The organism is Klebsiella sp. JN_Kp122, assembly GCF_040062085.1.
Classification (GTDB): domain Bacteria; phylum Pseudomonadota; class Gammaproteobacteria; order Enterobacterales; family Enterobacteriaceae; genus Klebsiella; species Klebsiella aerogenes.
Window position 1 is genome coordinate 56,463 of record NZ_JBEAHW010000040.1, and the last position, 57,394, is coordinate 113,856.

52 protein-coding genes (2 of these 52 only partly in view) are annotated in these 57,394 nt (G+C 57.4%); 34 read left to right on the top strand and 18 right to left on the bottom strand.

Annotation, left to right across the window (positions count from 1 at the left end; all coding sequences use genetic code 11):
• The 3 genes from ABLU78_RS16305 to yfcG all read right to left on the bottom strand — a co-directional run.
• Window positions 1–430: the 5' end (the start) of a TIGR01777 family oxidoreductase gene (locus ABLU78_RS16305; RefSeq protein WP_048229157.1), read on the bottom strand. 464 nt of this gene lie to the left of the window's left edge; only the first 430 of its 894 coding nucleotides appear in the window; it begins with the start codon at window positions 428–430; the stop codon falls past the left edge of the window.
• A gap of 21 nt (window positions 431–451) precedes the next feature.
• Window positions 452–814 (bottom strand): dihydroneopterin triphosphate 2'-epimerase, encoded by a 363-nt coding sequence (gene folX / locus ABLU78_RS16310; protein ID WP_015365570.1) that lies wholly within the window; start codon window positions 812–814, stop codon window positions 452–454.
• A 66-nt stretch (window positions 815–880) separates the two neighbouring features.
• Window positions 881–1,510: a GSH-dependent disulfide bond oxidoreductase gene (gene yfcG / locus ABLU78_RS16315; RefSeq protein WP_020078237.1), complete on the bottom strand. Its 630-nt coding sequence runs from the start codon at window positions 1,508–1,510 to the stop codon at window positions 881–883.
• 162 nt (window positions 1,511–1,672) lie between these two features.
• Between yfcG and yfcF the strand changes: the two genes are divergently transcribed.
• From yfcF to yfcD, 3 genes are read left to right on the top strand one after another with little or no spacing between them, the layout of a single operon-like run.
• Window positions 1,673–2,317 carry a glutathione transferase gene (yfcF, locus tag ABLU78_RS16320; RefSeq protein ID WP_015365572.1) on the top strand — a complete coding sequence of 215 codons (645 nt, stop codon included), beginning with the start codon at window positions 1,673–1,675 and terminating at the stop codon, window positions 2,315–2,317.
• Between the two features lie 57 nt (window positions 2,318–2,374).
• Complete coding sequence (gene yfcE, locus ABLU78_RS16325) at window positions 2,375–2,926, top strand: phosphodiesterase (RefSeq protein ID WP_015365573.1); 552 nt, start codon at window positions 2,375–2,377, stop codon at window positions 2,924–2,926.
• Between the two features lie 56 nt (window positions 2,927–2,982).
• A complete protein-coding gene (yfcD, locus tag ABLU78_RS16330) occupies window positions 2,983–3,540 on the top strand; it encodes an NUDIX hydrolase YfcD (RefSeq protein WP_015365574.1) in 558 nt (185 codons plus the stop codon).
• A gap of 67 nt (window positions 3,541–3,607) precedes the next feature.
• Here yfcD and pta read toward each other — a convergent pair whose 3' ends face one another.
• Together pta and ackA are read right to left on the bottom strand one after the other, a co-directional pair.
• A complete protein-coding gene (gene pta, locus ABLU78_RS16335) occupies window positions 3,608–5,755 on the bottom strand; it encodes a phosphate acetyltransferase (protein ID WP_026612251.1) in 2,148 nt (715 codons plus the stop codon).
• A gap of 119 nt (window positions 5,756–5,874) precedes the next feature.
• Window positions 5,875–7,077 carry an acetate kinase gene (gene ackA, locus ABLU78_RS16340; RefSeq protein WP_015365576.1) on the bottom strand — a complete coding sequence of 401 codons (1,203 nt, stop codon included), beginning with the start codon at window positions 7,075–7,077 and terminating at the stop codon, window positions 5,875–5,877.
• Between the two features lie 338 nt (window positions 7,078–7,415).
• Between ackA and yfbV the strand changes: the two genes are divergently transcribed.
• The 4 genes from yfbV to ABLU78_RS16360 all read left to right on the top strand — a co-directional run bounded on the left by yfbV (window position 7,416) and on the right by ABLU78_RS16360 (window position 11,034).
• Window positions 7,416–7,871, top strand: coding sequence for a terminus macrodomain insulation protein YfbV (yfbV, locus tag ABLU78_RS16345; protein ID WP_015365578.1), 456 nt, complete (start codon window positions 7,416–7,418; stop codon window positions 7,869–7,871).
• A gap of 88 nt (window positions 7,872–7,959) precedes the next feature.
• Entirely contained in the window at window positions 7,960–8,454 is a 495-nt protein-coding gene (locus ABLU78_RS16350) for a YfbU family protein (RefSeq protein WP_015365579.1), read from the top strand.
• An 11-nt stretch (window positions 8,455–8,465) separates the two neighbouring features.
• Window positions 8,466–9,125: a sugar phosphatase gene (locus ABLU78_RS16355; RefSeq protein ID WP_015706163.1), complete on the top strand. Its 660-nt coding sequence runs from the start codon at window positions 8,466–8,468 to the stop codon at window positions 9,123–9,125.
• A 76-nt stretch (window positions 9,126–9,201) separates the two neighbouring features.
• Window positions 9,202–11,034 carry an SLC13 family permease gene (locus ABLU78_RS16360; protein ID WP_015365581.1) on the top strand — a complete coding sequence of 611 codons (1,833 nt, stop codon included), beginning with the start codon at window positions 9,202–9,204 and terminating at the stop codon, window positions 11,032–11,034.
• A gap of 37 nt (window positions 11,035–11,071) precedes the next feature.
• Here ABLU78_RS16360 and yfbR read toward each other — a convergent pair whose 3' ends face one another.
• Both yfbR and alaA read right to left on the bottom strand, forming a co-directional pair.
• Window positions 11,072–11,671, bottom strand: a complete 600-nt coding sequence (gene yfbR, locus ABLU78_RS16365) for a 5'-deoxynucleotidase (RefSeq protein WP_032712094.1) — start codon at window positions 11,669–11,671, stop codon at window positions 11,072–11,074.
• An 81-nt stretch (window positions 11,672–11,752) separates the two neighbouring features.
• Window positions 11,753–12,970 carry an alanine transaminase AlaA gene (alaA, locus tag ABLU78_RS16370; RefSeq protein WP_015365583.1) on the bottom strand — a complete coding sequence of 406 codons (1,218 nt, stop codon included), beginning with the start codon at window positions 12,968–12,970 and terminating at the stop codon, window positions 11,753–11,755.
• Window positions 12,971–13,853: 883 nt separating this feature from the next.
• Here alaA and ABLU78_RS16375 point away from each other — a divergent pair.
• From ABLU78_RS16375 to nuoN, 14 genes are all read left to right on the top strand, one after another.
• Complete coding sequence (locus ABLU78_RS16375) at window positions 13,854–14,780, top strand: LysR family transcriptional regulator (protein WP_048229154.1); 927 nt, start codon at window positions 13,854–13,856, stop codon at window positions 14,778–14,780.
• A gap of 652 nt (window positions 14,781–15,432) precedes the next feature.
• Window positions 15,433–15,879 (top strand): NADH-quinone oxidoreductase subunit NuoA, encoded by a 447-nt coding sequence (gene nuoA / locus ABLU78_RS16380; RefSeq protein ID WP_002913181.1) that lies wholly within the window; start codon window positions 15,433–15,435, stop codon window positions 15,877–15,879.
• Window positions 15,880–15,894: 15 nt separating this feature from the next.
• Window positions 15,895–16,569 carry an NADH-quinone oxidoreductase subunit NuoB gene (nuoB, locus tag ABLU78_RS16385; protein WP_002913178.1) on the top strand — a complete coding sequence of 225 codons (675 nt, stop codon included), beginning with the start codon at window positions 15,895–15,897 and terminating at the stop codon, window positions 16,567–16,569.
• Window positions 16,570–16,657: 88 nt separating this feature from the next.
• Entirely contained in the window at window positions 16,658–18,466 is a 1,809-nt protein-coding gene (nuoC, locus tag ABLU78_RS16390) for an NADH-quinone oxidoreductase subunit C/D (RefSeq protein ID WP_015365585.1), read from the top strand.
• Between the two features lie 2 nt (window positions 18,467–18,468).
• Entirely contained in the window at window positions 18,469–18,969 is a 501-nt protein-coding gene (nuoE, locus tag ABLU78_RS16395) for an NADH-quinone oxidoreductase subunit NuoE (protein ID WP_015365586.1), read from the top strand.
• On the top strand, window positions 18,966–20,303 hold the full coding sequence (gene nuoF / locus ABLU78_RS16400; protein WP_015365587.1) for an NADH-quinone oxidoreductase subunit NuoF: 1,338 nt from the start codon (window positions 18,966–18,968) through the stop codon (window positions 20,301–20,303). Before nuoE ends, nuoF begins: the two co-directional genes overlap by 4 nt.
• Window positions 20,304–20,335: 32 nt before the next feature.
• On the top strand, window positions 20,336–23,062 hold the full coding sequence (gene nuoG, locus ABLU78_RS16405; protein WP_015706161.1) for an NADH-quinone oxidoreductase subunit NuoG: 2,727 nt from the start codon (window positions 20,336–20,338) through the stop codon (window positions 23,060–23,062).
• A complete protein-coding gene (gene nuoH, locus ABLU78_RS16410) occupies window positions 23,059–24,036 on the top strand; it encodes an NADH-quinone oxidoreductase subunit NuoH (protein WP_015365589.1) in 978 nt (325 codons plus the stop codon). The genes nuoG and nuoH overlap by 4 nt, the downstream gene beginning before the upstream one ends.
• Before the next feature lie 14 nt (window positions 24,037–24,050).
• On the top strand, window positions 24,051–24,593 hold the full coding sequence (nuoI, locus tag ABLU78_RS16415) for an NADH-quinone oxidoreductase subunit NuoI (RefSeq protein WP_015365590.1): 543 nt from the start codon (window positions 24,051–24,053) through the stop codon (window positions 24,591–24,593).
• Between the two features lie 11 nt (window positions 24,594–24,604).
• Window positions 24,605–25,159 carry an NADH-quinone oxidoreductase subunit J gene (nuoJ, locus tag ABLU78_RS16420; RefSeq protein ID WP_015365591.1) on the top strand — a complete coding sequence of 185 codons (555 nt, stop codon included), beginning with the start codon at window positions 24,605–24,607 and terminating at the stop codon, window positions 25,157–25,159.
• Window positions 25,156–25,458: an NADH-quinone oxidoreductase subunit NuoK gene (nuoK, locus tag ABLU78_RS16425; protein ID WP_004865088.1), complete on the top strand. Its 303-nt coding sequence runs from the start codon at window positions 25,156–25,158 to the stop codon at window positions 25,456–25,458. The genes nuoJ and nuoK overlap by 4 nt, the downstream gene beginning before the upstream one ends.
• Complete coding sequence (gene nuoL / locus ABLU78_RS16430; RefSeq protein WP_015706160.1) at window positions 25,455–27,296, top strand: NADH-quinone oxidoreductase subunit L; 1,842 nt, start codon at window positions 25,455–25,457, stop codon at window positions 27,294–27,296. The genes nuoK and nuoL overlap by 4 nt, the downstream gene beginning before the upstream one ends.
• Window positions 27,297–27,465: 169 nt before the next feature.
• Window positions 27,466–28,995: an NADH-quinone oxidoreductase subunit M gene (gene nuoM / locus ABLU78_RS16435; RefSeq protein ID WP_048229152.1), complete on the top strand. Its 1,530-nt coding sequence runs from the start codon at window positions 27,466–27,468 to the stop codon at window positions 28,993–28,995.
• Between the two features lie 6 nt (window positions 28,996–29,001).
• Window positions 29,002–30,459, top strand: coding sequence for an NADH-quinone oxidoreductase subunit NuoN (nuoN, locus tag ABLU78_RS16440; RefSeq protein WP_015365594.1), 1,458 nt, complete (start codon window positions 29,002–29,004; stop codon window positions 30,457–30,459).
• 56 nt (window positions 30,460–30,515) lie between these two features.
• On the opposite strand, the gene rnz is transcribed toward nuoN, so the two are convergent.
• Entirely contained in the window at window positions 30,516–31,436 is a 921-nt protein-coding gene (gene rnz / locus ABLU78_RS16445; protein ID WP_015706158.1) for a ribonuclease Z, read from the bottom strand.
• Between the two features lie 56 nt (window positions 31,437–31,492).
• Here rnz and ABLU78_RS16450 point away from each other — a divergent pair, with 56 nt between their 5' ends.
• The 7 genes from ABLU78_RS16450 (at window position 31,493) to menE (ending at window position 39,120) form a co-directional block, all read left to right on the top strand.
• On the top strand, window positions 31,493–31,954 hold the full coding sequence (locus ABLU78_RS16450; RefSeq protein ID WP_015365596.1) for a GNAT family N-acetyltransferase: 462 nt from the start codon (window positions 31,493–31,495) through the stop codon (window positions 31,952–31,954).
• Window positions 31,955–32,127: 173 nt separating this feature from the next.
• Entirely contained in the window at window positions 32,128–33,423 is a 1,296-nt protein-coding gene (gene menF / locus ABLU78_RS16455; RefSeq protein WP_048229149.1) for an isochorismate synthase MenF, read from the top strand.
• Between the two features lie 76 nt (window positions 33,424–33,499).
• The gene (gene menD, locus ABLU78_RS16460; RefSeq protein WP_047466133.1) at window positions 33,500–35,170 is read left to right on the top strand and encodes a 2-succinyl-5-enolpyruvyl-6-hydroxy-3-cyclohexene-1-carboxylic-acid synthase; all 1,671 of its coding nucleotides are present in this window, start codon (window positions 33,500–33,502) and stop codon (window positions 35,168–35,170) included.
• Window positions 35,167–35,925 carry a 2-succinyl-6-hydroxy-2,4-cyclohexadiene-1-carboxylate synthase gene (menH, locus tag ABLU78_RS16465; RefSeq protein WP_048229145.1) on the top strand — a complete coding sequence of 253 codons (759 nt, stop codon included), beginning with the start codon at window positions 35,167–35,169 and terminating at the stop codon, window positions 35,923–35,925. The genes menD and menH overlap by 4 nt, the downstream gene beginning before the upstream one ends.
• A gap of 14 nt (window positions 35,926–35,939) precedes the next feature.
• Window positions 35,940–36,797: a 1,4-dihydroxy-2-naphthoyl-CoA synthase gene (gene menB / locus ABLU78_RS16470; protein ID WP_015365600.1), complete on the top strand. Its 858-nt coding sequence runs from the start codon at window positions 35,940–35,942 to the stop codon at window positions 36,795–36,797.
• The gene (gene menC, locus ABLU78_RS16475; protein ID WP_047044977.1) at window positions 36,797–37,762 is read left to right on the top strand and encodes an o-succinylbenzoate synthase; all 966 of its coding nucleotides are present in this window, start codon (window positions 36,797–36,799) and stop codon (window positions 37,760–37,762) included. The genes menB and menC overlap by 1 nt, the downstream gene beginning before the upstream one ends.
• Window positions 37,759–39,120, top strand: a complete 1,362-nt coding sequence (gene menE, locus ABLU78_RS16480; protein WP_026612252.1) for an o-succinylbenzoate--CoA ligase — start codon at window positions 37,759–37,761, stop codon at window positions 39,118–39,120. The genes menC and menE overlap by 4 nt, the downstream gene beginning before the upstream one ends.
• Here menE and ABLU78_RS16485 read toward each other — a convergent pair.
• From ABLU78_RS16485 to ABLU78_RS16495, 3 genes are read right to left on the bottom strand one after another with little or no spacing between them, the layout of a single operon-like run.
• Entirely contained in the window at window positions 39,117–40,634 is a 1,518-nt protein-coding gene (locus tag ABLU78_RS16485; RefSeq protein ID WP_015365603.1) for a tripartite tricarboxylate transporter permease, read from the bottom strand. The two genes, menE and ABLU78_RS16485, sit on opposite strands and share 4 nt — an antisense overlap.
• 11 nt (window positions 40,635–40,645) lie before the next feature.
• Window positions 40,646–41,077 carry a tripartite tricarboxylate transporter TctB family protein gene (locus ABLU78_RS16490; protein WP_015365604.1) on the bottom strand — a complete coding sequence of 144 codons (432 nt, stop codon included), beginning with the start codon at window positions 41,075–41,077 and terminating at the stop codon, window positions 40,646–40,648.
• Between the two features lie 15 nt (window positions 41,078–41,092).
• Window positions 41,093–42,073 (bottom strand): tripartite tricarboxylate transporter substrate binding protein, encoded by a 981-nt coding sequence (locus tag ABLU78_RS16495; protein WP_015365605.1) that lies wholly within the window; start codon window positions 42,071–42,073, stop codon window positions 41,093–41,095.
• A 133-nt stretch (window positions 42,074–42,206) separates the two neighbouring features.
• On the opposite strand from ABLU78_RS16495, the gene tctD reads away from it, so the two are divergent.
• Window positions 42,207–42,884, top strand: coding sequence for a transcriptional regulator TctD (tctD, locus tag ABLU78_RS16500; protein ID WP_032712083.1), 678 nt, complete (start codon window positions 42,207–42,209; stop codon window positions 42,882–42,884).
• Complete coding sequence (locus ABLU78_RS16505) at window positions 42,871–44,280, top strand: sensor histidine kinase (RefSeq protein ID WP_048229138.1); 1,410 nt, start codon at window positions 42,871–42,873, stop codon at window positions 44,278–44,280. Before tctD ends, ABLU78_RS16505 begins: the two co-directional genes overlap by 14 nt.
• Here the strand turns inward: ABLU78_RS16505 and nudI are convergent.
• The gene (nudI, locus tag ABLU78_RS16510; RefSeq protein WP_015365608.1) at window positions 44,277–44,702 is read right to left on the bottom strand and encodes a nucleoside triphosphatase NudI; all 426 of its coding nucleotides are present in this window, start codon (window positions 44,700–44,702) and stop codon (window positions 44,277–44,279) included. The genes ABLU78_RS16505 and nudI overlap by 4 nt on opposite strands.
• Before the next feature lie 426 nt (window positions 44,703–45,128).
• Between nudI and ABLU78_RS16515 the strand changes: the two genes are divergently transcribed.
• Together ABLU78_RS16515 and ABLU78_RS16520 are read left to right on the top strand one after the other, a co-directional pair.
• Complete coding sequence (locus ABLU78_RS16515; protein WP_015365610.1) at window positions 45,129–45,671, top strand: YfaZ family outer membrane protein; 543 nt, start codon at window positions 45,129–45,131, stop codon at window positions 45,669–45,671.
• A gap of 94 nt (window positions 45,672–45,765) precedes the next feature.
• On the top strand, window positions 45,766–46,965 hold the full coding sequence (locus ABLU78_RS16520; protein ID WP_045386163.1) for a nicotinamide mononucleotide deamidase-related protein YfaY: 1,200 nt from the start codon (window positions 45,766–45,768) through the stop codon (window positions 46,963–46,965).
• Window position 46,966: 1 nt separating this feature from the next.
• Here the strand turns inward: ABLU78_RS16520 and glpC are convergent, their stop codons facing one another.
• The 3 genes from glpC to glpA are packed head-to-tail and all read right to left on the bottom strand — an operon-like array spanning window position 46,967 to window position 51,022.
• Entirely contained in the window at window positions 46,967–48,154 is a 1,188-nt protein-coding gene (glpC, locus tag ABLU78_RS16525) for an anaerobic glycerol-3-phosphate dehydrogenase subunit GlpC (protein WP_047038218.1), read from the bottom strand.
• Window positions 48,151–49,410, bottom strand: coding sequence for a glycerol-3-phosphate dehydrogenase subunit GlpB (gene glpB / locus ABLU78_RS16530; RefSeq protein WP_048229137.1), 1,260 nt, complete (start codon window positions 49,408–49,410; stop codon window positions 48,151–48,153). The genes glpC and glpB overlap by 4 nt, the downstream gene beginning before the upstream one ends.
• On the bottom strand, window positions 49,400–51,022 hold the full coding sequence (glpA, locus tag ABLU78_RS16535; protein ID WP_048229136.1) for an anaerobic glycerol-3-phosphate dehydrogenase subunit A: 1,623 nt from the start codon (window positions 51,020–51,022) through the stop codon (window positions 49,400–49,402). The genes glpB and glpA overlap by 11 nt, the downstream gene beginning before the upstream one ends.
• Before the next feature lie 270 nt (window positions 51,023–51,292).
• Between glpA and glpT the strand changes: the two genes are divergently transcribed.
• Together glpT and glpQ are read left to right on the top strand one after the other, a co-directional pair.
• The gene (gene glpT / locus ABLU78_RS16540) at window positions 51,293–52,639 is read left to right on the top strand and encodes a glycerol-3-phosphate transporter (protein ID WP_015365615.1); all 1,347 of its coding nucleotides are present in this window, start codon (window positions 51,293–51,295) and stop codon (window positions 52,637–52,639) included.
• Window positions 52,640–52,648: 9 nt separating this feature from the next.
• The gene (gene glpQ, locus ABLU78_RS16545) at window positions 52,649–53,716 is read left to right on the top strand and encodes a glycerophosphodiester phosphodiesterase (protein WP_048229134.1); all 1,068 of its coding nucleotides are present in this window, start codon (window positions 52,649–52,651) and stop codon (window positions 53,714–53,716) included.
• Between the two features lie 94 nt (window positions 53,717–53,810).
• Here glpQ and yfaE read toward each other — a convergent pair whose 3' ends face one another.
• The 3 genes from yfaE to nrdA form a co-directional block, all read right to left on the bottom strand.
• Window positions 53,811–54,065: a class I ribonucleotide reductase maintenance protein YfaE gene (yfaE, locus tag ABLU78_RS16550; RefSeq protein ID WP_015365617.1), complete on the bottom strand. Its 255-nt coding sequence runs from the start codon at window positions 54,063–54,065 to the stop codon at window positions 53,811–53,813.
• Window positions 54,065–55,195 carry a class Ia ribonucleoside-diphosphate reductase subunit beta gene (gene nrdB, locus ABLU78_RS16555; RefSeq protein WP_015365618.1) on the bottom strand — a complete coding sequence of 377 codons (1,131 nt, stop codon included), beginning with the start codon at window positions 55,193–55,195 and terminating at the stop codon, window positions 54,065–54,067. The genes yfaE and nrdB overlap by 1 nt, the downstream gene beginning before the upstream one ends.
• Window positions 55,196–55,295: 100 nt before the next feature.
• Window positions 55,296–57,394, bottom strand: partial view of a class 1a ribonucleoside-diphosphate reductase subunit alpha gene (gene nrdA / locus ABLU78_RS16560; RefSeq protein ID WP_015365619.1) — the 3' portion only. 187 nt of this gene lie beyond the right edge of the window; only the last 2,099 of its 2,286 coding nucleotides appear in the window; its start codon lies off the right edge, out of view; it ends in the stop codon at window positions 55,296–55,298.

Sequence of the window (57,394 nt, forward strand, 5' to 3'; positions counted from 1 at the left end):
AGCGGGCGCAAAGTTTATGGGTAAATTCGTTGTGCGGCGGCTCTTCCTCGGTCACCACGACTTCACCGAGATCGCCGTAATAGCCGGTAGCGGAACCGCTAATCAGCACGGAGGGGGGGGTTTCGCTGGCTTTAAATAACGCGACCAGTTGGCGGGTGATGTCCCAGCGGCTGTGACACAGGCGCTCTTTTTGCTCTGCCGTCCAGCGCTTATCGGCGATCGGTTCACCGGCAAGGTTAATGACGGCGTCAAAGCCATCGAGGTTGTTTTGCCCTTCGAAACCGCGCCACAGCGTGACGCGGGGATCGAGACGGGCTTTCGCGCGTTCAGGGTTGCGGGTGGAAACCGTGAGCTGGTGCCCAAGTTCCAGCAGCCTGGGAATAAGATGCCGACCAATGAGCCCGGTACCGCCAGTGAGCAGGATTTTCATACCGCCTCCCTTACAAACGTTTTAGCGCCGCCAGCTCATGGTCATCGATACTGAGTCGGCATAGCGCAGCGCGTGAAGTTTATCGATCTCTACTTCAGCATAAGTGACCCAGTGATGTTCGCATGCGATATTGAGCACATCCTGGGTTAATTTTTCCAGCAGCGAGAAGCGGTTATTCTCGATATGGCTGATGATGCGTTTAGTAATGGTGCGATAGTTCAGGGCATCATTGATGTCTTCGCTGTCGCGAGCCTTATCGGCCGGATAGTGAATCACCACATTCACCAACACGTCCTGGCGGTTGGCGATCTCTTCCTCTTTGATTCCAATAAAAGTACGCAGGCGCAGGTTCTTAATACGAATAATGGCGTCTGGCTGAGACATTGCAGGCTTCCTCCGTGTAGTAATTTCCGCAATCATACATGAAAGCACGCCCTGCGAGCAGGGGGATTAATACTGTTGCGTTTTGAGTAGCGCTTGTTGCGTTGCCGGGCGCTGGCGGATGCGTTCAAACCAGTTATGCACCGCCGGGAACTGGCTAAGATCGATGCGTTGGCGCGAGTGGGCATTAATCCATGGCCAGCAGGCGATATCGGCGATACTGTAGTGCTCGCCGCCCAACCATGGACTGGTTTCAAGACGCCGGTTCATTACGCCATACAGGCGCTGGCTTTCGACCTGATAGCGTTCAATGGCGTAAGGGACAGCCTGAGGCGCGTGATGGTTAAAGTGGTGGTTTTGCCCAAGCATTGGCCCCAGACCGCCGACCTGCCAGAATAGCCATTGCAGGGTAGTATGCCGCTCGCGCAGCTCGCCGCTTAGTAATTTTCCCGATTTCTCCGCCAGATAGAGCAGGATCTCTCCTGACTCAAACAGGCTTAACGGCGCGCCGCCGTCGACCGGAACGTGGTCAACGATCGCCGGGATCTTATTATTTGGCGAGATAGCCAGAAACTGCGGGCGAAACTGTTCACCTTTGCCGATATCGACGCGTATCAGGCGATAGGCCAGCTGCGCCTCTTCGAGAAAAAGAGTGATTTTGTGGCCGTTGGGGGTAGGTGCGTAGTAAAGATCGATCATGAGGTCTCCCGCCATCGAAGGTCGCAAACGTTTCGAGTATAGGCGACCTGCGCCATCGCGGGGCAAAGATTAAAATTGCGAAATCCTCATGTGGCTGCCAGTGACATCTTATAGCAGACCAGCTATGTTGATTTATCACCCCCTGGCTTCATTGAGGATGTCATGAATCAGCCTGTTATTACTCTGTGGTCCGATGCCGATTTTTTCTCCCCCTATGTGATGTCCGTGTACGTGGCGCTGCAGGAAAAAAGCCTGCCGTTCACTCTTAAGACCGTCAATCTCGACAGCGGCGAGCATCTGCAGCCAGGCTGGAAGGGTTACTCCGCGACACGGCGCGTGCCGCTGCTGGAAGTGGATAATTTTTCGCTGAGCGAATCCTCGGCCATCACCGAATACCTTGACGAGCGCTTTGCGCCGCCGGAATGGGAGCGCTTGTATCCGCATGACCTGCAAAAACGCGCGCGGGCGCGGCAGGTGCAGGCCTGGCTGCGAAGCGATCTGATGCCCATCCGCGAAGAACGTTCTACCGACGTGGTGTTTGGCGGCGCGAAGAAGCCTGCGCTTAGCGCTGCGGGGCAAACCAGCGCGGCTAAACTCTTCGCTACCGCCGGCGCGCTTTTGGCGCATGGCGGACAGAATCTGTTTGGCGAATGGTGTATCGCCGATGCCGATCTTGCGCTGATGCTAAACCGTCTGGTGCTGAACGGCGATGAGGTGCCGGAAGCGCTGGCGGACTATGCGACCTTCCAGTGGCAACGGGCATCTGTTCAGCGTTATGCCGCACTGTCGGCTAAACGTAGCGGCTGATAAGCGCAGGCAGTTCCGTTATCATAGACAGACCGTATTGTCTGGTAAGGGGTTGATATGAAACTGATGTTCGCATCCGATATTCACGGCTCGCTGCCTGCGACCGAACGCGTTCTGGAACGCTTCGCGCAGAGCGGGGCGCAGTGGCTGGTTATCCTCGGCGATGTGCTCAATCACGGGCCGCGCAACGCGCTGCCGGAAGGGTATGCGCCGGCGCAGGTCGCCGAGCGGCTGAACAGCGTCGCGCAGCGGATTATCGCCGTCCGCGGTAACTGTGATAGCGAAGTCGATCAAATGCTGCTGCATTTCCCCATTACTGCCCCCTGGCAGCAGGTGCTTAGCGAACGCTACCGCCTGTTTTTGACCCACGGTCATCTCTATAGTCCGGATAATTTGCCGCCGCTCGCCGCTGGCGATGTACTGGCTTATGGTCATACTCATATTCCGGTTGCCGAGAAACGCGGCGATGTATTCCTCTTCAATCCTGGCTCTGTGAGCATCCCGAAAGGCGGCTTTGCCGCCAGCTACGGCATGCTGGAAGATGATCGGCTGCAGGTTTTCGCACTCAATGATAATCAGGTTATTGCAGAGGCCGCGATTTACCCGTAATTTACCCCTCAATCGTAAAGACGCGCCGCGAGAGCGCTTAAAAGTAAGGTTTCCTGATGGCGGAACAGAAGCATTTGGCAAGCACAGAATGGGTCGATATTGTTAATGAAAACAATGAAGTGATAGCACAGTCCAGCCGCGAGCAAATGCGCGCGCAGTGTCTGCGCCACCGCGCGACCTATATTGTGGTTCATGATGGGATGGGCAAGATTCTGGTACAGCGCCGTACCGAGAGCAAAGATTTCATGCCGGGCATGCTGGATGCGACCGCAGGCGGCGTGGTGCAGGCGGATGAACAGCTGCTGGACTCCGCGCGCCGCGAAGCGGAAGAAGAGCTGGGGATTGCGGGCGTGCCTTTTGCCGATCACGGCCAATTCTACTACGAAGATAAACACTGCCGCGTCTGGGGAAGCCTGTTTAGCTGTGTTTCTCATGGCCCGTTCGCCCTGCAGGAAGAAGAGGTCAGCGAGGTATGCTGGTTGACGCCGGAAGAGATCACCGCGCGCTGCGATGAGTTCACCGCCGATTCACTGAAAGCGCTGGCGCTGTGGATGACCCGTAACGCGGGCAATACCGGCCACGATCGCGACGAGCCGGAAGAAGACGAAGCGTAATTTCCTTTACGCGTTAGAGCCATAAGAAAGGCAGCCATTTGGCTGCCTTTCTTGTCTCAGCGGGAGATTATTTCTGCTGCTGAGAAGACTGAATCGCCGTCAGTGCGATGGTGTAGACGATATCGTCTACCAGCGCGCCGCGGGACAGGTCGTTTACCGGCTTACGCATACCCTGCAGCATCGGCCCGATGGAGATCAGGTCAGCGGAACGCTGTACGGCTTTGTAAGTGGTGTTACCGGTGTTCAGATCCGGGAAGATGAACACGGTCGCGCGGCCAGCTACCGGAGAGTTTGGCGCTTTGGACTTCGCAACATCGGCCATTACCGCGGCATCATACTGCAGCGGACCGTCGATCATCAGGTCAGGACGTTTTTCTTGCGCCAGACGAGTTGCTTCGCGTACTTTTTCTACATCGCTACCTGCGCCGGAGGTGCCGGTGGAGTAGGAGAGCATCGCCACGCGCGGTTCGATACCGAAGGCAATCGCGGAATCAGCGGACTGAATCGCGATTTCCGCCAGCTGTTCAGCAGTCGGATCCGGGTTGATCGCGCAGTCGCCGTAAACGTAAACCTGTTCCGGCAGCAGCATGAAGAATACGGAAGAGACCAGCGAGCTGCCCGGCGCCGTTTTGATAAGCTGCAGCGGCGGACGGATGGTATTGGCGGTGGTGTGAACCGCGCCGGATACCAGGCCGTCGACTTCGTCTTGTTCCAGCATCAGGGTGCCGAGAACCACGTTATCTTCCAGCTGTTCGCGCGCAACCGCTTCGGTCATGCCTTTGTTCTTACGCAGTTCGACCAGACGCGCCACGTAGCTTTCGCGAACCACTTCCGGATCGACGATTTCAATACCAGCGCCCAGCTCTACGCCCTGAGAGGCCGCAACGCGGTTGATCTCATCCGGGTTGCCCAGCAGCACGCAGGTTGCAATACCGCGCTCGGCACAGATGGCCGCCGCTTTAACAGTACGCGGTTCGTCGCCTTCCGGCAGAACGACGCGTTTGCCCGCTTTACGCGCCAGCTCGGTCAGCTGGTAGCGGAAGGCAGGCGGAGACAGACGACGGCTGCGCTCGGAGGTCGCGGTCAGCGATTCGATCCAGTCGGCGTTGATATAGTTAGCAACGTATTCCTGAACTTTCTCGATGCGCTCGTGATCGTCAACCGGTACTTCCAGGTTGAAGCTCTGCAGGCTCAGAGAGGTCTGCCAGGTGTTGGTGTTAACCATGAATACCGGCAGGCCGGTGGCGAAAGCACGTTCGCACAGCTTGCTGATGCGCGCGTCCATTTCATAGCCGCCGGTCAGCAGGATAGCGCCGATTTCTACGCCGTTCATCGCCGCCAGGCAGGCAGCGACCAGTACGTCTGGACGGTCTGCGGAAGTCACCAGCAGAGAACCCGGACGGAAGTGTTCCAGCATGTGCGGAATGCTGCGCGCGCAGAAGGTTACAGACTTCACGCGGCGAGTATTGATGTCGCCTTCGTTGATCACGGTCGCATTCAGGTGATGCGCCATGTCGATAGCGCGCGTGGCGATCAGATCGAAGCTCCATGGCACCGCGCCCAGCACCGGCAGCGGGCTGCCATTCTGCAGTTGAGCCGGGTCGATCTTCACGACTTTCGCTTTAGACGAGTCGTCAAAGATTTCGGACAGGTCAGGGCGTGTACGGCCTTGTTCATCAACCGGAGCATTCAGTTTGTTAACGATAACGCCAGTGATGCTGGTGTTTTTCGCGCCGCCGAAGCTGTTGCGAGTCAGTTCGATACGCTCGTTCAGCTGTTCCGGGGTATCGGTGCCCTGAGACATCACGAAGACGATTTCCGCGTTAAGCGTTTTTGCGATTTCGTAGTTCAGAGACTGAGCGAACTGGTGTTTACGAGTCGGGACCAGGCCTTCAACCAGCACCACTTCAGCATCCTGAGTGTTGGCATGGTAGTTGGCGATGATCTCTTCCATCAGCACGTCTTTCTGGTTGCTGGACAGCAGCGACTCAACGTGGCTCATGTTCATCGGTTCAGCGGCAGTCGTCGTTGAAGAGCTGGCGCGAACGATGGTGGTAGTCTGGTCTGGAGTATCGCCACCGGAACGCGGCTGGGCGATAGGTTTAAAGACGCTCAGGCGAACGCCTTTGCGTTCCATAGCGCGGATAACACCGAGGCTGACGCTGGTCAGGCCTACGCTGGTTCCGGTAGGGATCAGCATGATAGTACGGGACACGATATATCCTCTTTCGTTACCGCCAGTTTTAGGCGGGATACAAAACAGCACCGCCAGCTTACCGTTCATACTTCAAGTGGCAACTCGAAGCAGTCAGGATTATCGCTGGCGGTGTGGAATTAAGCGGTCAGACGGTGTGCGTCTTGAGCGATCACCAGCTCTTCGTTGGTCGGGATAACCACGGCAGGGCGGGTGCCTTCTTTGTTGATGAAGCCAGACTTGCCGAAACGGGCAGCCAGGTTACGCTCGTGATCAACTTCGAAGCCCAGAACGCCCAGTTTACCCAGGGACAGTTCACGAACCATCGCGGCGTTTTCACCGATACCACCGGTGAAGACAACGGCGTCCAGACGGCCATCCATCAGCGCGGTGTAAGAACCGATGTATTTCGCCAGACGGTGGCAGTAAACGTCCATTGCGCGTTTAGCGTCAGCTTTATCCGCGTAGTTGTCTTCAACATAGCGGCAGTCGCTGGTGACTTCGGTCAGACCCAGCAGGCCGGACTCTTTGGTCAGCATTTTGTTGATAGCATCTACGCTCATACCCAGGGCGTCGTGCAGGTGGAAAATGATTGCCGGGTCGATATCGCCAGAGCGAGTACCCATCACCAGACCTTCCAGCGGGGTCAGACCCATGGAGGTATCAACGCATTTACCGTTACGGATAGCGGAAACGGAACCGCCGTTGCCGAGGTGGCAGGTGATGATGTTCAGTTCTTCAACCGGCTTGTTCAGAACCTTAGCGGCTTCCTGAGTCACATAGTAGTGGCTGGTGCCGTGCGCGCCGTAACGACGTACACCGTGCTCTTTGTACAGGCTGTACGGCAGGGCATACAGGTAGGACTCTTCCGGCATGGTCTGATGGAACGCGGTGTCGAACACGGCAACGTTCTTGTCTTTCAGGTGCGGGAAGGATTTCAGCGCTTCAGCGATACCGATCAGGTGCGCCGGGTTGTGCAGCGGTGCGAAGGAAGCGGAGTCTTTGATGCCCTGAATAACGGAATCGTCGATGACAACGGAACTGGTGTATTTTTCACCGCCGTGAACGATACGATGGCCAATTGCGGTCAGCTGTGCTGACAGTTCTGGTTTTTGTGCCAGAATAGTGTTAACGATAAAGTTCAGCGCTTCACTGTGAGCGGCGCCTGCGCCTAACTCAGCTTCGTGTTTGCCGCCGTCCATTTTCCATTTGATACGGGCTTCAGGAAGATGGAAACATTCGGCTAAACCGGAGAGATATTCGTCACCGTTAACGGCATCCAGGATAGCAAATTTCAGGGAAGAGCTACCGCAGTTCAGAACCAGTACTAACTTACTCGACATGGAAGTACCTTTTATGATACGTGGCTAAAAAAACATCAGTGTGTCACAAAGCGTAGCGCAGGATGACATCGACATTTATGATTAACATCATGCCTTGTTCTGTTTTCTGGCACGATGAGGGAAGTACATATGATTTTATGTCATTTTGCATAATTTTCCGCCAGCAGCAGAATATGCGATAATTTGACTAACCTGGTAAAAGGGTCTAACCGCCCTCTCAGGTGGGCACAGGATACCTGATTGCCGCACCCATTGCCAAAATCTTTTGAACGTTGTCATGCACAGTTGGTGTTTTGCACGAAAATTTTAAGTTTTATATGTAAAGTTGAGGTATAGCCATGTCGACCCCTGAGAATCGCCCCGTTAGCTTTTTTAGCTTGTTTCGTCGCGGGCAGCACTATGCGAAGACCTGGCCCCTCGATAAGCGGCTGGCGCCGGTGTTTATCGAAAACCGCATTATTCGCGCCACCCGCTACGCGATTCGCATCATGCCGCCGGTTGCGGTCTTCACCCTGTGCTGGCAGATAGCGCTCGGCGGCCAGCTCGGCCCGGCCGTCGCCACCGCGCTATTTGCCTTAAGCCTGCCGATGCAGGGGCTGTGGTGGTTGGGTAAGCGTTCCGTCACGCCATTACCGCCATCAATACTGAACTGGTTTTATGAAGTGCGCGGCAAATTACAAGAGGCCGGGCAGGCGTTAGCACCGGTTGACGGCAAGCCGGATTACCAGGCGTTGGCTGACACGCTTAAGCGCGCCTTCAAACAACTGGATAAAACTTTCCTTGATGATTTGTAATTCCATACGGAAAACGCATATAAAAGAAGGCGCATGATTTATGCGCCTTCTTTATTATTTCACGCCGTAAGTGCTACAGGAGTCAAAAATGGAAATGACCAATGCGCAGCGTCTGATTTTGTCCAATCAGTACAAGATGATGACTATGCTCGACCCGGACAACGCTGAACGTTACCGCCGTCTACAGACCATCATCGAGCGTGGATATGGGCTGCAAATGCGCGAGCTGGACCGCGAATTTGGCCAACTGACGGAAGAAACCTGCCGGACGATTATCGATATCATGGAGATGTACCACGCGCTGCACGTCTCCTGGACCAACCTCAAAGATGCGTCCGGTATTGATGAACGCCGGGTCACCTTCCTTGGCTTTGATGTCGCCACCGAGGCCCGTTATCTCGGCTATGTGCGCTTTATGGTCAATGTAGAAGGGCGCTATAGCCACTTCGACGCAGGAACTCACGGCTTTAACTCGCAGACGCCGATGTGGGAAAAATACCAGCGTATGCTGGCCGCCTGGCACTCCTGTCCGCGCCAGTATCACTTGAGTAGTAACGAAATTAACCAAATTATTAATGCCTGATGGAGGTGCCCGTGCAGTGTAAAGGTTTCCTGTTCGATCTCGACGGGACGCTGGTGGATTCTTTACCGGTTGTCGAGCGTTCATGGTGTAAATGGGGCGATCGTTTCGGCATTCCGCATGATGAAATTCTCGGTTTCATTCACGGTAAACAGGCCATCACTTCGATTCGCCATTTTATGCCGGGGCGCAGCGAGGAGGATATTCAGGCCGAGTTCCGCTTCCTTGAGCAGATTGAAGCCACCGATATCGACGGCATTGTCGCACTGCCGGGCGCGTTAAACTTGCTGAATACGCTCAATGAAGCCGGTATCCCCTGGGCTATCGTGACCTCGGGGTCGATTCCGGTCGCTCACGCCCGCCACCGCGCGGCAGGTCTGCCGATGCCGAAAGTGTTTGTTACCGCCGAACAGGTGAAGAAGGGGAAACCGGCGCCGGATGCTTATCTGCTCGGCGCTGAACTGCTGGGGATACCGGCGCAACAGTGCGCGGTGGTTGAAGATGCGCCGGCGGGGCTGCTTTCCGGGCTGGCTGCCGGATGCCGCACCATCGCCGTCAACGTTCCGGCGGATGCGCCGCGTCTTGATGAAGCCGATCTGGTGCTGACGACTCTCGAAAGTTTGCGCATTGAACGGCAGGCGGACGGCAATGTTCAGGTGAATCTTAAAGCATAATCTCATGACTTAGCCCCGCGTCGCCGGGGCTTTTTTGTGCCACAATTTCGGCTCCCTCTTCAGACAAGGATAAGTTGTGAACGGTGAATTGATTTGGGTGTTATCGCTACTGGCCATCGCGGTTGTCTTGTTTGCAACCGGCAAGGTGCGCATGGATGCCATCGCGCTGATGATCATTGTGGCGTTTGTGCTTAGCGGTACGTTAACCCTCAGCGAAGCCTTCTCCGGCTTTAGCGATCCGAACGTCATTCTCATTGCTGCGTTATTTATCATTGGCGATGGCCTGGTGCGCACCGGCGTGGCGACTAAAATGGGCTCCTGGTTGGTCAAGGTTGCCGGTAATAGCGAAACCAAAATGCTGGTCTACCTGATGCTCACCGTTGCCGGGCTGGGCGCGTTTATGAGCTCCACCGGCGTCGTGGCGATATTTATTCCGGTGGTGCTCAGCGTTTCGCTGCGTATGAATACCTCGCCATCGCGGCTGATGATGCCGCTGAGCTTCGCCGGGCTGATTAGCGGCATGATGACCCTGGTGGCGACGCCGCCGAACCTGGTGGTCAACAGTGAACTGCTGCGCGAAGGGTTGCATGGATTCAGCTTCTTCAGCGTGACCCCGATTGGCCTGGTGGTGCTGGTGTTGGGTATCGTCTATATGCTGGTGATGCGCTTTATGCTGAAGAGCGAAGATGACAGCGCCGCTCGCGATGTGCGCAAGAAAAGCACCTTTCGTGATTTAATCAAAGAGTACCGCCTTACCGGCAGGGCGCGCCGGCTGGCGATTCGTCCGGGCTCGCCGATGATCGGCCAGCGGCTTGATGATTTAAAGCTGCGTGAACGCTACTGCGCCAACGTTATCGGCGTCGAACGCTGGCGGCGTTTTCGCCGGGTGATTGTCAACGTTAACGGGGTATCGGAGTTTCGCGCCCGTGACGTGTTGCTGATCGATATGTCAGCCTCCGACGTCGATCTGCGGCAGTTTTGCGGCGAACAGATGCTTGAGCCGATGGTGCTGCGTGGCGAATACTTTGCCGATCAGGCGCTGGACGTCGGCATGGCTGAAGTCTCGTTAATCCCTGATTCAGAGCTTATCGGTAAAACGGTGCGCGAGATGGCCTTTCGTACCCGTTTTGGTCTGAATATCGTTGGTCTGAAGCGCGATGGCAAAGCGCTCGACGGCGCGGTAGTCGATGAACCTCTCCAGTTAGGCGATATTATGCTGGTGGTCGGCAACTGGCGGCAGATAGCCATGCTGGCGAAACGTGGCCGCGATTTTGTGGTGCTGAATATGCCGGTAGAGGTCAATGATGCTTCGCCAGCGCACAGTCAGGCGCCGCACGCCATATTCTGCCTGGTGTTGATGGTAGCGCTGATGCTTACCGATGAAATCCCCAACCCTATCGCTGCCATCATCGCCTGCCTATTGATGGGCAAGTTTCGCTGCATCAACGCCGAGAGCGCCTATAAGGCGATTCACTGGCCGAGCATCATTTTGATTGTGGGGATGATGCCGTTTGCCCTGGCATTGCAGAAAACCGGCGGCGTGGATTTGGTGGTGCAGGGGTTAATGGACGTCGCCGGGAGCAAAGGCCCCTACTTGATGCTGGGTTGTCTGTTTGTGATGTGCGCGGCGATTGGTCTGTTTATCTCTAACACCGCGACGGCGGTGCTGATGGCGCCGATTGCGCTGGCGGCGGCGAAATCGATGGGGGTATCGCCGTATCCCTTCGCCATGGTGGTGGCGATGGCGGCTTCGGCGGCTTTCATGACCCCGGTCTCTTCACCGGTTAACACGCTGGTGCTCGGACCCGGTAAATATTCGTTCAGTGATTTTGTCAAAATCGGTGTGCCCTTCACCGTACTGGTGATGGTGGTCTGCGTGCTGCTGATCCCGGTACTCTTTCCGTTTTAATTCATTCAGGCCGGGCAGGGGATGCCCGGCCTGAAAATTAAAGCGGTGAATCCTGGCTGATTTCATCGAGCGACAGCTGGAAGCTCGGGACAAATACTTGCATAAAGTAATCCATCTCCGGGCTACGGCGCGACTCCAGCGTTTTTTCCAGCCGACCTTTAGCCAGCAGGAATTCGTTATTGCCGGCGGAAAGCTCTTCAAGACATTTCAGATAGGCGCAAAGAGCGTCGGCCTGCTTCACAATCGACTGCTCTTCTTCACTGTAATGGTGCTCATCAATCAGGGGCTCAAAGATATCGCGCAGCTCATCGGGAACCATATCGACCAGTTTTTGCTGAGCGATTTTCTCAATCGCCTTATATTCCTGGGCAATCTGCGAATTGAAGTATTTCACCGGTGTGGGCAGATCGCCGGTGAGGACCTCGGAGGCATCGTGATACATCGCCAGCAGGGCAATACGTTCGGCGTTGACCTGGCCGCCAAACTTGCGGTTCTTAATTGCCGCCAGCGCATGGGCGACCATCGCCACCTGCAAACTGTGCTCGGAGACGTTTTCGGTACGCACGTTGCGCATCAAAGGCCAGCGGTTAATTAGTTTCAGGCGGGAGAGGTGGGCAAAGAAATGACTCTGACTCATAGGAACCCTTAAGCGGTGACAACATCAGGTTCCATTGTGCGCAGGGATCGCCGCCGGATGCAAATACCGGCGGCGGCGCGATTAAAGCTGATGATAGCCGGAGAGGAAACGGCCAAAGCGAGAAATCGCCATTTCCAGGTCATCTTCACGCGGCAGGGTGACGATACGCACGTGATCCGGCCACGGCCAGTTAAAGGCGGTGCCCTGAACCAGCAGCACTTTCTCCTGCAGCAGGAAATCGAGCACCATTTTCTGGTCATCGTGGATATTAAAGCGTTTGGCGTCGATTTTCGGGAACATGTACAGCGCGCCTTTCGGCTTGACGCAGGAAACGCCCGGGATCTCGTTGATTAACTCCCAGGCGCGGTTGCGTTGCTCATACAAACGCCCGCCCGGAATGATAAATTCGCTAATGCTCTGATAGCCGCCCAGCGCGGTTTGGATTGCGTGTTGCGCCGGGACGTTGGCGCACAGGCGCATCGAGGCCAGCATTTCCAGCCCTTCGATATAGCCTTTGGCGTGCTTTTTCGGCCCGTTCAGCACCATCCAGCCCTGGCGGAAACCGGCGACACGATAGGTCTTCGACAGTCCGTTAAAGGTGACGGTCAGCATATCCGGCGCCAGCGCGGCGATCGAATGGTGTTCGGCATCGTCGTACAGGATCTTGTCGTAGATTTCGTCGGCGAAAATAATCAGGTTGTGCTGACGGGCGATCTCGACGATCTCCTGCAACAGCTCTTTGGAATAAACGGCGCCCGTCGGGTTATTCGGGTTAATGATGACGATCCCACGGGTGCGTGGCGTAATTTTGGCGCGGATATCGTCGAGGTCCGGGAACCAGTCTGAGGATTCGTCGCACAGATAGTGCACCGCTTTGCCGCTGGAAAGGGAGACCGCAGCGGTCCACAGCGGGTAGTCCGGAGCCGGAACCAGCATTTCGTCGCCGCTGTTGAGCAGCGCCTGCATGGCCTGGACGATCAGCTCGGAAACGCCGTTACCGATATAGATATCTTCCACGGTAACATCGCGCATCCCGCGCGCCTGGTAGTGCTGCATAATCGCTTTACGGGCGGAATAGAGACCTTTTGAGTCGCTGTAGCCCTGGGCGGTCGGCAGATTGCGGATAACGTCGACGAGAATTTCGTCAGGCGCATCGAAGCCGAACGGCGCCGGGTTGCCGATATTCAGCTTGAGTACTTTGTTGCCTTCTTCTTCAAGGCGTTTTGCTTCTTTGAGAACCGGACCGCGGATGTCGTAACAGACATTCTCTAACTTGCTGGATTTTTCGATAGGGGACATGAACCTTTGACCTTTTAGCTGTTATCGCCACTCCCTGCCGTGGAAGTCAGCACGGAACAATGTACTCCGCATCCCCGCTGTTTTGAAGGGTTAACAGGAGAAGATTTTGCTAATGGTATTTTTTTAGAGTAATGAATTTATCTGTGTAATGGTGTTATTCTTTATATAATGTGCCTGGTATGGGTTTTTGAATGGTTTTATGTTGCGCGTATTAGGTGATTACATGGATGTTTATCCGGTTTGTTGCTGAAGGAAAAAGCGGTTTGCCGGAATTTTAACCGCTAAAAGACACTATGCTAATAAAAAGAGGGCGATGGCGACTGTAGCAACTATGTTAATTTTTTTTAATAAAACATGCCAATGAATGAATCAGGTATATTTGATTGCATGGATTATTTCGGCTTTTGTTAATTTAATTATAGTGCTGCAAAAAAGTTTAAAATTACCTTAGATAATACTGATTAGCGCTTATAAATATTGTGGTTTTCGGTTAGGATAAGACAGTTAATATCGACGTGTAAACCTCTGTTTAACGGCGTGATTTTATTAATATATTGTTATTGCAGGCTTTTTTGTTTGTGTTCAGCAGGCGTTGTTATGCGTGTCGGGCTTCCTGGCGTAACGACATCTGTTATTGCAGACTTTGTTTGAGATTCATCACATAACCGAAGTCTCAGTAATTAAAAATGCGTAGAGCTACGAACAAAATATTACTCAAATTTTTCGCACATTTGTCGCGAACGAGTGCTTTCACATGCAATGACGTTCTTCCAGTTGTCCTCCGCGGAATTTGTCCGCTCGGCACGAGGCTCATGGAATAGCCGGAAACCTGGATACAGCATCAACAAGGCAGGCCAGCATTAGCGCCTGTAAGTGAAGAAATATGATAAATGCAAATCGTCCGATACTGAATCTCGATCTCGATCTGCTGCGGACCTTCGTCGCCGTCGCCGATCTGAGCACCTTCGCGGCGGCCGCTGCCGCGGTATGTCGTACCCAGTCCGCCGTCAGTCAGCAGATGCAGCGCCTGGAGCAACTGGTAGGCAAAGAGCTTTTCGCCCGTCATGGGCGCAATAAATTACTGACCGAGCAGGGGATCCAACTGCTCAGCTACGCGCGCAAAATACTGCGCTTTAATGATGAGGCCTGCATGTCGCTGATGTTTGGCAGCCTGCAGGGGACGCTAACTATCGGCGCTTCCGATGAAACGGCGGATACCATCCTGCCTTACCTGCTCAACCGAATCGGCAGCTTCTATCCCAAACTGACGCTGGAAATAAAGGTCCTGAATTACGCCGATATCGTCGCGAAGTTGGGCAGCGGCGAGATCGACCTGGCATTAACGACGCATCAAACCGGCGAATTTGACGTCCTGACGCTGCGTATCTCGCCGACGCTGTGGTACTGCGCCGCGGATTACGTACTGGCGCAGGGTGAATCCGTTCCGCTGGTGCTGCTCGAAGAGTCCGGGCCGTTTCGCGAAGATATCATCTCCGCGCTGAACGCTGCGCAGGTTCCCTGGCATTTGGCGCATGCCGCCAGTTCTTTAGCCGGGGTGAAGGCGGCGGTGAAAGCGGGCCTTGGCGTCACCGCGCGTCCGGTAGAAATGATGAGTCCGGAGCTACGCGTTCCGGGTAAAAGCGATGGCCTACCGGGCTTGCCTGATACCCACTATGTGCTGAGCTGCAATCCGCAGCGGGAAAACGAACTGGCGCAGGCGATTTTTCAGTCGCTGAGCCAGGACCATAATCCGTGGAACACGGAAACCCTATATACCCCGGAAGGGGGAGACAGTTCTCTGGTTTCATAAAGCCGAATTATCATATATCGATCACAATAATCCGGTAACAAAATGTAAGTGTAAAAAAGAGCCACCGATCGACAAAATGGGGTCAGTGGCTCTTTTTTTTTATATTTTACAAGGATTTTAAGCAGTTTAATAATTTATTGATAAATGAATCAATGAGTTGGGTTGAAAGCGACCATTGTTTCTCTGTTTTTAGCTGCAGTTTCAATACTTCCTGCTAATGTTAAAAAACCGGACGGATTGTTGCCGTTTTCCAGATGTAATTAACAAAAGCGTGTCACAGATCAAGAAAATACCCCTACTTGGGGGGAGGAATCGCGGCCAAATCCTGTCAAAATAGATTGGCGAAATTGATTTACGTCTAAAACGGACACGATTCAACAACACTAAATCCGAATGATATGCAAGGTTATTACGCAACAAAGGGCATTTAATGTTAATGAAAATACTCCAATGTAAATTAATGTAGTTAAAACTTTTGTTAAAGTTGACAAAAGGTTAAAGAAAGGGGTAAAAAGCCACGGCATTTGGGCTTCCTCATCAACCAGGGACGCTTTTTTGCAAGGTCATTTTTTTATTCCTCCCGTGAAACGCTGTGGCGTTCATCTGCCATCAAGAGCAGAGGGTTTTGGCGCTACACTTTTTTGGTTAAGCAATGCGTATGTCAACATCCACTGAAGTCATCGCTCATCATTGGGCATTCGCTATATTTCTCATCATCGCTATCGGTCTGTGCTGCCTGATGCTCGTCGGCGGCTGGTACCTCGGCGGTCGCGCGCGCGCGCGTAGCAAAAACACGCCGTTTGAATCGGGGATCGACTCCGTTGGTTCGGCCCGCTTACGTCTTTCTGCGAAGTTTTATCTGGTCGCCATGTTCTTCGTTATCTTCGACGTGGAAGCCCTGTATCTCTACGCATGGTCAACATCCATTCGCGAAAGCGGCTGGGTTGGCTTTGTGGAAGCCGCAATTTTCATTTTAGTGCTACTGGCTGGTCTGGTTTACCTCGTTCGCATCGGCGCACTGGACTGGACGCCTGCGCGTTCCCGTCGCACGCTGGTTAACCCGGAAACAGACAGTCCCACTAACCGTCATATGCAGTAAAAGCGAGGCAATAAGATGGATTATACGCTCACCCGCATAGATCCTAACGGTGAGAACGACCGTTACCCCCTGCAAAAACAGGAGATCGTAACTGACCCCCTGGAGCAAGAAGTCAATAAAAGCGTGTATATGGGGAAACTCGAACACGCGCTGCATGACATGGTGAACTGGGGCCGTAAGAACTCGATTTGGCCGTACAACTTCGGCCTGTCTTGCTGCTATGTAGAAATGGTGACGTCATTCACTGCGGTGCATGACGTTGCGCGTTTTGGCGCGGAAGTACTGCGTGCCTCTCCGCGTCAGGCCGACCTGATGGTGGTCGCCGGTACCTGCTTCACCAAAATGGCCCCGGTTATTCAGCGCCTGTACGATCAGATGCTGGAGCCGAAGTGGGTTATCTCTATGGGCGCATGCGCTAACTCCGGCGGGATGTACGATATCTACTCCGTCGTCCAGGGCGTGGACAAGTTTATTCCGGTGGATGTTTACATCCCGGGCTGTCCGCCGCGTCCGGAAGCTTATATGCAGGCGCTGATGCTGCTGCAGGAATCCATTGGTAAAGAGCGCCGTCCTCTCTCATGGGTGGTTGGCGATCAGGGCGTCTATCGCGCCAACATGCAATCCGAGCGCGAGCGTAAACGCGGCGAACGAATTGCGGTGACCAATCTGCGGACTCCGGACGAGATTTAACTTGCGCCTGCGGGCGGGAACCAGACTTCGCAAATCAATCTACAAAAGCAGCGAAGCCTCGCCCGGCAGTCACCACGGACCTTTTGCAATGGTGAACAATATGACTGATTTAACCGCGCATGACGCCGCACCAGCCTGGCAAACCCGCGATCACCTTGATGACCCGGTGATCGGCGAACTGCGCAACCGTTTTGGGCCGGATGCCTTTACCGTTCAGCCTACCCGTACCGGCGTTCCGGTGGTGTGGGTGAAGCGCGAACAGCTGCTTGAGGTGGGTGATTTCCTGAAGAGATTGCCGAAACCTTACGTGATGCTGTTTGACCTGCACGGCATGGACGAACGTTTACGTACGCACCGCGATGGCTTGCCAGCCGCGGATTTTTCCGTTTTCTACCACCTGATCTCAGTAGACCGCAACCGCGATATCATGCTCAAGGTGGCGTTGTCTGAAAACGATCTGCATCTGCCGACCTTCACCAAACTGTTCCCTAACGCCAACTGGTATGAGCGTGAAACCTGGGAAATGTTTGGCGTGACCTTCGACGGTCACCCGAATCTGCGCCGCATCATGATGCCGCCGACCTGGGAAGGCCACCCGCTGCGTAAAGACTATCCGGCGCGCGCCACCGAATTCGATCCGTTTGAGCTGACCAAAGCCAAGCAGGATCTGGAAATGGAAGCGTTAACCTTCAAGCCGGAAGAGTGGGGTATGAAGCGCGGCACCGAAAACGAGGACTTTATGTTCCTCAACCTCGGCCCGAACCACCCGTCCGCTCACGGCGCATTCCGTATTATTCTGCAGTTGGATGGCGAAGAGATCGTCGACTGCGTGCCGGACATCGGCTACCACCACCGCGGCGCGGAGAAAATGGGCGAACGCCAGTCCTGGCACAGCTACATCCCGTACACCGACCGTATCGAATACCTCGGCGGCTGCGTCAACGAGATGCCATACGTGCTGGCGGTGGAAAAACTGGCCGGGATCACCGTGCCGGATCGCGTGAACGTGATCCGCGTGATGCTGTCCGAACTGTTCCGCATCAATAGCCACCTGCTGTATATCTCGACCTTTATTCAGGACGTCGGCGCGATGACCCCGGTCTTCTTCGCCTTTACCGATCGTCAGAAAATCTACGATCTGGTCGAAGCGATCACCGGTTTCCGTATGCACCCGGCGTGGTTCCGCATCGGCGGCGTCGCCCACGACCTGCCGCGCGGCTGGGATCGCCTGCTGCGTGAATTCCTTGAGTGGATGCCGAAGCGCCTGGATTCCTATGAGAAAGCCGCGCTGCGCAACACCATTCTGATTGGCCGTTCCAAAGGCGTTGCCGCCTACACCGCAAAAGAAGCGCTGGAGTGGGGCACCACTGGCGCAGGTCTGCGCGCGACCGGTATCGGCTTCGACGTGCGTAAATGGCGTCCTTATTCTGGCTACGAAAACTTCGACTTTGAAATCCCGACCGGCGGCGGCGTTTCCGACTGCTACACCCGCGTGATGCTGAAAGTGGAAGAGCTGCGCCAGAGCCTGCGCATTCTCCAGCAGTGCCTCGATAATATGCCGGAAGGCCCGTTCAAAGCGGATCACCCGCTGACTACGCCGCCGCCGAAAGAGCGCACGCTGCAGCACATTGAGACCCTGATTACGCACTTCCTGCAGGTTTCCTGGGGCCCGGTGATGCCGGCCAACGAATCCTTCCAGATGGTTGAAGCGACGAAGGGGATTAACAGTTACTACCTGACCAGCGACGGCAGCACCATGAGCTACCGTACCCGTATTCGTACCCCGAGCTATGCGCACCTGCAGCAGATCCCGGCGGCGATCCGCGGCAGCCTGGTATCCGACCTTATCGTCTATCTGGGTAGTATCGATTTTGTTATGTCAGACGTGGACCGCTAATTATGCACGAGAATCAACAACCACAAACCGAGGCTTTTGAGCTGAGTGCGGCAGAGCGTGAGGCTATTGAGCACGAAAAGCACCACTACGAAGACCCGCGTGCGGCGTCCATCGAAGCGCTGAAAATTGTTCAAAAACAGCGCGGCTGGGTGCCGGATGGCGCGATCTACGCGATCGCCGATGTGCTGGGGATCCCGGCAAGCGACGTCGAAGGCGTGGCGACATTCTACAGCCAGATCTTCCGCCAGCCGGTTGGCCGTCACGTGATCCGCTACTGCGACAGCGTGGTGTGCCATATCACCGGTTTCCAGGGGATCCAGTCGGCTATCGAGAAAAAGCTGGACATCAAACCGGGTCAAACCACCTTTGATGGCCGCTTCACGCTGCTGCCGACCTGTTGCCTTGGCAACTGCGACAAGGGGCCGACCATGATGATTGATGACGACACGCACAGTTATCTGACGCCGGAAGCGATTCCTGACCTCCTGGAGCGGTATAAATGAAAACCATTATTCGTACTGCCGAAACGCATCCATTAACCTGGCGTCTGCGCGATGACAAGCAGCCGGTGTGGCTGGACGAGTATCGCAGCAAAAACGGTTATGAAGGGGCGCGCAAGGCCTTAAGCGGCATGGCGCCGGATGAAATCGTCAATGCGGTAAAAGACGCCGGCCTGAAAGGGCGCGGCGGCGCGGGCTTTTCCACCGGTCTGAAGTGGAGCCTGATGCCGAAAGACGAGTCCATGAACATCCGTTACCTGCTGTGTAATGCCGATGAAATGGAACCGGGTACCTATAAAGACCGTCTGCTGATGGAACAGCTGCCGCACCTGCTGGTGGAAGGCATGCTGATCTCCGCCTTTGCGCTGAAGGCCTACCGTGGTTACATCTTCCTGCGCGGCGAATATATCGAAGCGGCGCAGCATCTGCGTCGTGCGATTGCCGAAGCTACCGAAGCGGGCCTGTTGGGGAAAAACATCCTCGGTACCGGTTTTGACTTCGAGCTGTTCGTGCACACCGGGGCAGGGCGCTATATCTGCGGTGAAGAGACGGCGCTTATCAACTCGCTGGAAGGCCGTCGCGCTAACCCGCGCTCCAAGCCGCCGTTCCCGGCGAGCTCCGGCGTATGGGGCAAACCGACCTGCGTCAACAACGTTGAAACCCTGTGCAACGTCCCTGCCATCCTCGCCAACGGCGTGGAGTGGTACCAGAATATTTCAACCAGCAAAGATGCCGGCACCAAGCTGATGGGCTTCTCCGGGCGCGTGAAGAATCCGGGCGTCTGGGAACTGCCGTTCGGCACCACCGCGCGCGAGATCCTCGAAGATTACGCCGGCGGCATGCGCGATGGCCTGAAGTTTAAAGCCTGGCAGCCGGGCGGCGCCGGTACCGACTTCCTGACCGAAGCGCACCTCGATTTGCCGATGGAGTTTGAAAGCATTGGTAAAGCAGGTAGCCGTCTGGGCACCGCGCTGGCGATGGCCGTCGACCACGAGATCGGCATGGTTCCGCTGGTGCGCAACCTCGAAGAATTTTTTGCCCGCGAATCCTGCGGCTGGTGTACGCCTTGCCGCGACGGCCTGCCGTGGAGCGTGAAGATCCTGCGCGCCCTGGAGCGCGGCGAAGGCCAGCCTGGCGATATCGAAACTCTTGAGCAACTGTGTCGATTCCTCGGGCCGGGTAAAACCTTCTGCGCGCACGCGCCGGGCGCGGTTGAACCGCTGCAGAGCGCTATCAAATATTTCCGCGAAGAATTCGAGGCTGGCATTAAGCAGCAGTTCAGCAATACCCATGCAATTAACGGTATTCAGCCGAACCTGCTTAAGACGCGCTGGTAATCTAAAGGTTTTTTATTTTTGGAAGCACGCAAATGGCTACGATTCATGTAGACGGCAAAGAATACGAGGTCAACGGAGCGGACAACCTGCTAGAGGCTTGTCTCTCTCTTGGTCTTGATATTCCATACTTTTGCTGGCACCCGGCGCTAGGGAGCGTCGGTGCTTGCCGCCAGTGTGCGGTGAAGCAATATCAGAACGCGGAAGACACGCGTGGTCGCCTGGTGATGTCCTGTATGACTCCGGCATCTGACGGCACCTTTATTTCTATTGACGACGGCGAAGCGAAGCAGTTCCGCGAAAGCGTGGTGGAGTGGCTGATGACCAACCACCCGCACGACTGCCCGGTCTGCGAAGAGGGGGGCAACTGCCACCTGCAGGATATGACGGTCATGACCGGCCATAGCTTCCGCCGCTATCGTTTCACCAAGCGTACCCACCGCAACCAGGATTTGGGGCCATTTATTTCTCACGAAATGAACCGCTGCATCGCCTGCTACCGCTGCGTTCGCTACTATAAAGATTATGCCGACGGCACCGATCTGGGCGTTTATGGCGCTCATGACAACGTCTACTTCGGCCGCCCGGAAGATGGCACGCTGGAAAGCGAATTCTCCGGTAACCTGGTTGAAGTCTGCCCGACCGGCGTCTTCACCGATAAAACGCACTCCGAGCGTTACAACCGTAAGTGGGACATGCAGTTTGCGCCGAGCATCTGCCAGCAGTGTTCCATTGGCTGTAACATCAGCCCTGGCGAACGCTATGGCGAGCTGCGTCGTATCGAAAACCGTTATAACGGCACCGTGAACCGCTACTTCCTCTGCGACCGCGGTCGTTTCGGCTATGGCTACGTAAACCTCAAAGATCGTCCGCGTCAGCCGGTTCAGCGCCGCGGCGACGATCTGATCGCGCTCAACGCCGAACAGGCGATGCAGGGGGCGGCGGATATCCTGCGCCAGTCGAAGAAAGTCATTGGTATCGGTTCTCCGCGCGCCAGCATTGAAAGTAACTTCGCGCTGCGTGAGCTGGTCGGTAGCGAAAACTTCTATACCGGCATCGCTAAAGGCGAACAAGCGCGCCTGCAGATGATGCTCAAAGTGCTGCGCGAAGGTGGGATCCATACCCCGACGCTGCGCGATATCGAATCCTACGATGCGGTACTGGTGCTGGGCGAAGACATTACCCAGACCGGCGCGCGCGTTGCCCTGGCGGTACGCCAGGCGGTGAAAGGGAAAGCACGCGAAATGGCGGCGGCGCAGAAAGTGGCCGACTGGCAGATTGCGGCAATTCTCAACATCGGACAGCGCGCCAAGCATCCGTTATTCGTCACTAATATCGACGACACCCGTCTCGATGACATCGCGGCGTGGACCTATCGCGCGCCGGTGGAAGATCAGGCGCGTCTGGGCTTTGCTATCGCCCATGCGCTGGACAACAGCGCGCCGGCGGTTGATGGCCTGAGCCATGACCTGCAGGGTAAAGTTGATGTGATCGTTCAGGCGCTGGCCGGGGCGAAAAAACCGCTGATTATCTCCGGCACTAACGCCGGCAGCATGGAAATCATTCAGGCTGCCGCCAACGTGGCGAAAGCGTTGAAAGGCCGCGGCGCCGATGTTGGCGTGACTATGGTCGCCCGCGCGGTGAACAGCGTTGGCCTGGGCATGATCGGCGGCGGCTCGCTTGAAGAGGCGCTGGACGAACTGGAAAGCGGTGCCGCAGATGCGGTTATCGTGCTGGAAAACGACCTGCACCGTCATGCTTCCGCCGCGCGCGTCGACGCTGCGCTGGCGAAAGCGCCGCTGGTGATGGTGGTTGATCATCAGCGCACCGCGATTATGGACAAAGCTCACCTGGTGCTCTCCGCGGCAAGCTTTGCTGAAAGCGACGGTACCGTGGTGAACAACGAAGGCCGCGCCCAGCGTTTCTTCCAGGTTTACGATCCGGCTTACTACGACGCGAAAACCGTGATGCTGGAAAGCTGGCGCTGGCTGCATTCGCTGCACAGCACCGTCAACAACCGTCAGGTTGACTGGACGCAGCTGGACCACGTCATCGATGCGGCGATTGCGGCGCTGCCGCAGCTGGCGGGCATTAAAGATGCCGCGCCGGATGCGACCTTCCGCATTCGCGGTCAGAAGCTGGCGCGTGAACCGCACCGCTACAGCGGCCGCACGGCGATGCGCGCCAACATCAGCGTGCACGAACCGCGCCAACCGCAGGATAAAGACACCATGTTCGCCTTCTCGATGGAAGGGAACAACCAGCCGTCCGCGCCGCGTTCGCAAATTCCGTTTGCGTGGGCGCCGGGCTGGAACTCCCCGCAGGCATGGAACAAATTCCAGGATGAAGTGGGCGGTAAACTGCGCCACGGCGATCCGGGCGTGCGTCTGATTGAAGCTTCCGCCAGCGGGCTGGAGTACTTCACGGCGGTTCCGGCCAGCTTCCACGCGGAAGAGGGCAAATGGCGTATCGCGCCTTACTACCACCTGTTTGGCAGCGATGAGCTGTCGCAGCGTTCTCCGGTGTTCCAGAGCCGGATGCCTGAGCCGTACATCAAGCTGAACCCGGCGGATGCCGCAAAGCTTGGCGTCAATGCCGGGGCGATGGTTTCCTTCAGCGTTGAAGGCCAGACGCTGAGTTTGCCGCTGGTTATTTCTGAAGGGCTGGCCGCGGGACAGGTTGGCTTACCGATGGGCATGCCGGGCATCGCGCCGGTACTGGCCGGGGCGCGTATTGATTCACTGCAGGAGGCGCAAGCATGAGTTGGTTAACGCCGGATCTTATCGACATTTTGTTAAGCATCCTGAAGGCCGTGGTCATTCTGCTGGTGGTCGTCACCTGCGGCGCGTTCATGAGCTTCGGCGAGCGTCGTCTGCTCGGCCTGTTCCAGAACCGCTACGGACCTAACCGCGTGGGCTGGGGCGGTTCGCTGCAGCTGGTCGCCGACATGATCAAGATGTTCTTCAAAGAGGACTGGATCCCGCGCTTCTCCGATCGCGTGATCTTTACTCTGGCGCCGGTTATCGCCTTTACTTCGCTGCTGCTGGCTTTTGCTATCGTGCCGGTTAGCCCGTCGTGGGTGGTCGCCGACCTGAACATCGGTATTCTGTTCTTCCTGATGATGGCAGGCCTGGCGGTTTACGCGGTCCTGTTCGCCGGTTGGTCGAGTAACAACAAATACTCGCTGCTGGGGGCGATGCGTGCTTCCGCGCAAACGCTGAGCTACGAAGTGTTCCTCGGTCTCTCCCTGATGGGCGTGGTGGCGCAGGCGGGGTCATTCAACATGACCGATATCGTCAACAACCAGGCGCATCTGTGGAACGTCATCCCGCAGTTCTTTGGCTTCGTCACTTTCGCCATCGCCGGCGTGGCTGTGTGTCACCGTCACCCGTTCGACCAGCCGGAAGCGGAACAGGAACTGGCCGATGGTTACCACATTGAATATTCCGGTATGAAATTCGGTCTGTTCTTCGTCGGCGAATACATCGGGATTGTCACCGTTTCAGCGCTGATCGTTACGCTGTTCTTCGGCGGCTGGAATGGCCCGTGGTTACCGCCTTTCATCTGGTTCGCGCTGAAAACCGCGTTCTTCATGATGATGTTCATTTTGATCCGCGCATCATTACCGCGTCCGCGTTATGACCAGGTAATGTCCTTTGGCTGGAAGGTATGCCTGCCGTTAACGCTGGTCAACTTGTTGGTAACGGCGGCTGTCATTCTCTGGCAGGCGCAATAAGGGGTGAATTGAACATGACCTTAAAAGAATTATTGGTAGGGTTCGGCACCCAGGTCCGCAGTATTTGCATGATCGGGATGCACGCCTTCGCCAAACGTGAAACTCAGATGTACCCGGAAGAGCCGGTATATCTGCCGCCGCGCTATCGTGGCCGTATCGTGCTGACGCGCGATCCGGACGGTGAAGAGCGCTGCGTTGCCTGTAACCTGTGTGCGGTAGCCTGCCCGGTTGGCTGTATTTCTCTGCAGAAAGCAGAGACCAAAGATGGCCGCTGGTACCCGGAGTTCTTCCGCATCAACTTCTCACGCTGCATTTTCTGCGGCCTGTGCGAAGAAGCGTGCCCGACCACGGCGATTCAGTTGACCCCGGACTTCGAACTGGGCGAATACAAACGTCAGGATCTGGTGTACGAAAAAGAGGATCTGCTGATTTCCGGTCCGGGCAAATACCCGGAATATAACTTCTACCGGATGGCGGGTATGGCAATCGACGGCAAAGATAAGGGCGAAGCGGAAAACGAAGCTAAGCCAATCGACGTCAAGAGCCTGTTACCGTAAGGAGAGGGGCAATGGAATTCGCTTTTTATATCTGTGGCCTGATAGCCATCCTCGCAACCTTGCGGGTCGTCACCCACACCAATCCGGTGCACGCGCTGCTGTACCTGATCATTTCGCTGTTAGCGATTGCCGGGGTGTTTTTCTCGCTGGGCGCTTACTTCGCCGGTGCGCTGGAAATCATCGTTTACGCCGGGGCCATTATGGTGCTGTTCGTGTTCGTGGTGATGATGCTCAACCTGGGCGGCACCGAGATCGAACAGGAACGCAAATGGCTGCAGCCGGGGATCTGGATTGGCCCGGCCATCCTTTCCGCGGTGCTGCTGGTGGTTATCGTTTACGCCATCCTGGGCATCAATGACCAGGGTATCGACGGCGCGGCGATCAACGCCAAAGAAGTGGGTATTGCGCTGTTTGGGCCGTACGTCCTGGCGGTGGAGCTGGCCTCCATGCTGCTGCTGGCGGGCCTGGTTGTCGCCTTCCACATTGGCCGCGAAGAGCGCGCCGGTGAGGTGCTGAGCAACCGCGTGAACGACAGCGACAAAAGAAAAACGGAGGAACACGCATGATCCCCTTAACACATGGACTGATCCTCGCCGCCATCCTGTTTGTGCTCGGCCTGACTGGTCTTGTGATCCGCCGCAATCTGCTATTTATGCTGATTAGCCTGGAAATCATGATTAACGCCGCCGCGCTGGCATTCGTGGTCGCGGGAAGCTACTGGGGCCAGACTGATGGTCAGATTATGTATATCCTCGCCATCAGCCTCGCGGCTGCGGAAGCGAGTATCGGTCTGGCGCTGCTGCTGCAGCTCCATCGTCGCCGCCAGAACCTGAACATCGATTCAGTAAGTGAGTTGCGTGGATGAACATGCTTGCCTTAACCATTCTTCTGCCATTGATTGGCTTTGTGCTGCTGGCCTTCTCCCGCGGACGCTGGTCGGAAAATCTTTCCGCCACCGTTGGGATGGGCTCGGTAGGCCTGGCGGCGCTGGTGACGGCGTACGTCGGCGTCGACTTTTTCGCTAACGGTAAACAGGCGGTCAGCGTACCGCTGTGGAACTGGATGTCGGTCGGTGATTTCAACATCGGCTTCAACCTGGTGCTGGATGGCCTGTCTCTGACCATGCTTTCCGTGGTTACCGGCGTCGGCTTCCTGATCCACATGTTTGCCTCCTGGTACATGCGCGGCGAAGAGGGCTACTCTCGCTTCTTCGCTTACACCAACCTGTTTATCGCCAGCATGGTCGTTCTGGTGCTGGCCGATAACCTGCTGTTGATGTACCTGGGTTGGGAAGGCGTGGGTCTCTGTTCGTACCTGCTGATCGGCTTCTATTACACCGATCCGAAGAACAACGCCGCGGCGATGAAAGCGTTCGTGGTCACCCGCGTCGGCGACGTGTTCCTCGCCTTCGCGCTGTTCATTCTTTATAACGAATTGGGCACCCTGAACTTCCGTGAAATGGTTGAGCTGGCGCCGCAGCACTTCGCAAACGGCAGCACCACGCTGCAGTGGGCGACGCTGATGCTGCTCGGCGGCGCGGTCGGTAAATCCGCTCAGTTGCCGCTGCAAACGTGGCTTGCCGATGCGATGGCGGGCCCAACGCCGGTCTCTGCGCTGATCCACGCGGCTACCATGGTGACCGCGGGCGTGTACCTGATTGCCCGTACCCACGGCCTGTTCCTGATGACGCCGGAAGTGCTGCATCTGGTCGGTATCGTTGGCGCAATCACGCTGGTGCTGGCGGGCTTCGCCGCGCTGGTGCAGACCGACATCAAACGTGTGCTGGCTTACTCGACCATGAGCCAGATTGGCTACATGTTCCTCGCGCTGGGCGTGCAGGCATGGGACGCAGCGATCTTCCACCTGATGACGCACGCGTTCTTTAAAGCGCTGCTGTTCCTGTCGTCCGGTTCGGTGATCCTCGCCTGCCATCATGAACAGAACATCTTCAAGATGGGCGGCCTGCGCAAATCCATTCCGCTGGTTTATGTCTGCTTCCTGGTGGGGGGCGCGGCGCTGTCCGCTCTGCCGCTTATCACCGCAGGCTTCTTCAGTAAGGATGAGATTCTGGCTGGCGCGATGGCCAACGGTCATATCAATCTGATGGTAGCGGGCCTGGTCGGCGCCTTTATGACCTCGCTGTATACCTTCCGTATGATTTTCATCGTGTTCCACGGTAAAGAGCAAATTCACGCGCATGCAGGGAAGGGGATTACCCACCATCTGCCGCTGATTGTGCTGCTGATTCTGTCCACCTTCGTTGGCGCGCTGATTGTGCCGCCGCTGGAAGGCGTTCTGCCGCAGACCACTGAGCTCGCTCACGGTAGCGTGATGACGCTGGAAATGACCTCCGGGATTATCGCTATCGCCGGCATCCTGATCGCCGCATGGCTGTGGCTGGGCAAACGTACGCTGGTGACTTCCATCGCCAACAGCGCGCCTGGCCGCTTCTTCGGCACCTGGTGGTTCCATGCCTGGGGCTTCGACTGGTTATACGACAAAGTGTTCGTCAAACCATTCCTCGGCATTGCCTGGCTGCTGAAGAGCGATCCGCTGAACTCGTTGATGAATATCCCGGCGATTCTGTCCCGCTTCGCAGGCAAAGGTCTGCTGGTGAGCGAGAACGGCTATCTGCGCTGGTATGTGGCTTCAATGAGCATTGGCGCGGTGGTGGTGCTGGCTCTGCTGATGGTACTGCGTTGATTTGAGCGCGCGGTTTTGCCCGGTGGCGCTTCGCTTACCGGGCCTACGAAACCGTAGGTCGGGTAAGCGAATCGCCACCCGACACAACAAACCGCCCTCAAACGTGAATGTAGTCGAATTCGTTGAAAATCGGTCCTGAACGGGACTTTAACAAGGAATAAAAATCGCCATGTTATTACCCTGGCTAATATTAATCCCCTTTATTGGCGGCTTCCTGTGCTGGCAGACTGAACGCTTTGGCGTGAAACTGCCGCGCTGGATCGCGCTGATTACCATGGGACTGACGCTGGTGCTTGGCCTGCAGCTGTGGATGCAGGGCGGCTATTCTCTGACGCAATCCGCGGGGATTCCGCAGTGGCAGTCGGAATTCGTGCTGCCGTGGATCCCACGTTTCGGCATTAGCATCCATCTGGCGATTGACGGTCTGTCGCTGCTCATGGTGGTGCTGACCGGCCTGCTCGGCGTGTTGGCGGTGCTCTGTTCCTGGCGCGAAATCGAAAAGTACCAGGGCTTCTTCCACCTCAACCTGATGTGGATCCTGGGCGGCGTCATCGGGGTATTCCTCGCCATCGACATGTTCCTGTTCTTCTTCTTCTGGGAAATGATGTTGGTGCCGATGTACTTCCTGATCGCGCTGTGGGGGCACAAAGCCTCTGACGGTAAAACGCGTATCACGGCGGCCACCAAGTTCTTCATCTATACCCAGGCGAGCGGTCTGGTGATGCTGATCGCCATTCTGGCGCTGGCATTCGTCCACTTCAACGCCACCGGCGTGTGGACCTTCAACTATGAAGAGCTGCTGAAAACTCCGATGTCGCACGGCGTGGAATACATGCTAATGCTCGGCTTCTTCATCGCCTTCGCGGTGAAAATGCCGGTAGTACCGCTGCACGGCTGGCTACCGGACGCCCACTCCCAGGCGCCGACGGCCGGTTCCGTCGACCTCGCGGGCATCTTGCTGAAAACCGCGGCCTACGGTCTGCTGCGCTTTGCGCTGCCGTTGTTCCCGAACGCCTCCGCCGAGTTTGCGCCAATCGCCATGTGGCTGGGCGTGATCGGTATCTTCTACGGCGCGTGGATGGCCTTCGCCCAGACCGATATCAAACGTCTGATTGCATACACCTCCGTTTCCCACATGGGCTTCGTGCTGATTGCTATCTACACCGGTAGCCAGCTGGCTTATCAAGGGGCGGTGATTCAGATGATTGCCCACGGTCTGTCCGCGGCGGGTCTGTTCATTCTGTGCGGCCAGCTGTACGAACGTCTGCACACCCGCGATATGCGCCAGATGGGCGGCTTGTGGAGCAAAATTAAATGGCTGCCGGCGATGTCGATGTTCTTCGCTGTCGCCACCCTGGGGATGCCGGGCACCGGTAACTTTGTCGGCGAATTTATGATTCTGTTCGGCAGCTATAAAGTGGTGCCGGTGATTACCGTTATCTCGACCTTTGGTCTGGTATTCGCTTCCGTTTACTCGCTGTCGATGCTGCATCGCGCCTACTTCGGTAAGGCGAAGAGCGAAATCGCGACGAAAGAGCTGCCGGGGATGTCCCTGCGTGAACTGTCTATCATCCTGCTGCTGGTGCTGCTGCTGGTGCTGTTGGGCTTCTTCCCGCAGCCGATTCTCGACACCTCGCATGCTGCGATGAGCAACATTCAGCAGTGGTTTGTTAATTCTGTTTCTACTACAAGGCCGTAATTCGCCATGACAATAACTCCACAACAACTGATCGCACTGCTACCGCTGCTGATCGTCGGCTTGACGGTGGTGGTTGTGATGCTCTCCATTGCGTGGCGACGCAATCATTTTCTCAATGCCACGTTGTCGGTTCTCGGACTAAACGCCGCGCTGGTCTCGCTCTGGTTTGTTGGTCAGAACGGGGCGATGGACGTCACCCCGCTGATCCGCGTTGACGGTTACTCGATGCTCTATACCGGGCTGGTGCTGTTGGCGAGCCTCGCGACCTGTACTTTCGCCTACCCATGGCTTGAGGGTTACAAGGACAATAAAGAAGAGTTCTACCTGCTGGTGCTGATCGCCGCGCTGGGTGGCATTCTGCTGGCCGGCGCCAATCACCTGGCCTCGCTGTTCCTCGGTATCGAATTGATTTCGCTGCCGTTGTTCGGCCTGGTCGGTTACGCTTTCCGCCAGAAACGTTCGCTGGAAGCGAGCATCAAATACACCATCCTCTCCGCGGCAGCCTCGTCTTTCCTGCTGTTCGGTATGGCGCTGGTATATGCGAATTCCGGTAACCTGTCCTTCCTCGCGCTGGGCAAGAGCCTGGCTGACAACGCGCTGCACGAGCCGCTTCTGCTGGCGGGCCTCGGTCTGATGATCGTCGGTCTTGGCTTTAAATTGTCGCTGGTGCCGTTCCACCTGTGGACGCCGGATGTATACCAGGGCGCGCCTGCGCCGGTATCCACCTTCCTGGCGACCGCCAGCAAGATTGCCATCTTCGGCGTGGTGATGCGTCTGTTCCTGTACATGCCGGTGGGCGACAGTGAAGCAGTACGTGTGGTGCTGGGCCTGATCGCCTTCGCCTCTATCATCTTCGGTAACCTGATGGCGCTGAGCCAGACCAACATTAAGCGTCTGCTCGGTTACTCTTCCATCTCACACCTCGGCTATCTGCTGGTGGCGTTAATCGCCCTGCAGAGCGGCGAAATGTCGATGGAAGCCGTTGGCGTCTACCTGGCCGGTTATCTGTTCAGCAGTCTCGGCGCGTTCGGCGTGGTCAGCCTGATGTCCAGCCCGTACCGCGGTCCGGATGCTGACTCGCTGTTCTCCTACCGCGGTCTGTTCTGGCACCGTCCGATCCTGTCGGCGGTAATGACGGTGATGATGCTGTCGCTGGCCGGTATTCCGATGACCCTCGGCTTTATCGGTAAGTTCTACGTGCTGGCCGTCGGTGTGCATGCGCACCTGTGGTGGCTGGTTGCCGCGGTGGTGATTGGTTCGGCGATTGGTCTCTACTATTATCTGCGCGTTGCCGTCAGCTTGTACCTGAGCGCCCCGGAGCAACTGAACCGCGATGCGCCGTCAAACTGGCAGTACAGCGCCGGCGGTATCGTAGTGCTGATCTCCGCGCTGCTGGTGCTGGTGCTCGGCGTGTGGCCGCAGCCGCTGATTAGCATCGTGCAGCTGGCGACGCCGCTGATGTAATCTGCGCTATAAATAAAAAACCGCCGACTTGTCGGCGGTTTTTTTATGCCTGCGGTTTACGCCAGCCGATAGACCATAAAATCCTCCGCCAGTAGCGTATTGGCGAAAATCTCCCGACATTCCGCCAGCATACGCAGGCAGCCTTCGGCATCGTAGCGCGAGCTAAAGTGGGTGGCGATTAGCGTGCCGACCCCCGCTTCTTTGGCAAGCGCCGCGGTTTGCTGACTGGAAGAGTGGCCACGGCTATTGGCTTTCTCCGCCATCGCCTGCTCAAGGGTGGTTTCGTGGACCATCACATCCGCGCCGCGCGCCATCTCCAGCGCCTGCGGGCAGGGGGCGGTATCGCCAAAAATGGCCAGCGTTTTACCCGGCGTCGATGGCCCCAGGTAGCGGCTACCGTCGATGACCCGGCCATCTTCCAGTTCAACACGCTGGCCGAGCTTGAGCTGATGGAACAGCGGCCCCGGACGCACGCCATCGGCAATCAGTTGGGCGGCATCGAGCGTTCCGGGCTTGTCATGCTGTTCGATGCGGTAGCCGTAGCACTCCACCGGATGACTGAGCGGGTACGCGCTGACCCGATAGCCATCTTCGTCGAAGACCAGGCCGGGGCCGACTTCGATGATAGTGAGCGGATAATCGGTCCATGAGCCGCTCAGGCGCAGCGCGGTTTCGATAAATTCTTTAATCCCTTTTGGCCCGTAAACCGTCAGCGGCAGCGAATTTCCCTGCATCGAGCGGCTGCACAACAGGCCGGGCAGGCCGAACAGATGATCGCCGTGCAGGTGAGTGATGAAAATTTTATTCAGTTTGCCTGGGTGGTAAGGGGTATGGAGAAACTGATGCTGGGTGCCTTCGCCGCAGTCAAACAACCACATTTCAGCGCTGGTGGGTTGTTGCAAATTCAGTATTATCGACGTCATATTACGCGTACGGGTCGGCACGCCGGCAGATGTCCCCAAAAATGTTAATTCCATCGTCCAGTGTCCTCAGGCGAGTGGTAAAGCATCAGTATATCAATAAGGAGTCACAAATGATGACCTGGCAGGATTTACATCACAGCGAGCTCACCGTTGCTCAACTGTACGCCTTGCTGAAGCTGCGCAGCGCGGTGTTTGTCGTCGAACAACGCTGCGTCTATCAGGATATCGACGGCGATGATTTAGTCGGTGAGAACCGTCATCTGCTCGGCTGGCGCGACGGAGAGCTGGTGGCCTATGCGCGGATCCTCAAAAGCGAAGAGGAGTTCGAACCGGTGGTGATCGGTCGGGTTATCGTCAGCCCGTCCGTGCGCGGCGAGAAGCTGGGCTACCAGCTGATGGAGCAGGCGCTGGCCAGCTGCCGGCAGAACTGGCCGCAGAAGGCGATTTATCTTGGGGCGCAGGCGCATTTGCAGAAATTTTATGCCAGCTTTGGTTTTGTGCCGGTGACGGAGGTATACGATGAGGACGGTATTGCCCATATCGGTATGGCGCGTGACATCACAACTCATTAAGAAGCTAAATAGTAATAGCGTATCGCTATCAATTATCTATACTTTTCCTCCTGTAGCGAATCCGGTGGCTGGCGTTCGCCGGGCCTGTTAAGGTTCGCTCCCTCATGATGGGTACTGCTATTTATCGCAGCTACCCTTTATAATGTGGGGTTTTTAATTTCGTGGAGGTTCGCGTGCTGTCTGTTTCCACCGCGCTGGAAAGCCTGCTGGGCTGCCTGGCTGAAGATTTCCCTCCGTCACCCGGCACGCGAATTTTTGATATCCCATTCCCGTTAAACGACGCCTTTGACCCGTTACTGTGGTGCGCGCATCAGCCGTGCTGGCCGCAATTCTACTGGCAGCAGCGTAACGGCGATGAAGAGCTGGCGGCGCTGGGGGCAGTAACCACCTTTGCCTCTTTGTCCGCGGCGCATGATTTTTTATGCGCCCAGGGACGGGAAGATCTGCGCATCAGCGGGCTGAATGCGTTCGATCCGCAGCAGGGTCATCTGTTTCTGCCGCGGCTGGAGTGGCGCCGCCTGGGTGGCAAAGCGACTTTACGGCTGGTGGTACACAGTGTGACCTCGCTGCAAGACGACGCGGCCGCCGCGCGGGCGTTTCTCCAATCATTAAATAGCGAGCAGGCGACGGCGGCATCGATTCCGCCGCTGCAAAGCGAGCAGCATGCGCCGGAATACCCGCAGTGGCGCGAGCTGATTACGCAGGCGACGCAGGCAATCGGCGCCGGCGAAATGGATAAGGTTGTGCTGGCGCGGGTCACGGATTTACGCTTCAGCGCGCCGCTGCAGGCGTTTGCCATTATGGCGGCCAGTCGGCGCAGCAATCTTAACTGTTTTCACTTCCTGATGGCCTTCAGCCCACAGCAGGCGTTTCTCGGCTCCACGCCGGAACGGCTGTGGCGGCGACGCGGCGCGCTGCTGCGCACCGAAGCGCTGGCGGGCACCGTCGCTAATCATCACGATGACGCCCGGGCGCAGCAGTTGGCCGATTGGCTAATGAAAGACGATAAAAACCAGCGGGAAAATATGCTGGTGGTGGAGGATATCTGCCAGCGTTTGCAGGGCGAGTCGCCGACGCTTGACGTTCTGCCGCCGCAGGTCGTACGCCTGCGTAAGGTGCAGCATCTCCGGCGCTGTATCTGGTGCGAACTGGCTGAGCCCGACGACAGCCGCTGTCTGCTGCAGCTGCAGCCTACCGCGGCGGTGGCGGGGCTGCCGCGCCAGGCGGCGCTGGCGTTCATCCGCCGCCATGAGCCTTTCACCCGCGAATGGTATGCCGGCTCCGCAGGTTATCTTTCACTGGCGCAAAGCGAGTTTTGCGTGGCGCTGCGTTCGGCAAAAGTCGAAAACGACACCCTGAGGCTGTATGCCGGGGCCGGTATTGTCAGCGGATCTGACCCGCAGCAGGAGTGGCAAGAAATAGAAAATAAAGCGGCGGGATTACGAACGTTATTACTTTCAGAAACGTAGAGAGACGACGTATATCAAAACGGCGCAACTCTGCCTTATCTATACTTAGCATCAATATTTGATACCGGACAATTTCATGTCAGTAAGCGCATTTAACCGACGCTGGGCGGCGGTGATCCTTGAAGCTTTAACCCGCCACGGCGTGCAGCACATTTGCATTGCCCCAGGCTCGCGCTCGACGCCCTTAACCCTGGCGGCGGCGGAAAACCGCGCTTTTATTCATCATACTCATTTTGACGAACGTGGTCTTGGCCACCTGGCGCTGGGACTGGCGAAGGCCAGCCGCCAGCCGGTGGCGGTGATTGTGACCTCCGGAACCGCAACCGCGAATCTCTATCCGGCGCTGATTGAAGCGGGCCTGACGGGTGAAAAACTGATCCTGCTGACCGCCGACCGCCCGCCGGAGCTTATCGACTGCGGCGCCAATCAGGCCATCCGCCAACCGGGAATGTTTGCTTCTCATCCTGCGCAGACCGTTTCTTTACCGCGTCCTTCGCAGGATATTTCCGCGCGCTGGTTGGTCTCGACCATCGATCAGGCGCTGGGCGAGCTGCATGCCGGCGGGGTGCATATCAACTGCCCGTTCGCTGAGCCGCTATATGGCGATATGGACGATACCGGGCTGGAGTGGCAACAGCAGCTCGGCAACTGGTGGCAGAGCGATAAGCCCTGGCTGCGTCAGGCGCTGCAGATGGAGAGTGAGAAACAGCGCGACTGGTTCTTCTGGCGGCAAAAACGCGGCGTAGTGGTCGCGGGCAGGATGAGCGCCGCGGAAGGTAAAAAAGTGGCTGAATGGGCGCAGACCCTCGGCTGGCCGCTGATTGGCGATGTCCTGTCGCAGACCGGGCAGCCGTTGCCGTGCGCCGACCTGTGGCTGGGCAACGGTAAAGCGGTCAGCGAACTGGCGCAGGCGCAAATCGTCGTGCAACTCGGTAGCAGTCTGACCGGCAAACGCGTGCTCCAGTGGCAGGCGACCTGCGAGCCGGATGAATACTGGCTGGTGGATAATCTGCGCGGTCGCCTCGATCCGGCGCAGCACCGCGGTCGCCGTCTGCTCTCAAGCGTTGAGCGCTGGCTCGAACTGCATCCGGCGGAGAAACGTCAGCCGTGGGCGACGGTGATCCCGCAGCTTGCCGGGCAGGCGTGGCAGGCCGCGGTCGCCAGCAACGAGCCTTTTGGCGAAGCGCAGCTGGCGCAGCGCATTCGGCGCTATTTGCCGGACCAGGGACAGCTGTTTGTTGGCAACAGTTTAGTGGTACGCCTGATAGACGCGCTGGGGCAACTGCCGGCGGGTTATCCGGTCTATAGTAATCGCGGCGCCAGCGGCATCGATGGCCTATTGGCGACCGCCGCCGGCGTGCAGCGGGCGAGCGCCCGGCCTACGCTTGCAATCGTCGGCGATCTTTCGGCGTTATACGATCTCAACTCGCTGGCCCTGCTGCGCCAGGCGTCGGCGCCGCTGGTGCTGATCGTGGTCAATAATAACGGCGGGCAGATTTTCTCTATGCTGCCGACGCCGCAGGACGAGCGCCGCCAGTTCTATTTAATGCCGCAGGACGTGGATTTCAGCCATGCGGCGGCGATGTTCGGTCTGGCTTATCATCGCCCTGATGACTGGCAGTCGCTGGATGAGGCGCTGGCAGGCGCGTGGCGCCGCGCCGGGGCGACGGTAATTGAGCTGGCGGTTAACGAGACCGACGGTACGCAGACTCTCCAGCAACTGCTGGCGCAGGTAAGCCGCCTGTGACGCTCAACGCGACGGTTGAAAGCGGCCAGCCGGGTTATCCCTGGCTGGTATTCCTGCACGGCTTTTCCGGAGACCGCGACGAGTGGCGTACGGTTGGCGAAGCGTTTCCGGCCTGGCCGCGGCTGTATCTCGATCTGCCGGGGCACGGTGGCTCGGCGGATATCGCGGTCGATGGCTTTACCGGGGTTAGCGAATTACTGCAGGCTACGCTAAATAGTTACAACATCCTGGATTACTGGTTGGTTGGCTACTCCCTGGGCGGCCGGGTGGCGATGAACTTCGCCTGCCAGCCGCGCGCGGGCCTGCGCGGCCTGATTGTTGAGGGCGGACATCCGGGCCTGCAGGACGAAGCGTCGCGGCAGGCGCGGCTCATCAACGATAGCGCCTGGGCGGAACGTTTTCGCCGCGAGCCGTTAGCGCAGGTCTTCGCCGACTGGTATCAGCAACCGGTCTTCGCTTCGCTGAATGCGGCGCAGCGCGCGTCATTGGTCGCCCTACGTCGCCGCAATAACGGCGCTACGCTGGCGGCGATGCTGGAGGCGACCTCCCTTGCCCGGCAGGCCGATTTGCGCCCGTCTCTGCAGGCTCGCGATTTTCCTTTTCACTACCTGTGCGGCGAACGCGACGCGAAGTTTCGCGCTATCGCGCAAGCGCTCGCCGCCGATACCCATATCATTCACCATGCCGGACACAACGCGCACCGGGACAACCCCGAGGCGGTGATTGCCTGTCTGGCGCAGATTCTGGCAAGTTAACTGAAGGACATTCTATGATCTCTCTTGATGAAGCAATGCTCTACGCCCCCGTTGAATGGCACGATTGCTCAGAAGGCTATACCGATATTCGTTATCAAAAATCGACTGACGGGATTGCTAAAATCACTATCAATCGTCCGCAGGTGCGCAACGCCTTCCGTCCGCTGACCGTCAAAGAGATGATTCAGGCGCTGGCGGATGCCCGCTATGACGACAATATCGGCGTTATCGTACTGACTGGTGAAGGCGATAAAGCTTTCTGCGCCGGCGGCGACCAGAAAGTCCGCGGCGACTACGGCGGCTATCAGGACGACTCCGGCGTTCACCATCTCAACGTACTCGACTTCCAGCGCCAGATCCGCACCTGCCCGAAACCGGTAGTAGCGATGGTCGCCGGTTACTCTATCGGCGGCGGCCACGTACTGCACATGATGTGCGACCTGACCATCGCGGCGGACAATGCCATCTTTGGCCAGACCGGGCCAAAAGTCGGCTCCTTTGATGGCGGCTGGGGCGCTTCCTATATGGCGCGTATCGTCGGGCAGAAAAAAGCGCGCGAAATCTGGTTCCTGTGCCGTCAGTACGACGCCCAGCAGGCGCTGGATATGGGGCTGGTGAATACCGTGGTCCCGTTGGCGGATCTGGAAAAAGAGACCGTGCGCTGGTGTCGTGAAATGCTGCAAAACAGCCCGATGGCGCTGCGCTGCCTGAAAGCGGCGTTGAACGCCGACTGCGATGGCCAGGCCGGGCTGCAGGAGCTGGCGGGTAACGCCACTATGCTGTTCTACATGACGGAAGAAGGGCAGGAAGGACGTAACGCTTTTAACCAGAAACGTCAGCCGGACTTCAGCAAATTTAAACGGAATCCATAATGCGCGTTTCGCAGGTTTACCGCTGGCAGATACCGATGGACGCGGGCGTGGTTCTGCGCGAACGGCGGTTAAAAACCCGCGACGGGCTGTTCATCCGTCTGCAGGAGGGTGAGCGCGAAGGCTGGGGGGAAATTTCTCCCCTGCCAGGATTCAGTGACGAAACTCTGGAAGAGGCGCAAATGGCGCTGCTGGCGTGGGCGCGGGCCTGGCGCGACGGCGCCGAGCCGCCGCTTCCCATGCAGCCCTCCGTCGCTTTTGGTATTAGCTGCGCGCAGGCGGAGCTTGGCGGCGAGCTACCACAGGCGGCGGATTATCGCGCGGCGCCGCTCTGTTCCGGCGACCCGGATGAACTGTTCGCCAAACTGGCGGCGATGCCCGGCGAGAAAGTCGCTAAGGTGAAAGTAGGGCTGTGGGAGGCGGTACGCGACGGCATGGTGGTGAATCTGCTACTGGAAGCGATCCCCGACCTGCAGCTGCGGCTGGATGCCAACCGGGCGTGGACGCCGATCAAAGCGCAGCAGTTCGCCAAATATGTTAATCCGGCGTATCGCCAACGCATTGCTTTTCTCGAAGAACCGTGCAAAAGCCGCGACGATTCGCGTGAATTCAGCCAGCAGACTGGTATTGCTATCGCCTGGGATGAAAGCCTGCGCGAAGCGGATTTCCGTTTTGTCGCCGAGCCCGGCGTGCGCGCGGTGGTGATCAAACCGACGCTGACCGGCAGCTTACAAAAGGTTCAGCAACAGGTCGCCGCGGCGCATGCGCTGGGGCTGAGCGCGGTGATTAGCTCGTCGATCGAGTCCAGCCTGGGGTTAACGCAACTGGCGAGGATCGCCGCCTGGCTGACCCCGCAGACTATCCCCGGACTCGATACGCTGGCGCTGATGGGCGCGCAGCTGGTGCGGGCGTGGCCGGAGAGTACGCTGCCAATATTCAATGCTGATGAGCTGGAGCAACTGCTGTGATGTTTTCCGATTGGCCGTGGCGCCACTGGCGTCAGTTACGCGGCGAGTCGCAGGCGCTACGCCTGAATGACCAGGCGTTGACCTGGCGTGAGCTATGCGCGCGGATTGACGCGCTGGCGGCTGGTTTTGCCGCGCAGGGCGTATTGGAAGGTCAGGGCGTGGCGCTACGGGCCTACAACCAGCCGGAGACGCTACTCGCCTGGCTGGCGCTGCTGCAGTGCGGGGCGCGGGTGCTGCCGCTTAATCCGCAGTTGCCTACGGCATTGCTGCAGGAACTGCTGCCTGCGTTAACCATACAGCATCAACTGGTGCTTAACGGTGATACGCTGCCGGAGAATTTACCGGCGTTAACTCTGCAGGCGGCAGAAGGCGCTTGTGCCGTTTGCTGGCATGGCGAACGGCTGGTGTCGATGACGTTAACCTCCGGCTCAACCGGCCTGCCGAAGGCGGCGGTACATAGCGCCAGCGCCCATCTGGCCAGCGCCGCTGGCGTGCTGGCGCTGATGCCGTTTGCCGCGGAAGACGACTGGCTGCTGTCGCTACCGTTGTTCCATGTCTCCGGGCAGGGGATCATCTGGCGCTGGCTGCTGGCTGGCGCGCGGCTGACGGTGCGCGATAGACAACCGCTGGAGCAGGCGCTGCGGGGCTGTACCCATGCTTCGCTGGTACCGACTCAGCTATGGCGCCTGCTAAATGGCGATGTCGATGTTTCACTCAAGGCGGTGCTGCTTGGCGGCGCGGCGATCCCCGTCGAGCTGACCGAAAGGGCGCGAGCGCAGGGAATACGCAGCTTCTGCGGCTACGGCCTCACCGAATTCGCCTCCACGGTCTGCGCCAAAGAGGCCGACGGAGCGGCGGATGTGGGCGAAGCGCTGCCGGGACGGGAGGTAAAAATTGTCGCCGGCGAGATCTGGCTGCGGGCGGCGAGCATGGCCGCAGGCTACTGGCGCGATGGTCAACTGCTGCCATTAACCAACGATGAAGGCTGGTTTGCGACGCGCGATCGCGGAGTGTTACGTGCCGGTCGGCTGTCGGTTATTGGGCGGCTGGATAATCTCTTTTTTAGCGGCGGCGAAGGCATTCAGCCGGAGGAGGTTGAGCGTGTGATACTCGCCCATCCGCAGGTTCAGCAGGTGTTTATTGTGCCGCAGGATGATATCGAATACGGCCAACGCCCGGTGGCGGTGGTTGAATGCGAGGATGGCTGCGAAATGGCCACGCTGGCGGCATGGAGCGCTGAACGGTTAGCGCGTTTCCAGCAGCCGGTACAGTGGCTACGGCTGCCGGAAACGTTAAAGAACGGCGGGATTAAGATTTCGCGCCGGGCGCTGCGCGAATGGGTCAATTCGCCGGTTTAGCCGATATTAGCCTCGGCGCGGCGCTGGCGCTGTTTACGTCTCAGACGCAGCAGCGGCGGTACCACCAGGACGGCGACAGCCAACATCAGCAATGTTTTGGTTACGCCGCTTTCCCAGAGGATAGCCAGATTACCGTTGCTGATCGACAGCGCGCGGCGCAGGTTCTGCTCCAGCATCTCGCCCAATACAAAACCGAGGATCAGCGGCGACATCGGGAAGTGCATTTTACGCATGATGTAGCCGAGCACGCCGAGGCCAACCATCAGCAACAGGTCAAAGGTGGTGCTATGCACCGCATAGACGCCGACGGCGGAAACGGCGGCGATGGCCGGTACCAGGAACCATAGCGGGATCGTCAGCATGCGGGTGAACAGGCCAATCAGCGGAATGTTCATAATAAGCAGCATCACGTTGGCGATAAGCAGCGCGGCGATGAGCCCCCAGACGATATCCGGCTGTTCGGTGAACATCGCCGGGCCGGGCGTAATGTTATATAGCGTCAGCGCGCCCATCATGACCGCGGTGGTGCCGGAACCAGGCACGCCGAGCGTCAGCATTGGAATAAACGAACCGCAGGCGGAGGCGTTATTCGCGGCTTCCGGCGCCGCTACGCCGCGAATATCCCCCTTGCCGAAGTTATCGCTATTACCACTGATTTTTTTCTCCGTCATATAGGTGATGGCGCTGGCGATGGTCGCCCCGGCGCCGGGCAGAATACCGACGAAGAAACCCACCACGGAAGAACGCAGGGTCGCGCCGACGCACTGCGCGGCCTCTTTGGTGTTAAACAGCATGCGCCCGGTTTTACGCACCAGCGTTTGCCCACCGCTGGTGCTCTCCAGCATCAACAGGATCTCGGAAACGGAGAACAGGCCGATAACCACCACAATAAATTGCACGCCATCGGAGAGATGGACGCTGTCGAAGGTAAAGCGGTAAACCCCGGTGTTGGCATCGACGCCCACCGTCGCCAGGCCCAAACCGATTAACGCCGCGAGGAACGATTTCAGCGGGTTTTGCGCCATCATGCTGCCGAGGCAGGCGATGGCAAACACCATCAGCGCGAAATATTCCGCCGGGCCGAACGCCAGTGACCACTGGGCGAGAAGCGGCGCGAACAGAATAATGCCGCCGATCGCGATAAGCGAACCGAAGAAAGAGCTGACGGCGGAAATCGACAGCGCGACGCCGCCGCGCCCTTGCTGCGCCATGGGATAGCCATCAAGCGCCGTCATGATGGCGGCGGCATCGCCGGGTACGTTCAGCAGGATAGATGAAATACGCCCGCCATATTCGCAACCGATATAGACCGTCGCCAACAGGATCAGCGCCGATTCCGCGGGCAGGTGCAGGGCAAAGGCCAGCGGCAGCAGAATGGCGACGCCGTTAATCGGCCCGAGGCCGGGCAGCAGCCCGACGATGGTTCCGACAAAGCAGCCGATGAGGGCGATAAGCAGATTTTCCGGCGTCATGGCGACGGCGAAACCCTGCGACAGATAGATCCAGGTATCCATAAGCTTCTCCGTTAATTTAACCAGACGCCAAGCGGCAGAGTCACATCAAGTAAGGTATCGAAGGCGTACCATAACGAGACGCCCATCACCACGCCGGCAATGCCTGCCGCCGGTAGCGTGGCGCCGAATAGCAGGCCGATCACCGCCGTCAGCAGCGCGGTCGCCAGCGGAAAGCCCAGCCATTCAAATCCCCAGGCATAGACCACCAGCACCACGACCATGGTTAACAGCCGTTGCAGGACATGTCGTCCCGGCCACTCGATGGCGTCCGGGCGACGCAGCAGCATCAGCGCTGAACACAGTAGCATCAGGCCGATAATGCCCAACGGGAAAGGACGCGGGCCGACGGGTTCATACGAGTATTCGCTGTGGATCTGCCAGGCGATAAACAGGCCGCCAATGCATAACAACAGCCAGACTCCGGCAAAGATACGATCGCTCATTAGCGCCTCCGCGGATTATTTAGCCAGGCCAAAGGCTTTCGCCTGTTCGCGATAATCGCTGACCTGCTGTTTTACATAGGTATCGAGTTCCTTGCCGTTCATGTTGAATTCAAACAGGCCGCGCAGTTCACGTTGCTTTTTGAACTCATCGGTTTGCTGCAGTTTAGTGAATTCATCAACCCACCACTGGTAGTCGGCATCGCTTACTTTCGGGCCCATAAAGAAGCCACGAATAATCGGCCAGACCAGGTCATAGCCCTGCTCTTTAGCGGTAGGAACATCAGCCAGCGCGCCCGGCAGACGTTCGTTGGAGAAGACCGCCAGGACGCGGATCTTATTTCCCTGCAGGTAAGGCACCATTTCACTCAGATCGCCGGAGACCGCCTGCACATGGTTGCCGAGCAGGGCGGTTACCGGCTCGCCGCCGCCCTCAAAGGCGACGTAGCGCATCTTGTGCGGGTCAACGTTGGCTTTTTGCGCCAGCAGCGCCGCTTTCATCCAGTCCTGGCTGCCGATGGAGGCCCCGGCGCCAATGACGATAGTGGCGGGATTTTTCTCCATTGCACTCATGAATGACTTCAGGTCTTTCCATGGCGAATCTGCGCGCACGGCAATCATGCCGTAGTCGGTACCGACGCTGGCCAGCCAGCGTACGTCATCAACGCCGTAGCGGCCGAATTTCCCCTGCGACAAATTCAGCAGCGAACCGCCGGAAAAAGCGACCACGGTTCCGGCTTCCGCCGGGCGCTGAGCGACGATGGCGTTGTAGGCCACCGCGCCGACGCCGCCGGGCATATAGGTAACGCGCATCGGTTTTTCGATCGCGCCGGTTTCCATCAGGCTCACCTGAATTAGCTTACAGGTAAGGTCGAAACCACCGCCGGGTTTGGCGGGCGCGATACATTCGGTGCGGGACGGGGCTTGCGCCGCGAAAGCGGTGGTTGTACAGAGGCACAGCGCGATGGCGCTAAGATGGCGGAAAAATGGCGTTTTCATAGGCTTCCTCAGTAGGTACAGGGAATGTTTTTCTGATTATGTGAACCGACATGTGGCGATTCGGTTGCGTGATTGTTAAAACAGTTACCTTTCATTTCCCTTTCAATGCGGCAGCAACTTTACAGGATGTGATATGCGTCTCTTATTAGCCGAGGATAACCGTGAGCTGGCTCACTGGCTGGAAAAAGCGCTGGTGCAGGGCGGTTTTGCCGTGGATTGCGTTTTTGATGGCCGGGCGGCGGATCACCTGCTGCAAAGTGAAAAATATGCGCTGGTGGTGCTGGATATCGGTATGCCGGGCTTAGATGGCCTCGAGGTGGTACAGCGGTTGCGTAAGCGTGGACAAACGCTGCCGGTGCTGCTGTTGACCGCGCGCAGCGCGGTAGCGGATCGGGTGAAAGGGCTGAACGTCGGCGCCGACGATTACCTACCCAAACCTTTTGAGCTGGAGGAGCTCGATGCCCGGCTGCGGGCGCTGCTGCGACGCAGCGAAGGGCAGGTGCATGAGGTGCAGCAGCTTGGCGATCTGGAATATCGCGATGAAGGCTATTTTCTGCTGCGTGGTGAGATGTTGTCCCTGACGCCGCGCGAGCTGGCGCTGTTGAAAGTGCTGATGTTTCGCCGTACCCGTCCGGTTTCCCGCCAGCAGCTATTTGAACAGGTGTTTAGCCTCAGCGACGACGTCAGCCCGGAAAGCATCGAACTTTACATTCACCGTCTGCGCAAGAAGCTCCAGCAGAGTAACGTGCGTATCACTACGCTACGCGGGCTGGGTTATCTGCTGGAGTGTGAGCCGCATGAAATGGGGTAAACCGCAGTCGCTGTATGCCCAACTGCTGCTGTTCCTCGGCCTGCCGCTGGCGCTGTTGTGGGGGCTATCGGCATTCAATAGCTACGTGAGCGCGCTGCAGGCGGCGACGCAGGCCTACGATCGTACGCTGCTCTCCTCGGCGCGCACCGTGGCGGAGCGGCTGGTAGTGCGCGGCGGCCATCTGGAGGTCAATGTGCCCTGGGTGGTGCTGGACAGCTTTGAACTCAACATGAACGACCGGTTGTATTACAAGGTGGTCGACCCGCAGGGGAAAGTGATCTCCGGTTTTGACGATCTGCCGGCGATGCCGCCGGCCACTTCACGAACCCAGCTCTACCCGGCGCTGGCATGGTTTTATCATACCGAATATCGCGGCCAGGCAATTCGCGTGGCGCGCCTGCTACAACCGGTCAACGAAGGCGGCATCGTCGGAATGGCGGAGATTTATATTGCCGAAACGCTGCAGTCGCGGCGCTGGCTGGCCGGACAACTGCTGTTCTCATCCTGGGTATCGCAGGGCTTATTAGTGCTGTTGACGTTGGTACTGGCGGGGTGGCTACTGCGCCGCGTTCTGCGGCCAATGCGTCAGCTCTCGGCGCTGATGGTGCGCCGCGAACCCGGCCTGCTGACGCCGCTACCGGAATTGTTGCCGTGGTCGGAAACGCGTCTGCTGATCGTGGCTTTTAATCGCTATATCGACCGCCTGCGGGTCATGATCTCCCGGCAGGAACGCTTTAGCGCCGATGCTTCACATCAGTTGAAAACGCCGCTGGCGGTCCTGAAAACCCAAGCCTCGGTAGCGCTGGCCAGCGACGATCCGCGGCTGTGGCGCGAGAGTTTGCAGGCCATGCGCGCGACGCTGGATGATACGATTTTACTCACCGAACGTTTGTTGCAGCTGGCGACGGTGAAACGCCGGGAGCAGGGCGAGCAGGCGTTTGTCGCGGTCGATCTGCAGGAGGTCGTGCACCATAGCTGTTTTTCGCGTATTGTCCAGGCGCGCAGTAAAAACATCGATCTGGGTTATGAGGGCGAACAGTCGCCGGTGAACGTTTTGGGGGATGGCGTTTTGTTGGGGGAACTGTGCGCCAACCTGCTCGACAATGCGATTCGCTACACTCCGGCACGCGGGACGGTGACGCTGAGCCTGCATCGCGATGGCGAAGCCGTCACGCTGAGCGTGGAGGATAGCGGCCCGGGCATTGATGAAAACCTGATTAACCAGGCGCTGACGCCGTTTCGTCGGCTCGATAACGTCGGCGGCATACCCGGCGCCGGGCTGGGCCTGGCGCTGGTAAACGATATCGCGCGTCTACATCGTAGCCGCCCGCAGCTGTCGCGCAGCGAAAGCCTGGGGGGATTGAAGGTGACGCTGCGTCTGTTGACCGTGGTTTAAAGCAGCCCTTTCTGGCTTAGGGTGAGGCGGGTCGCGGCATTAAGATCGTAATGTTGCAGGTCTTCGCCCTTCACCCAGGCGTAATCGTCGAATTCCTCGTTGATAGTGACCTCGCGGTTGGCGCTTATGCAATCGAAAATCAAATAGATCATGTAGATCTCTTCCTGGCGACCATCGGCATAGGTTTTCACGCGGGTATCATCGCGGAAGCTCCATGGCGTGATGCGGGTCAACTGTAATTTTTCGCCAAGCTCCTCGCGGACTTCACGTCGCAGCGCCTCTTCAATAGTTTCCCCCGGCTCCACGCCGCCGCCGGACAGCGCCCACTGTCCGGGAAAAACCCCGCGGTCGGCAGCCATCTTGCACAACAGGTAATGGCCATCATTTTGGATTAGCGGGCAAACAATCGTCCTTTGACGCATGATTTTTCTCCTTCGCAGTGAGTCGGGCCAGGTATCGAGGAAACAGTTTGCGAGGCGCCTCGGCAAACCGCAAGGGAAATACGGCGCTGGTGGCGAAGCTGACGGGGCTTGCGCCGGAGCGTCTGGCGCTGCTCGCCCATTAATTTTTCTGCATCCTTCAAACGACCTGCGCGACGCCGTTTGCGCAGGTTAATATAGATTTATTTAATCAATGCAACTTAATTAAATATAATTCCGCTGAATTTGAATTCGGTGGAATTTACTTTCTTTCGCAAATGCGCGGCGGTATTGCTGTAAAAAGACGCAACTGGTTACACTCTTGTGAAAAATCATTTCGCCAGGTCATTGATTCCTGACGGGTGCGCAGTAGAATTTTCAGGTTTTTTCGGGACTTCTTTGATTCTTCTTTTCTGGATAGAGTAAATAATGAAAAAGAGCATTTTTATGGCCCTGGCCGGGGTAATGATGGTTTCCTCGGCGGCCCATGCTATTAGCGTTACCGGCGAAGCCGGCGAGCACTATACCAACCTCGGCGTTGGCTTCGGAACCGAATCCACCGGCCTGGCTATTTCCGGCAACTGGTTGCATAGCGATAACGACGGCGACGCCGCGGGCTTAGGTCTGGGTCTGAATATTCCGCTGGGACCATTCCTGGCGACCGTGGGCGGCAAAGGCATTTACACTAATCCGAAGCAGGGCGATGAAGGTTACGCGGCAGCGGTCGGCGGCGGCCTGCAGTGGAAAATCGGCGATAGCTTCCGTCTGTACGGCGACTATTACTACTCGCCTGATTCACTCTCCAGCGGCATCGATAGCTATGAAGAAGCGAACGTTGGCGCCAGCTGGACCATCATGCGTCCGCTTAGCATCCAGGCAGGTTATCGCTACCTGAACCTGGCGGGCAAAGACGGCAACCGTGATAACACCATCGCCGACGGTCCGTACATCGGCGCCAGCGCCAGCTTCTAATCCTCCGGCGCGGCCTTCCGCCGCGCCAAATTTCTTCGTCGCCAGCCCGCGCCTTTGCGCTATAGTAATTCGACTTATCAGGCTGGAGTTCATAATGCTACAAGTGGAAATGCTGTCCACCGGCGATGAAGTGCTGCATGGGCAGATTGTCGATACCAATGCCGCCTGGCTGGCGGATTACTTTTTTAATCAGGGTTTACCGTTAACGCGCCGCAATACCGTCGGCGATGACCTCGACGCGCTGGTGGCTATTTTGCGCGAACGCAGCGAACAGGCGGATGTGCTGATCGTGAATGGCGGCCTGGGGCCGACCAGCGACGATCTTAGCGCGCTGGCGGCGGCGACGGCGAAAGGCGAAGGGTTGGTCCTCAACGCTGAATGGCTGGAGACGATGACGCGATTCTTTGCCGAGCGCGGTCGGCCGATGGCGGAAAGCAATCGCAAGCAGGCGGAAATCCCCGCCAGCGCCGAAATGATCAATAACCCGGTGGGCACTGCCTGCGGGTTCGCCGTACAGCTCAACCGCTGCCTGATGTTTTTCACCCCCGGCGTGCCGTCTGAATTTAAAGTTATGGTCGAGCAGGAGATCGTACCGCGTTTACGTGCGCGCTTCACGCTTCCGTCGCCGCCTGTCTGTCTGCGTTTAACTACCTTCGGACGTTCGGAAAGCGAGCTGGCTCAGAGCCTTAATCACCTGCAGCTCCCCCCTGGTGTGGTGATGGGCTATCGCTCGTCAATGCCGATTATCGAGCTAAAACTAACCGGTCCTGCCGAACAGCGCGATGCAATGCTGGCGCTGTGGCCAGAAGTGCGTAAGGTAGCCGGAGAGAGCCTTATCTTTGAGGGTACGGAAGGTTTACCGGCGCAGATCGCGCGTTGCCTGCAGGAGCGTCAGCTTAGCCTGACCTTGAGCGAACAGTTTACCAGTGGCCTGCTGGCGCTGCAGCTGAGGCGGGCTAACGCGCCGCTTCTCGCCAGCGAAGTGGTGCCGGCGCAGGAGGAGACCTTAGCGCAATCGGCGCGCTGGGCCGCCGAGCGGCGCGTTAACCATTTTGCCGGGCTGGCGTTGTCGGTCAGCGGTCAGGAGGCCGATTACCTGAACTTTGTGCTGGCGACACCGGAAGGTACGCACGCGCTGCGGGTCAAGTTCAGCGCTAATCGTCACGGGCTGTCGGTGCGGCAAGAAGTCTGTGCCATGATGGCGCTGAATATGCTGCGCCGCTGGCTCGACGGTAAGCCGGTCAGCGGCGAGCATGGTTGGATCAACGTCGTCGAGACGCTGTTTATCGACTGATTCAGGCAGGCGCGCTCAGCGCCTGCGCCAGCAGAGTAATGGGATGTTCGCAGCGCTTGCTGGTGGACATCTCAATCTGCCATTTGCAGGTTTCGCAATCGGTAATCACTACGTCCGCGCCGCTCTCCTCAATCTGGCGAAATAATGGCGCGCCAATCGCCTGCGCCGACGAATAGTTTTCCGACTTAAAACCGAAGGTGCCGGCGATACCGCAGCACTGCGAATCCAGTACTTCCAGCTGTAGGCCCGGGATTTGGCGCAGAAGCTCAAGGGTGTATAGCGACCAGCCCATTTTTTCCATATGACATGGGGTGTGATAGACCACCTTCAGCGGCAGCGGGCGCAATGGAAGGGTTTTGCCGGCATCGAGCTGTTTCCAAATCCAGCGGGTCGCTAACTCCACCCGATCCCGCAGATCGCTGTTATCGATATCCAGGAGATGGGGATATTCATCGCGCAGGGTAAAAGTACAGGTTGAAGAGGTGGCGATGATCGGCAAGCTGTTTTCGCGCATGGCGGCGACGTTGCTGTGCGCTTGCTTGCGCGCTTTGTCAAAAAAGCCGTTGGCGATAAGCGGGACGCCGCAGCATTTTTCTTTTGATAAGAGCTGCACGCCGGTACCCAGCGCGTTGACGACGCGAATCAGATCCTTACCCAATTGCGGGTGGTTATAGTTGACGTAGCAGCCATGGAAGAAAGCCACCTGCTCGCTGTACTGCGCCTGTCCGGCGGCTAGCTGGCGGTAAGCGCGGCGAAAGGTGCCGAAGCCATATTTCGGCAGCGTGCGGCGATGGTCGATTTTCAGCGCCGCGTCGAGCAGGCGGCGCACCGGTTTTAACCCCGTTGTGGCGTTGACCAGCGGCGCAAAAGGCGTGGAAAGGGTGCCCATCAGATCGGTATGGCTGAGGATGGCATCGCGCAGGGTTGGTGTTTGCTGGCTGTACTGCGCACGCGCGCGTTGAATAATATCGCCGATTTTCACATCAGATGGACAGGCCACCTCGCAGCGTTTGCAATTAATACAATATTTCAGCGCGTCGTCGTACAGCGCGCCATCTTTCAGACGCAGACGTTCGCCGTCCGGCCCCGCCTGTTTCGGGCCGGGATAGCGCGGATTTACCCGGCTCACCGGGCAGGCGGTGGTACAAACCGTGCATTTTATGCAGCTTTCAAAGCGGGTATCGTTCATGACCGGCCTCCTGCAAGGGCGTGGATCTGTCTGGCGGCATGCAGCGCGGTGACGGCGCAAACGCCGCCGCCGCAGCCGAGTTGAATGGCATCGAAACCGCCGAGCAGCGAGCCGATAGCGAAAAGATTCGTTAGCGGCTGGCCGAGCAGGTGTGGGCGCAGCATAGGGTCGGTCTTCAAACCAAAGCGCTGCCACGGTTGTGATGCGAAGAAATCACGCTGATACCAGCTATCGCGCGCCAGCGTTTGCTGCAGATCGAGGCCAAGGATCGGTTCGCGCACGCTATCACGGGTGGCGACGAGACCGTTACTGAAAAAGCTACCGCTCGCCAACACGGTAAAGCGCGGACGCAGTGCGATATCGCCGTGATTTCGCGTCCAGACGGCCTCGACGGCGCCCTGCTGATGGCTGATTTTCACCACCTCGTCGCCGGCAAGCCAGGTGCCGCCGGTGCGGATGAACTGGCGCTGAAGCTGGCTATGCAGGCGCATCCCCGGCACCGAAGGCGGCAGCGTCGGCAGCAGGCGCAGCGGGCAGGGCAGATGTTCTTGTAGCCAATGCCAGAGGCGATTATCCGCGAGCCCAAAACAGGCGGGCATCATTAGCAGCTCGTACTCTTGCGCCAGCGGCAGCAGCGCGGACTGCAGGGCAGGCCACAGGTTTTCATCATCAAGCACGCGGGCGATGTTGGCGGCACGGAACTCCGTAGGGTTATCGCGCAGCACATCAAGCAGCGATAAATCAATCTCCGCCGCGGCGGCATCCACTCCGCTCTGTCCGAGGGCGGCGGCGGCCAGATGCGGCTGAAAATCGGCAAAACCGCTAATCCCCACCATGCATACGCGTTGCTGCGCGATGGGCGCCAGCGGAACCTCTTCCGGCGACAGCCACGCCGGTCGCAACGTCCCCAGCGGCGTTACCCGCAGGTGCGGTCGGCGCGCTTCGCCTTGCATGTTCGCGCCGCAGGCGGCCAGCAGCGCTTCGGTCTGTCTGGCGTATTCGAGCACCGCGTCGGCGCCGAGGCGGGAGTAGGGGTGTTCAGGAAGCTGAACGGCCAGTTGCTGAAGACCTTGTACGACATCAGTGACGGTATCGCCGTTCGGCAGCGCCGAGAGCAGGTCTAATGAAGCAGAGGAAAAGTGCAGCGCGCTTTGCCCACGGCTGATTATCACGCAGCGCAGGCCGTGTTGATTCAGCGCCAGCCCGCACAACAGCCCGGCCAGTCCGCCGCCGACGATGGCGCAATCAAATTTCATCCTGATGCTCCTTTTGCAGTCCGCATAAGCCGAGGTAGACCCAGCGGGTAAATTCACTTTCGCGCAGCGCGTCGCCCCAGGCGATGGGCTGAACGCCCTTCCAGCGCTCATTGAGAAATTCCGACAGCTGAGTTAACGACTGCGCCCGGGTGGCGACGTTGAAGCGCTGGAGCAGTCCGGCGGCGCGGCAGGCGCACAGTTCACCCTGGCAGGTGCCCATGCCGACTCGGGTACGGCGGCGCAGGTCGAGCAAATTCTTCACCGCTAGATTCTCTACCGCGTACTGCACTTCCCCGGCGGTGACCGCTTCACATTCGCAGACCAGGCTACGGTGCTGGCGGCTGTCGCCGAGCCATGCTGGGGTGCGGTCGCCGTGGCGATACACCGCCGACCCGCGCAGCGGCGTCGGTAGCGAGATAATCTTTTTCAGCGTGGTTTCTGTGGCTTCCTGCGAACCCGGTAGCGGGCGCTCCGCGGTGCGGCACGGCTCAGCATTGCCGAGTTTGCGGCAGACGGCGTCGCTGGCCCATTCCGCCATCAAACGGTAGGTCATCAACTTACCGCCGGTGATGGTGATAAAGCCTTCCATACCGTCGCGCGGGGCGTGGTCGAGCAGCACAATACCGCGGCTGACGCTGCGCCCGCTGGGATCGTCATCGCTGGCGACCAGCGGACGGACGCCGGAGTAGGCGCGTAGCACCCGGGTGCGCCCCATGATCGGCGCCAGTTTTTCACCTTCGCGCAGCAGCGTATCGACCTCTTCCGTCGTCACCCGGTTATCGTCAATTTCGTCATAAGGAATATGCGTCGAGGTGGTGCCAATCAACGAAATGGTATCGCCGGGCACCAGAATATCGGCATCCGCCGGCTTGCGGCAGCGGTTAATCACCTGGTTATTAATGCGGTGATCGAGGATCAGCAGCGAGCCTTTTGCCGGGAACATGGAGATGCGCAGATCGGCGTACTCCGCGATGCGTTGGCCCCAGATCCCGGCGGCGTTGACGACCACCTGTGCGCGAATGTTACGCGCTTCGCGGCGTTGATGATCGTAGATCTGTACGCCGTACACACGATCGCTCTGACGCAGCAGGCCGGTGACCTCGCAGCCGGTAAGGATCTGCGCACCGTGTTCGCGGGCGTCGAGCATATTGGCGGCCGTCAGGCGGAACGGATCGACGGTGCCGTCCGGTACCTGTACGGCGCCAAGCAGCGTAGGGTTGACCGCGGGTTCCAGACGCAATGCTTCAGCGGGGGTAAGCGGTTTAGCATCAATACCGGCCTGCTGACAGGCGTGGATAAAGGTTTGCTGCCAGGCCATGTCATCTTCAGGCAGGGTGATAAACAGCCCGTTGGTGGGTTCAATGCAGTGGCGGGCGATGCGACGTAAAATGCGATTCTCGCTGATACATTCGCGCGCGGATTCGCTATCAGTGACGGCATAGCGCGCGCCGCTGTGCAACAGACCATGGTTGCGGCCGGTGGCGCCGGTGGCGATATCGTGCCGCTCAATCAACGCCACACGTAACCCGCGCAGGGCGCAGTCGCGGGCGATTCCCGCGCCGGTGGCGCCGCCGCCAATAATCAGCGCATCAAATTCTTGCGTCTCGGCCATCTTCCGGTCCTCTACTTTCGTTTTACACCATTTAGCCATATCAATAGTGTGGAATGTTTGATTTCGAGCATATTTGCGCGCAATTCGAGCGTTTGCTGTGATTTTGTGCTCACATTGGAAAATTTTGTCATATATCTGTAACAAAATGTGCGATATTTCACAGTATTAGTTCTACGCTTTGCCTACCATCGCGACCTAATTAGAAGTACGTGAATAAATTAGATTTTTTGCGTCGATGTCAGTGAAACAGCAATGGCCACGGAGGCTGATATGTTAAGTATTTTTAAACCCGCAGCGCATAAAGCGCGTTTGCCGGCGGCGGAAATCGACCCGTTGTATCGTCGATTACGTTGGCAGATCTTTATTGGCATCTTCTTCGGTTATGCCGCTTACTATCTGGTTCGTAAGAACTTTGCGCTGGCGATGCCTTATCTGATTGAGCAGGGCTTCTCTCGTGGCGACCTCGGTTTCGCGCTTTCCGGTATCTCTATCGCCTACGGATTTTCGAAATTTATCATGGGCTCGGTCTCCGACCGCTCGAATCCGCGCATTTTCCTGCCGGCAGGGTTAATTCTGGCGGCGCTGGTGATGCTGGTGATGGGCTTCGTGCCGTGGGCGACTTCCAGCATCATGATCATGTTCGTATTACTGTTCCTGTGCGGATGGTTCCAGGGGATGGGCTGGCCGCCGTGTGGTCGTACCATGGTGCACTGGTGGTCGCAGAAAGAGCGCGGCGGGATTGTCTCAGTGTGGAACTGCGCGCATAACGTCGGTGGCGGTATTCCGCCGCTGCTGTTCCTGCTGGGGATGGCGTGGTTTAACGACTGGCACGCGGCGCTGTATATGCCGGCCTTCGGCGCGATCCTGCTGGCGATTTTTGCTTTCGCGATGATGCGCGATACCCCGCAGTCCTGCGGTCTGCCGCCGATCGAAGAGTATAAAAACGACTATCCGGATGACTATAGCGAAAAGCACGAAGAAGAGCTGACGGCGAAGCAGATCTTTATGCAGTACATTCTGCCGAACAAGCTGCTGTGGTACATCGCGATCGCTAACGTCTTCGTTTATCTGCTGCGCTACGGCATTCTGGACTGGTCGCCGACCTACCTGAAAGAGGTCAAACACTTCGCGCTGGATAAATCTTCCTGGGCCTACTTCCTGTATGAGTACGCGGGGATCCCCGGTACTTTGCTGTGCGGCTGGATGTCGGACAAAGTGTTTAAAGGCAACCGCGGCGCGACCGGCGTGTTCTTTATGACCCTGGTGACGATTGCCACTATCGTTTACTGGCTGAACCCACCGGGTAATCCGGGCGTCGATATGGCCTGTATGATCGTCATTGGCTTCCTGATTTATGGCCCGGTGATGCTGATCGGTCTGCATGCGCTGGAACTGGCGCCGAAAAAAGCTGCCGGCACCGCTGCGGGCTTCACCGGTCTGTTCGGTTATCTCGGCGGTTCCGTAGCCGCGAGCGCCATTGTTGGCTATACCGTCGATTTCTTTGGCTGGGACGGCGGCTTCATGGTGATGATTGGCGGTAGCGTACTGGCGGTACTGCTGTTGATTATCGTCATGCTTGGCGAGCGTCGTCATCATCAACAACTGAAACAAGCCTAAGGAGCGGCGATGAAAATGAAACTTACCGCGTTAATGAGTGGAATGATTTTGGCCAGTTCTGCGCTGTGCTTCAGCGCGGCAGCGGCTGATAAAATTGTCATTGCCCACCGCGGCGCCAGCGGGTATCTGCCGGAACATACCCTGCCGGCGAAAGCGATGGCTTACGCTCAGGGGGCGGATTACCTTGAGCAAGACCTGGTGATGACCAAAGACGACCGGCTGGTGGTGTTGCATGACCACTATCTCGATCGGGTGACTGATGTTGCGCAGCGTTTCCCGCAGCGGGCGCGTAAAGATGGCCGTTTTTACGCCATCGACTTTACCCTGGCCGAGATTAAGTCGCTGAAGTTCACCGAAGGTTTTGAGCCGAAAGATGGCAAAAACGTGCAAACCTATCCTGGGCGTTTCCCGATGGGCAAATCCGATTTCCGTATTCATACCTTCGAAGAGGAGATTGAGTTTGTACAGGGGCTAAACCATTCGACGGGTAAAAATATCGGTATCTACCCGGAAATCAAAGCGCCGTGGTTCCACCATCAGGAAGGCAAAGATATTGCCGCCAGCACGCTGAAAGTGCTGAAGGAATATGGCTACACCAGCAAGCAGGATAAGGTTTATCTGCAATGTTTTGACGCCAACGAGCTCAAACGCATTAAGCATGAGCTGGAGCCGAAGATGGGGATGGATCTCAATCTGGTGCAGCTCATCGCCTATACCGACTGGAATGAAACGCAGCAGAAACAGGCCGATGGTAAATGGGTGAACTACAGCTATGACTGGATGTTCAAGCCGGGGGCGATGGCGCAGATTGCGCAGTACGCCGACGGTATCGGCCCGGATTACCATATGCTGGTAGCGGAAGGCTCGAAGCCGGGCGCGGTGAAGCTGACGGCGATGGTAAAAGAAGCGCATGCCAGCCATCTGCAGGTGCATCCGTACACCGTGCGCGCGGATCAGTTGCCGGAGTACGCCACTAACGTTAATCAGCTCTATGACGTGCTGTATAATCAGGCGGGCGTCGACGGCTTGTTTACCGATTTCCCGGATAAAGCGGTGCAGTTCCTGGACGCGAAATAAAACAAAAGGGCCGTAAGGCCCTTTTTTATGTTTTCCCCCTCTCCCTGTGGGAGAGGGCCGGGGTGAGGGCATCAGGCCGCACACATCGACAACACTACATCTCGATCTCAATATCGCCTTTCGCCCGGCAGCAGCAGGGCAAAATTTCTCCCGGCTGGATAAACGCCAGCGGTTCGGTCAGCCAGTCAACCTGGCCTGACACCAGACGCGTGCGGCAGGAACCGCAATAGCCTTCGCGGCACTGATACTCCACGTCGATGTTATGCGATTCAAGCGCGGCCAACAGGGAAGGATGTTCATCCTGACACTCAAGGCGAGTGTCAGAAATCCTTAAGAAAATCCGCTTCATTACAGCTGGAAATTGCTCAGATCGTCGGCGTCGACTTCAGAATCGATCTGGCCGACGAGGTAAGAGCTGACCTCCACTTCCTGCGGCGCGACCTGAACGTTGTCGGAAACCAGCCAGGTATTGATCCATGGGATCGGGTTGGAACGGGTCTGGAACGGTAGATCGAGGCCCACCGCCTGCATGCGAATATTGGTGATGTACTCGACGTACTGGCAGAGAATATCTTTGTTCAGGCCGATCATCGAGCCGTCGCGGAACAGATAGTCCGCCCACTCTTTTTCCTGCTGCGCCGCCAGCACGAACAGGTCATAGCACTCTTGTTTGCACTCTTCGGCGATTTCCGCCATTTCCGGATCGTCGCTGCCGGAGCGCAGTAGGTTCAGCATATGCTGAGTGCCGGTCAGGTGCAGCGCTTCATCGCGGGCGATTAGGCGAATAATTTTGGCGTTGCCTTCCATCAGCTTGCGTTCGGCAAAGGCGAAAGAGCAGGCGAAGCTAACGTAGAAGCGGATCGCTTCCAGCGCGTTGACGCTCATCAGGCAGAGATACAGTTTCTTTTTCAGCTCGCGCAGATTCACGGTCACGGTTTTGCCGTTAACGGTGTGGGTACCTTCGCCCAGCAGATGCCAGTAGCTGGTCATTTCGATCAAAGAATCGTAATAGTGAGAGATGCCTTCCGCGCGTTTCTGGATCTGCTCATTGGTCACGATATCGTCGAACACCGTCGCCGGATCGTTGACGATGTTGCGGATAATATGGGTGTAGGAGCGCGAGTGGATCGTCTCGGAAAAAGCCCAGGTTTCTACCCAGGTTTCCAGTTCCGGGATGGAAATCAGCGGCAGCAGCGCGACGTTCGGGCTACGGCCCTGAATGGAATCAAGCAGCGTCTGATATTTCAGGTTGCTGATGAATATATGCTTTTCATGTTCCGGCAGCGCCTGATAGTCGATGCGATCGCGCGAAACGTCGACTTCTTCCGGGCGCCAGAAGAAGGAGAGCTGCTTTTCAATCAGCTTTTCAAAGATGTCATATTTTTGCTGATCGTAGCGGGCCACGTTAACCGGCTGGCCAAAAAACATCGGCTCAAGCAGTTGATTGTTTTTCGTCTGTGAAAAAGTGGTGTATGCCATGAGTGGGTCCTGTTGAGATTGTATCGCCCGGCGACACTGCGTTTGCCGGGCCTACAAAACCGTAGGCCGGGTAGGCATCGCGCCACCCGGCAAAAATACTTTAGATCTTACATGCGCCGCTTTCGCAGCCGTCGTCCTGAATTGACGGGGCCAGGTCATCCTGGGCGTCTTCCGCGCCATCACGGGTGTTGTGATAGTACAGCGTTTTCACGCCGAATTTATAGGCGTTGAGCAGATCTTTCAGCAACTGCTGCATCGGCACTTTTCCGGACGGGAAACGCGTCGGGTCGTAGTTGGTGTTGGCGGAAATCGACTGATCGATAAACTTCTGCATGATGCCGACCAGCTGCAGATAGCCGTCGTTATTCGGCATTTCCCACAACAGTTCGTAGGCGTTCTGCAGATTTTCGTAATCCGGAACGACCTGGCGCAAAATCCCATCTTTCGACGCTTTGATGCTCACGTGGCCGCGCGGCGGTTCGATGCCGTTGGTGGCGTTGGAGATCTGCGAAGAGGTCTCAGACGGCATCAGCGCGGAGAGCGTGGAGTTACGCAGGCCGTGAGTCTTAATGGATTCGCGCAGCTGCTCCCAGTCGAAATGCAGAGATTCGCTCACGATCGCATCCAGGTCTTTCTTATAAGTATCGATCGGCAGAATACCCTGCGCGTAGGTGGTTTCATTGAACCACGGGCAGGCGCCTTGTTCGATAGCCAGTTCGTTGGAGGCCTTCAGCAAATAGTACTGAATAGCTTCGAACGTTTTGTGCGTCAGATTGTTGGCGCTGCCGTCGGAGTAGCGCTTGCCATGTTTCGCCAGATAGTAAGCGAAGTTGATAACGCCGATACCCAGCGTACGACGACCCATCGCGCCACGTTTAGCCGCCGGGATTGGGTAATCCTGATAATCCAGCAACGCATCCAGCGCGCGCACCGCCAGTACCGCCAGATCCTCCAGCTCATCGAGGCTATCGATGGCGCCAAGGTTGAATGCCGACAGCGTGCACAGCGCAATTTCGCCATTTTCGTCGTTCACATCGTCCAGCGGTTTGGTCGGCAGGGCGATTTCCAGGCACAGGTTAGACTGGCGCACCGGCGCGACAACCGGGTCGAACGGGCTGTGGGTGTTGCAGTGGTCAACGTTCTGGATATAGATACGGCCGGTAGAGGCGCGTTCCTGCATCATCAGCGAGAACAGCTCAACGGCTTTAATACGCTGTTTGCGGATACTGTCGTCTTTTTCGTATTTAGTGTACAGACGTTCGAACTCGTCCTGATCGGCGAAGAACGCATCGTACAGGCCAGGAACGTCGGACGGGCTGAACAGGGTGATGTCCTCGCCTTTCAGCAGGCGGGTGTACATCAGCTTGTTGATCTGCACGCCGTAGTCCATGTGGCGAACGCGGTTGGCGTCGGTGCCGCGGTTGTTTTTCAACACCAGCAGGCTTTCGACTTCCAGATGCCACATCGGATAGAAGAGGGTGGCCGCGCCGCCGCGAACGCCGCCCTGCGAACAGGATTTCACCGCGGTCTGGAAGTGCTTATAGAACGGGATGCAGCCGGTGTGGAAGGCTTCGCCGCCGCGGATTGGGCTACCCAGCGCACGAATGCGGCCGGCGTTGATACCGATACCGGCGCGCTGGGAAACATATTTCACAATCGCGCTGGAGGTGGCGTTGATCGAATCCAGACTATCGCCGCACTCGATCAGTACGCAGGAGCTGAACTGACGGGTTGGGGTACGCACGCCAGACATGATCGGCGTCGGCAGCGAGATTTTAAAGGTGGACACCGCGTCATAGAAACGCTTGATATAGTCCAGACGGGTCTCACGCGGATAGTTAGAGAACAGGCAAGCCGCAACCAGAATATAGAGGAACTGGGCGCTTTCATAGATTTCGCCGCTGACGCGGTTCTGCACCAGGTATTTACCTTCCAGCTGCTTAACGGCCGCGTAGGAGAAGTTCATATCGCGCCAGTGGTCGATAAAACCGTCCATCTGCTGGAACTCTTCTTCCGTGTAGTCTTCCAGCAGATGATGATCGTATTTACCTTTTTCGACCATGTTCACCACATGGGTGTACAGCGCCGGCGGTTCAAACTGGCCAAACGCTTTCTTGCGCAGGTGGAAAATCGCCAGTCGCGCGGCCAGGTACTGGTAGTCCGGCGCATCGCGGGAGATCAGGTCCGCTGCGGCCTTAA

Excerpts from the sequence above, each read along its gene's own strand:
- folX (WP_015365570.1), bottom strand. The coding sequence starts at position 814 with ATGTCTCAGCCAGACGCCATTATTCGTATTAAGAACCTGCGCCTGCGT.
- yfcG (WP_020078237.1), bottom strand. The coding sequence starts at position 1,510 with ATGATCGATCTTTACTACGCACCTACCCCCAACGGCCACAAAATCACT.
- yfcF (WP_015365572.1), top strand. The coding sequence starts at position 1,673 with ATGAATCAGCCTGTTATTACTCTGTGGTCCGATGCCGATTTTTTCTCC.
- yfcE (WP_015365573.1), top strand. The coding sequence starts at position 2,375 with ATGAAACTGATGTTCGCATCCGATATTCACGGCTCGCTGCCTGCGACC.
- yfcD (WP_015365574.1), top strand. The coding sequence starts at position 2,983 with ATGGCGGAACAGAAGCATTTGGCAAGCACAGAATGGGTCGATATTGTT.
- ackA (WP_015365576.1), bottom strand. The coding sequence starts at position 7,077 with ATGTCGAGTAAGTTAGTACTGGTTCTGAACTGCGGTAGCTCTTCCCTG.
- yfbV (WP_015365578.1), top strand. The coding sequence starts at position 7,416 with ATGTCGACCCCTGAGAATCGCCCCGTTAGCTTTTTTAGCTTGTTTCGT.
- ABLU78_RS16350 (WP_015365579.1), top strand. The coding sequence starts at position 7,960 with ATGGAAATGACCAATGCGCAGCGTCTGATTTTGTCCAATCAGTACAAG.
- yfbR (WP_032712094.1), bottom strand. The coding sequence starts at position 11,671 with ATGAGTCAGAGTCATTTCTTTGCCCACCTCTCCCGCCTGAAACTAATT.
- alaA (WP_015365583.1), bottom strand. The coding sequence starts at position 12,970 with ATGTCCCCTATCGAAAAATCCAGCAAGTTAGAGAATGTCTGTTACGAC.
- ABLU78_RS16375 (WP_048229154.1), top strand. The coding sequence starts at position 13,854 with ATGATAAATGCAAATCGTCCGATACTGAATCTCGATCTCGATCTGCTG.
- nuoA (WP_002913181.1), top strand. The coding sequence starts at position 15,433 with ATGCGTATGTCAACATCCACTGAAGTCATCGCTCATCATTGGGCATTC.
- nuoB (WP_002913178.1), top strand. The coding sequence starts at position 15,895 with ATGGATTATACGCTCACCCGCATAGATCCTAACGGTGAGAACGACCGT.
- nuoC (WP_015365585.1), top strand. The coding sequence starts at position 16,658 with ATGGTGAACAATATGACTGATTTAACCGCGCATGACGCCGCACCAGCC.
- nuoE (WP_015365586.1), top strand. The coding sequence starts at position 18,469 with ATGCACGAGAATCAACAACCACAAACCGAGGCTTTTGAGCTGAGTGCG.
- nuoF (WP_015365587.1), top strand. The coding sequence starts at position 18,966 with ATGAAAACCATTATTCGTACTGCCGAAACGCATCCATTAACCTGGCGT.
- nuoG (WP_015706161.1), top strand. The coding sequence starts at position 20,336 with ATGGCTACGATTCATGTAGACGGCAAAGAATACGAGGTCAACGGAGCG.
- nuoH (WP_015365589.1), top strand. The coding sequence starts at position 23,059 with ATGAGTTGGTTAACGCCGGATCTTATCGACATTTTGTTAAGCATCCTG.
- nuoI (WP_015365590.1), top strand. The coding sequence starts at position 24,051 with ATGACCTTAAAAGAATTATTGGTAGGGTTCGGCACCCAGGTCCGCAGT.
- nuoJ (WP_015365591.1), top strand. The coding sequence starts at position 24,605 with ATGGAATTCGCTTTTTATATCTGTGGCCTGATAGCCATCCTCGCAACC.
- nuoK (WP_004865088.1), top strand. The coding sequence starts at position 25,156 with ATGATCCCCTTAACACATGGACTGATCCTCGCCGCCATCCTGTTTGTG.
- nuoL (WP_015706160.1), top strand. The coding sequence starts at position 25,455 with ATGAACATGCTTGCCTTAACCATTCTTCTGCCATTGATTGGCTTTGTG.
- nuoM (WP_048229152.1), top strand. The coding sequence starts at position 27,466 with ATGTTATTACCCTGGCTAATATTAATCCCCTTTATTGGCGGCTTCCTG.
- nuoN (WP_015365594.1), top strand. The coding sequence starts at position 29,002 with ATGACAATAACTCCACAACAACTGATCGCACTGCTACCGCTGCTGATC.
- rnz (WP_015706158.1), bottom strand. The coding sequence starts at position 31,436 with ATGGAATTAACATTTTTGGGGACATCTGCCGGCGTGCCGACCCGTACG.
- ABLU78_RS16450 (WP_015365596.1), top strand. The coding sequence starts at position 31,493 with ATGATGACCTGGCAGGATTTACATCACAGCGAGCTCACCGTTGCTCAA.
- menD (WP_047466133.1), top strand. The coding sequence starts at position 33,500 with ATGTCAGTAAGCGCATTTAACCGACGCTGGGCGGCGGTGATCCTTGAA.
- menB (WP_015365600.1), top strand. The coding sequence starts at position 35,940 with ATGATCTCTCTTGATGAAGCAATGCTCTACGCCCCCGTTGAATGGCAC.
- menC (WP_047044977.1), top strand. The coding sequence starts at position 36,797 with ATGCGCGTTTCGCAGGTTTACCGCTGGCAGATACCGATGGACGCGGGC.
- ABLU78_RS16485 (WP_015365603.1), bottom strand. The coding sequence starts at position 40,634 with ATGGATACCTGGATCTATCTGTCGCAGGGTTTCGCCGTCGCCATGACG.
- ABLU78_RS16490 (WP_015365604.1), bottom strand. The coding sequence starts at position 41,077 with ATGAGCGATCGTATCTTTGCCGGAGTCTGGCTGTTGTTATGCATTGGC.
- ABLU78_RS16495 (WP_015365605.1), bottom strand. The coding sequence starts at position 42,073 with ATGAAAACGCCATTTTTCCGCCATCTTAGCGCCATCGCGCTGTGCCTC.
- tctD (WP_032712083.1), top strand. The coding sequence starts at position 42,207 with ATGCGTCTCTTATTAGCCGAGGATAACCGTGAGCTGGCTCACTGGCTG.
- ABLU78_RS16505 (WP_048229138.1), top strand. The coding sequence starts at position 42,871 with ATGAAATGGGGTAAACCGCAGTCGCTGTATGCCCAACTGCTGCTGTTC.
- nudI (WP_015365608.1), bottom strand. The coding sequence starts at position 44,702 with ATGCGTCAAAGGACGATTGTTTGCCCGCTAATCCAAAATGATGGCCAT.
- ABLU78_RS16515 (WP_015365610.1), top strand. The coding sequence starts at position 45,129 with ATGAAAAAGAGCATTTTTATGGCCCTGGCCGGGGTAATGATGGTTTCC.
- ABLU78_RS16520 (WP_045386163.1), top strand. The coding sequence starts at position 45,766 with ATGCTACAAGTGGAAATGCTGTCCACCGGCGATGAAGTGCTGCATGGG.
- glpC (WP_047038218.1), bottom strand. The coding sequence starts at position 48,154 with ATGAACGATACCCGCTTTGAAAGCTGCATAAAATGCACGGTTTGTACC.
- glpB (WP_048229137.1), bottom strand. The coding sequence starts at position 49,410 with ATGAAATTTGATTGCGCCATCGTCGGCGGCGGACTGGCCGGGCTGTTG.
- glpA (WP_048229136.1), bottom strand. The coding sequence starts at position 51,022 with ATGGCCGAGACGCAAGAATTTGATGCGCTGATTATTGGCGGCGGCGCC.
- glpT (WP_015365615.1), top strand. The coding sequence starts at position 51,293 with ATGTTAAGTATTTTTAAACCCGCAGCGCATAAAGCGCGTTTGCCGGCG.
- glpQ (WP_048229134.1), top strand. The coding sequence starts at position 52,649 with ATGAAAATGAAACTTACCGCGTTAATGAGTGGAATGATTTTGGCCAGT.
- yfaE (WP_015365617.1), bottom strand. The coding sequence starts at position 54,065 with ATGAAGCGGATTTTCTTAAGGATTTCTGACACTCGCCTTGAGTGTCAG.
- nrdB (WP_015365618.1), bottom strand. The coding sequence starts at position 55,195 with ATGGCATACACCACTTTTTCACAGACGAAAAACAATCAACTGCTTGAG.